The sequence below is a fragment of the Bartonella sp. AP40SXNS genome, assembly GCF_042195825.1.
Lineage (GTDB): Bacteria > Pseudomonadota > Alphaproteobacteria > Rhizobiales > Rhizobiaceae > Bartonella.
Map to the genome: position 1 here is coordinate 1 of NZ_JBHIPB010000009.1, position 57671 is coordinate 57671.

At 37.6% G+C, this 57671-nt stretch carries 45 protein-coding genes, 1 tRNA gene and 1 pseudogene (1 of these 47 running past the window's edge); 35 read left to right on the top strand and 12 right to left on the bottom strand.

Annotated elements, in window-relative coordinates:
- From ACFILZ_RS06795 to ACFILZ_RS06855, 13 genes and pseudogenes are all read left to right on the top strand, one after another.
- Window positions 1-65, top strand: a pseudogene (locus ACFILZ_RS06795) (elongation factor Tu); the annotation flags it as partial.
- A gap of 47 nt (window positions 66-112) precedes the next feature.
- Window positions 113-188: transfer RNA gene (locus ACFILZ_RS06800), tRNA-Trp, on the top strand.
- Window positions 189-387: 199 nt separating this feature from the next.
- A complete protein-coding gene (gene secE, locus ACFILZ_RS06805; RefSeq protein WP_273790652.1) occupies window positions 388-600 on the top strand; it encodes a preprotein translocase subunit SecE in 213 nt (70 codons plus the stop codon).
- Window positions 601-620: 20 nt separating this feature from the next.
- Window positions 621-1151, top strand: coding sequence for a transcription termination/antitermination protein NusG (gene nusG / locus ACFILZ_RS06810; protein WP_273790740.1), 531 nt, complete (start codon window positions 621-623; stop codon window positions 1149-1151).
- 150 nt (window positions 1152-1301) lie between these two features.
- The gene (gene rplK / locus ACFILZ_RS06815; protein WP_273723157.1) at window positions 1302-1730 is read left to right on the top strand and encodes a 50S ribosomal protein L11; all 429 of its coding nucleotides are present in this window, start codon (window positions 1302-1304) and stop codon (window positions 1728-1730) included.
- Window positions 1731-1734: 4 nt separating this feature from the next.
- Window positions 1735-2439 (top strand): 50S ribosomal protein L1, encoded by a 705-nt coding sequence (gene rplA / locus ACFILZ_RS06820; protein ID WP_375610630.1) that lies wholly within the window; start codon window positions 1735-1737, stop codon window positions 2437-2439.
- A gap of 354 nt (window positions 2440-2793) precedes the next feature.
- Window positions 2794-3312 carry a 50S ribosomal protein L10 gene (rplJ, locus tag ACFILZ_RS06825; RefSeq protein ID WP_375610631.1) on the top strand — a complete coding sequence of 173 codons (519 nt, stop codon included), beginning with the start codon at window positions 2794-2796 and terminating at the stop codon, window positions 3310-3312.
- A 101-nt stretch (window positions 3313-3413) separates the two neighbouring features.
- Entirely contained in the window at window positions 3414-3785 is a 372-nt protein-coding gene (gene rplL / locus ACFILZ_RS06830) for a 50S ribosomal protein L7/L12 (RefSeq protein ID WP_012755028.1), read from the top strand.
- Between the two features lie 289 nt (window positions 3786-4074).
- Entirely contained in the window at window positions 4075-8223 is a 4149-nt protein-coding gene (gene rpoB / locus ACFILZ_RS06835; RefSeq protein ID WP_375610632.1) for a DNA-directed RNA polymerase subunit beta, read from the top strand.
- 172 nt (window positions 8224-8395) lie between these two features.
- Window positions 8396-12607 (top strand): DNA-directed RNA polymerase subunit beta', encoded by a 4212-nt coding sequence (gene rpoC / locus ACFILZ_RS06840; protein WP_375610633.1) that lies wholly within the window; start codon window positions 8396-8398, stop codon window positions 12605-12607.
- A gap of 717 nt (window positions 12608-13324) precedes the next feature.
- On the top strand, window positions 13325-13504 hold the full coding sequence (locus ACFILZ_RS06845) for a hypothetical protein (protein WP_375607226.1): 180 nt from the start codon (window positions 13325-13327) through the stop codon (window positions 13502-13504).
- Window positions 13505-13732: 228 nt separating this feature from the next.
- Entirely contained in the window at window positions 13733-14422 is a 690-nt protein-coding gene (locus tag ACFILZ_RS06850) for a nitroreductase (protein ID WP_375607225.1), read from the top strand.
- 342 nt (window positions 14423-14764) lie between these two features.
- Window positions 14765-16156, top strand: a complete 1392-nt coding sequence (locus tag ACFILZ_RS06855) for an L-serine ammonia-lyase (protein ID WP_375610634.1) — start codon at window positions 14765-14767, stop codon at window positions 16154-16156.
- A gap of 1824 nt (window positions 16157-17980) precedes the next feature.
- On the opposite strand, the gene ACFILZ_RS06860 is transcribed toward ACFILZ_RS06855, so the two are convergent.
- Window positions 17981-18259 carry a hypothetical protein gene (locus tag ACFILZ_RS06860; protein ID WP_273790659.1) on the bottom strand — a complete coding sequence of 93 codons (279 nt, stop codon included), beginning with the start codon at window positions 18257-18259 and terminating at the stop codon, window positions 17981-17983.
- 32 nt (window positions 18260-18291) lie between these two features.
- Window positions 18292-19641, bottom strand: coding sequence for a D-alanyl-D-alanine carboxypeptidase (locus ACFILZ_RS06865; protein WP_375607223.1), 1350 nt, complete (start codon window positions 19639-19641; stop codon window positions 18292-18294).
- Between the two features lie 234 nt (window positions 19642-19875).
- On the opposite strand from ACFILZ_RS06865, the gene clpS reads away from it, so the two are divergent.
- On the top strand, window positions 19876-20247 hold the full coding sequence (clpS, locus tag ACFILZ_RS06870) for an ATP-dependent Clp protease adapter ClpS (protein ID WP_375607222.1): 372 nt from the start codon (window positions 19876-19878) through the stop codon (window positions 20245-20247).
- A gap of 6 nt (window positions 20248-20253) precedes the next feature.
- Window positions 20254-22605 carry an ATP-dependent Clp protease ATP-binding subunit ClpA gene (gene clpA, locus ACFILZ_RS06875; RefSeq protein WP_375610635.1) on the top strand — a complete coding sequence of 784 codons (2352 nt, stop codon included), beginning with the start codon at window positions 20254-20256 and terminating at the stop codon, window positions 22603-22605.
- Between the two features lie 7 nt (window positions 22606-22612).
- On the opposite strand, the gene ACFILZ_RS06880 is transcribed toward clpA, so the two are convergent.
- Both ACFILZ_RS06880 and ACFILZ_RS06885 read right to left on the bottom strand, forming a co-directional pair.
- Window positions 22613-23035, bottom strand: a complete 423-nt coding sequence (locus ACFILZ_RS06880) for an HIT family protein (RefSeq protein ID WP_375607220.1) — start codon at window positions 23033-23035, stop codon at window positions 22613-22615.
- 134 nt (window positions 23036-23169) lie between these two features.
- Window positions 23170-23631, bottom strand: a complete 462-nt coding sequence (locus ACFILZ_RS06885) for a RidA family protein (protein ID WP_375607219.1) — start codon at window positions 23629-23631, stop codon at window positions 23170-23172.
- A gap of 145 nt (window positions 23632-23776) precedes the next feature.
- On the opposite strand from ACFILZ_RS06885, the gene ACFILZ_RS06890 reads away from it, so the two are divergent.
- From ACFILZ_RS06890 to lpxB, 13 genes are all read left to right on the top strand, one after another.
- The gene (locus tag ACFILZ_RS06890; protein ID WP_375607218.1) at window positions 23777-24613 is read left to right on the top strand and encodes a cell envelope integrity EipB family protein; all 837 of its coding nucleotides are present in this window, start codon (window positions 23777-23779) and stop codon (window positions 24611-24613) included.
- A 167-nt stretch (window positions 24614-24780) separates the two neighbouring features.
- Entirely contained in the window at window positions 24781-25560 is a 780-nt protein-coding gene (gene rpsB / locus ACFILZ_RS06895; protein ID WP_273788135.1) for a 30S ribosomal protein S2, read from the top strand.
- A gap of 102 nt (window positions 25561-25662) precedes the next feature.
- The gene (tsf, locus tag ACFILZ_RS06900; RefSeq protein ID WP_375607216.1) at window positions 25663-26586 is read left to right on the top strand and encodes a translation elongation factor Ts; all 924 of its coding nucleotides are present in this window, start codon (window positions 25663-25665) and stop codon (window positions 26584-26586) included.
- 157 nt (window positions 26587-26743) lie between these two features.
- Window positions 26744-27463, top strand: coding sequence for a UMP kinase (pyrH, locus tag ACFILZ_RS06905; protein ID WP_375610636.1), 720 nt, complete (start codon window positions 26744-26746; stop codon window positions 27461-27463).
- 37 nt (window positions 27464-27500) lie between these two features.
- On the top strand, window positions 27501-28061 hold the full coding sequence (frr, locus tag ACFILZ_RS06910; protein ID WP_273790667.1) for a ribosome recycling factor: 561 nt from the start codon (window positions 27501-27503) through the stop codon (window positions 28059-28061).
- A gap of 732 nt (window positions 28062-28793) precedes the next feature.
- A complete protein-coding gene (locus ACFILZ_RS06915; protein WP_375607214.1) occupies window positions 28794-29609 on the top strand; it encodes a phosphatidate cytidylyltransferase in 816 nt (271 codons plus the stop codon).
- A gap of 15 nt (window positions 29610-29624) precedes the next feature.
- Complete coding sequence (locus ACFILZ_RS06920) at window positions 29625-30773, top strand: RIP metalloprotease (RefSeq protein ID WP_375610637.1); 1149 nt, start codon at window positions 29625-29627, stop codon at window positions 30771-30773.
- Window positions 30774-30976: 203 nt separating this feature from the next.
- Complete coding sequence (gene bamA / locus ACFILZ_RS06925) at window positions 30977-33373, top strand: outer membrane protein assembly factor BamA (RefSeq protein WP_375607212.1); 2397 nt, start codon at window positions 30977-30979, stop codon at window positions 33371-33373.
- Between the two features lie 65 nt (window positions 33374-33438).
- Entirely contained in the window at window positions 33439-34485 is a 1047-nt protein-coding gene (gene lpxD / locus ACFILZ_RS06930) for a UDP-3-O-(3-hydroxymyristoyl)glucosamine N-acyltransferase (RefSeq protein ID WP_375607211.1), read from the top strand.
- 1 nt (window position 34486) lies between these two features.
- Window positions 34487-34954, top strand: coding sequence for a 3-hydroxyacyl-ACP dehydratase FabZ (gene fabZ / locus ACFILZ_RS06935; protein ID WP_375607210.1), 468 nt, complete (start codon window positions 34487-34489; stop codon window positions 34952-34954).
- 24 nt (window positions 34955-34978) lie between these two features.
- Entirely contained in the window at window positions 34979-35803 is an 825-nt protein-coding gene (gene lpxA / locus ACFILZ_RS06940) for an acyl-ACP--UDP-N-acetylglucosamine O-acyltransferase (RefSeq protein ID WP_375610638.1), read from the top strand.
- Between the two features lie 2 nt (window positions 35804-35805).
- Complete coding sequence (locus ACFILZ_RS06945) at window positions 35806-36678, top strand: LpxI family protein (protein WP_375610639.1); 873 nt, start codon at window positions 35806-35808, stop codon at window positions 36676-36678.
- On the top strand, window positions 36671-37867 hold the full coding sequence (gene lpxB, locus ACFILZ_RS06950; RefSeq protein ID WP_375610640.1) for a lipid-A-disaccharide synthase: 1197 nt from the start codon (window positions 36671-36673) through the stop codon (window positions 37865-37867). Before ACFILZ_RS06945 ends, lpxB begins: the two co-directional genes overlap by 8 nt.
- 20 nt (window positions 37868-37887) lie before the next feature.
- Here lpxB and ACFILZ_RS06955 read toward each other — a convergent pair whose 3' ends face one another.
- The 7 genes from ACFILZ_RS06955 to gltX (ACFILZ_RS06985) form a co-directional block, all read right to left on the bottom strand.
- Window positions 37888-38661, bottom strand: a complete 774-nt coding sequence (locus ACFILZ_RS06955; RefSeq protein WP_375610641.1) for an amino acid ABC transporter ATP-binding protein — start codon at window positions 38659-38661, stop codon at window positions 37888-37890.
- A 79-nt stretch (window positions 38662-38740) separates the two neighbouring features.
- Complete coding sequence (locus tag ACFILZ_RS06960; protein WP_375607205.1) at window positions 38741-39448, bottom strand: ABC transporter permease; 708 nt, start codon at window positions 39446-39448, stop codon at window positions 38741-38743.
- Entirely contained in the window at window positions 39448-40167 is a 720-nt protein-coding gene (locus ACFILZ_RS06965) for an ABC transporter permease (protein WP_375607204.1), read from the bottom strand. Before ACFILZ_RS06965 ends, ACFILZ_RS06960 begins: the two co-directional genes overlap by 1 nt.
- A 79-nt stretch (window positions 40168-40246) precedes the next feature.
- A complete protein-coding gene (locus ACFILZ_RS06970; RefSeq protein ID WP_375608543.1) occupies window positions 40247-40999 on the bottom strand; it encodes a transporter substrate-binding domain-containing protein in 753 nt (250 codons plus the stop codon).
- A 493-nt stretch (window positions 41000-41492) separates the two neighbouring features.
- Window positions 41493-42245: a transporter substrate-binding domain-containing protein gene (locus ACFILZ_RS06975; protein WP_375608544.1), complete on the bottom strand. Its 753-nt coding sequence runs from the start codon at window positions 42243-42245 to the stop codon at window positions 41493-41495.
- Window positions 42246-43121: 876 nt separating this feature from the next.
- On the bottom strand, window positions 43122-44417 hold the full coding sequence (gltA, locus tag ACFILZ_RS06980) for a citrate synthase (protein ID WP_375609502.1): 1296 nt from the start codon (window positions 44415-44417) through the stop codon (window positions 43122-43124).
- 264 nt (window positions 44418-44681) lie between these two features.
- Window positions 44682-46112 carry a glutamate--tRNA ligase gene (gltX, locus tag ACFILZ_RS06985; protein WP_375608546.1) on the bottom strand — a complete coding sequence of 477 codons (1431 nt, stop codon included), beginning with the start codon at window positions 46110-46112 and terminating at the stop codon, window positions 44682-44684.
- Between the two features lie 111 nt (window positions 46113-46223).
- Between gltX (ACFILZ_RS06985) and ACFILZ_RS06990 the strand changes: the two genes are divergently transcribed.
- The 7 genes from ACFILZ_RS06990 to gltX (ACFILZ_RS07020) all read left to right on the top strand — a co-directional run bounded on the left by ACFILZ_RS06990 (window position 46224) and on the right by gltX (ACFILZ_RS07020) (window position 56538).
- Entirely contained in the window at window positions 46224-48500 is a 2277-nt protein-coding gene (locus ACFILZ_RS06990) for a ComEC/Rec2 family competence protein (RefSeq protein WP_375610642.1), read from the top strand.
- Between the two features lie 458 nt (window positions 48501-48958).
- The gene (rpiA, locus tag ACFILZ_RS06995) at window positions 48959-49663 is read left to right on the top strand and encodes a ribose-5-phosphate isomerase RpiA (RefSeq protein WP_375610643.1); all 705 of its coding nucleotides are present in this window, start codon (window positions 48959-48961) and stop codon (window positions 49661-49663) included.
- Window positions 49664-49769: 106 nt separating this feature from the next.
- Window positions 49770-50327, top strand: coding sequence for a DUF2059 domain-containing protein (locus ACFILZ_RS07000; RefSeq protein WP_375610644.1), 558 nt, complete (start codon window positions 49770-49772; stop codon window positions 50325-50327).
- A gap of 198 nt (window positions 50328-50525) precedes the next feature.
- Window positions 50526-51917: a glutathione-disulfide reductase gene (gene gor / locus ACFILZ_RS07005; RefSeq protein WP_375610645.1), complete on the top strand. Its 1392-nt coding sequence runs from the start codon at window positions 50526-50528 to the stop codon at window positions 51915-51917.
- Between the two features lie 77 nt (window positions 51918-51994).
- Window positions 51995-53374, top strand: a complete 1380-nt coding sequence (locus ACFILZ_RS07010) for a class II 3-deoxy-7-phosphoheptulonate synthase (RefSeq protein ID WP_375610646.1) — start codon at window positions 51995-51997, stop codon at window positions 53372-53374.
- A gap of 118 nt (window positions 53375-53492) precedes the next feature.
- On the top strand, window positions 53493-55154 hold the full coding sequence (locus tag ACFILZ_RS07015) for an NAD+ synthase (protein ID WP_375610647.1): 1662 nt from the start codon (window positions 53493-53495) through the stop codon (window positions 55152-55154).
- A gap of 10 nt (window positions 55155-55164) precedes the next feature.
- Entirely contained in the window at window positions 55165-56538 is a 1374-nt protein-coding gene (gene gltX, locus ACFILZ_RS07020; protein ID WP_375609495.1) for a glutamate--tRNA ligase, read from the top strand.
- Window positions 56539-56598: 60 nt separating this feature from the next.
- On the opposite strand, the gene ACFILZ_RS07025 is transcribed toward gltX (ACFILZ_RS07020), so the two are convergent.
- Window positions 56599-57671, bottom strand: partial view of a DEAD/DEAH box helicase gene (locus ACFILZ_RS07025; RefSeq protein ID WP_375609494.1) — the 3' portion only. Its footprint extends 331 nt past the window's final position; only the last 1073 of its 1404 coding nucleotides appear in the window; its start codon lies off the right edge, out of view; the stop codon is at window positions 56599-56601.

Here is a 57671-nt window from a genome sequence, read left to right on the forward strand (position 1 = left end):
GTTTTGCTATTCGTGAAGGTGGTCGTACTGTTGGTGCCGGTATCGTCTCTAAGATCATTGAATAAATAATGCTTGTTAAAGGGGTGTTAAAAGTATTTTAATTTTGAGAGTTAGGGGTATAGCTCAGTTGGTAGAGCGGCGGTCTCCAAAACCGCAGGTCGCGGGTTCAAGTCCTGCTGCCCCTGCCAAAGGGGGATTTTACATATAAGGGAGTGGATTTTGCTGCCTTTTTCGCTTTTTTTGATATGGGGCTTGTTTTTTTGTGTGTGAAACGGTATTGAATAGAAAGTAAGGAAATTGCATAAGTCTGAAAGTTGGCTTTTGCATTTTTTTCTGTTTATTTTGTTCTATAAAACACAATAGGACTAGAGAGAGTATAGTGTGACGATGGCATCTAAAACCAATCCGATTACCTTTTTGAAGCAGGTTTATGCAGAAACAATTAAAGTGAAATGGCCTACACGTCGTGAGACGGTTATTTCTACTATTATGGTTTTGTTGGTAACTGCATTGGCTTCAGCTTTCTTTTTTATTGTGGATCAGGTTATGCATTTTGGTGTTTGGCGGGTTATTGATCTTCTGAAATATCTTTTTAGTTGAGAATGTAAGGAAGTGTGACTGTGGCAGCTCGTTGGTATATTGTTCAGGCATATTCAAATTTTGAAAAGAAAGTAGCGGAAGCTATTGATAAGGAGGCAAAGCAGAAGGGACTTGATCATCTTTTTGAAAAGATTTTTGTTCCAACAGAGCGTGTTGTAGAGGTTCGTCGTGGACGCAAAGTTGATACTGAGCGAAAATTTTTTCCTGGTTATGTTCTTGTTCGTGCTGAGTTAACAGATGAAGTTTATCATCTTATTAAGAATACGCCTAAAGTGACAGGTTTTTTAGGATCGGATGCGCGTCCTGTTCCCATTTCTGATCGAGAGGTTGAGCAAATTCTCAAACAAGTTCAGGAAAGGGTTGAGTCTCCAAAGTCCTCTGTGTTGTTTGAGGTTGGAGAGCAAGTTCGCGTTGCTGATGGTCCTTTTGTTTCGTTTAATGGAATTGTTCAAGAGGTTGAAGAAGAGCGCTCTCGTCTTAAGGTTGAAGTGCTTATTTTTGGGCGTCCTACGCCTGTTGATTTGGAATTTGGTCAGGTTGAAAAACTCTGATTAAACTTAGAGTAGTTTTTATTACTTTAAGGAAGGAGTGGGAGGTGATTTATAGCTTTTGTCGGCTTAATGATCCGAACCACGTGACTGCAAGCGGGTGACGGGCAAGATGAATTGTCAGTATACCAGTGAAATTAAAGGCAGATTGTTATGGCAAAAAAAAGTATAGGTCAGCTTAAGTTGCAGGTCCCTGCAGGAGCTGCTACTCCATCTCCACCGATTGGTCCAGCTCTTGGGCAGCGTGGTATTAATATCATGGAATTTTGTAAGGCGTTTAATGCAGCGACACAAGAAATGGAAAAGGGGGCACCGATTCCAGTTGTTATTACGTATTACCAAGATAAATCTTTCACATTTTCTCTCAAGACGCCTCCTGTATCATTCTTTTTAAAGAAGGAAGCAAACCTGAAATCTGGCTCAAAAGAGCCTGGTAAAGTGTCTGTAGGAAGCATTTCTCGCGATAAAATTCGTTCGATTGCGGAATCAAAGATGAAAGATCTTAATGCAAATGACATTGAGGCAGCGATGCGTATGGTTGAAGGTTCTGCTCGCTCGATGGGTTTGGAAGTGGTGGGCTAGTATTATGGCAAAAGTAGCAAAGAGAATAAAAAATATCCGAAAAGATATCGATTTTAGTGAACTTTACGCTTTAAAAGATGCTGTTTTAATGGTTAAGGAGCGTGCCGTTGCTAAATTTGATGAAACAATCGAAATTTCAATGAATTTGGGTGTTGATCCTCGTCATGCTGATCAAATGGTTCGAGGTGTTGCTCATTTGCCTAATGGAACAGGAAGAAATATTCGTGTTGCCGTTTTTGCTCGTGGGGATAAGGCTGAGGAAGCTAAGGCGGCAGGAGCTGATATTGTGGGTGCCGAAGATTTATTTGAAAGCGTTAATAGGGGGGTGATTGACTTTGATCGTTGTATTGCAACACCAGACATGATGCCTCTTGTTGGTCGTCTTGGTAAGATTCTTGGTCCACGGAGTTTGATGCCCAATCCCAAAGTTGGTACTGTAACACTTGATGTTGCTGGTGCTGTCAAAGCGTCTAAGGGTGGTGCTGTTGAGTTTCGTGTTGAAAAAGCCGGTATTGTGCATGCTGGTATTGGTAAGGCTTCTTTTGGTGTTGAAAAAATCGTAGAAAATATAAAAGCCTTTGCAAGTGCAGTTATTAAAGCTAAGCCGCAAGGTGCAAAAGGTGAGTATATTAAGCGCGTTGCTGTTTCTTCGACTATGGGGATTGGTGTTAAAGTTGATCCAGCAACAGTTCGTTCAGAGACAGTATAAGCTGATTTATAATTTTGTTTTGGGGTATGTGAACATCAAAATTGTATTTTAAATGCTGGTTTTGATCAGCTAGCTATCTAAGCTTTATAGAGCTTAGGTTGTACCGGAAGAAATTCCGGAATATCCTGTCCGAGATTGTAGGTGATACTTTTAAGTATCTTAATCAAAAAAGCCTGCATGAGACTGGGGTAAAAACTGAGAGTTAAAAGACTTAAAGGGTTTGAGCCAAGGTTGCCTTTGAACGCTGTGCGTGAAAAAGGGGACAGGATCCTCATCGGTGACATGAAGTATTTTATGTTATCAAAGGTAACCAACAGGTTTGTTCTAAGCAAATCTGTTAAATGGAGAGAGACAGTGAATAGAGCGGAAAAACGCGAATTTGTTACATGGCTTAACGAGGCTTTTCGGAAGTCTGGTTCTGTTGTTGTTGCACATTATTCCGGTCTGACAGTTTCACAGATGAATGATCTGCGTTCGAAAATGGGTGAAGCTGGCGGTGCCGTTAAGGTCGCCAAAAACCGTCTTGCTAAAATCGCTCTTCAGGGCACGGAATCTGAATCGATAGTGGGTTTGTTTAGCGGACAAACACTTATTGCTTATTCAGAAGATCCAATCACAGCACCAAAAGTTGCTGTTGATTTTGCGAAAAGCAATGACAAATTTGTCATCCTTGGTGGTTCAATGGGTGCAACAAGTTTAAGTGTAGATGCTGTGAAGTCATTGGCTTCATTGCCTTCATTAAACGAGTTGCGTGCAAAACTTGTGGGTATGATTTCTACCCCTGCGACCCGTATTGCACAGGTTGTTAATGCCCCTGCTGGTCAGGTTGCGCGTGTCATTGGAGCATATGCTCAGGAGGATAAGGCGGCTTAAGGCTGTTTATATTCATGTTTATGGAAAAGCTTTAATGCTTTTCTGTTTTTTTGGATAAGTTTTAATAATGGTTCAAATCTTTTAATTGAAGGAATTTAAAAATGGCTGATCTAGAGAAGATCGTAGAAGACCTTTCTAATCTAACCCTTTTGGAAGCTGCTGAGCTTTCTAAGTTACTTGAAGAAAAGTGGGGGGTTTCGGCTGCTGCTCCTGTAGCTGTCGCTGCTGTTGCTGGTGCTGCTGCTCCAGCTGCTGAAGAAAAAACAGAATTTGATGTTATTCTTGTTGAAGGTGGCGCACAAAAAATTAATGTTATTAAAGAAGTTCGTGCCCTTACTGGACTTGGTCTTAAAGAAGCTAAAGATCTGGTTGAAGGAGCACCCAAGCCTATTAAAGAAGGTGCTTCTAAAGAAGAGGCAGAGAAAATTAAATCTCAACTTGAAGCTGCTGGTGCTAAAGTTGAACTTAAGTAAATTTAATTTTATCGGCGAACATTTATGTTCGCCGATTTTCTTTCTCTTAATACAAAGAGGGAAAATAATGAGTAAAAAACCTTTTCCCAATGGTTTCGTAACAGGAATGGGATAGGTTTGGATTACTTCCCCCTTCATCATAGAGTCAAAGAGATAAATGACTTATGTTGGTGGGGAAAGTTAATGATGCTCATTATGAGTGTCAAGTGAACTGGTCTGCATATGCAGGTTAATGGTATAAGGCTTTCAAGGTTGGTCTACCTTGAACAGTAAAGATCAAGGAGCGACGATGGCTCAGACTCACGCAATGATGTCTCAATTCAATGGTCGTAAGCGCGTACGGAAATTTTTTGGTAAGATTCCTGAAGTAGCAGAAATGCCGAATCTTATTGAGGTTCAAAAAGCCTCATACGATCAATTTCTCATGGTTGAGGAACCGAAAGGTGGGCGACCAGATGAAGGTTTGCAAGCTGTTTTTAAATCGGTTTTTCCTATTTCAGATTTTTCCGGGACAGCTATGCTTGAGTTTGTAGGTTATGAATTTGATTTACCAAAATTTGATGTTGAAGAGTGCCGTCAACGTGATTTAACTTATGCTGCCCCATTAAAGGTCATATTGCGTTTGATTGTTTTTGATGTTGATGAGGATACTGGCTCCAAAGATATCAAAGATATTAAAGAGCAAGGCGTTTATATGGGCGATATGCCTTTAATGACGACGAATGGTACCTTTATTGTTAATGGTACGGAGCGTGTTATTGTTTCTCAGATGCATCGTTCTCCTGGTGTCTTTTTTGACCATGATAAAGGAAAGTCCCATTCATCAGGAAAGCTTCTTTTTGCTGCTCGTGTTATTCCATATCGTGGTTCTTGGCTTGACATTGAGTTTGATGCTAAAGATATCATTTATGCGCGTATTGATCGACGGCGCAAGATTCCTGTTACTAGTCTTTTGATGGCATTAGGTATGGATGCGTCGGATATTTTATCGACGTTTTATGATAAAGTGACTTATGAGCGTGATGGAGAAGGATGGCGTGTTCCTTATTCTGTGGATCGCTTTAAAGGAATGAAGCTCATTTCTGATCTTATAGATGCAGATAGTGGTGAAGTCGTTGCGGAGGCTGGTAAAAAATTAACAGTTCGTACTGCAAAGTCTTTGGTAGAAAAAGGACTTAAAGCGGTTAAAGTTAGTGAAGATGATTTATTAGGTTGTTATCTAGCCGAAGATATCGTCAATTACGAAACAGGTGAAATCTACCTTGAAGCTGGTGATGAAATTGACGAAAAAGTATTAAAAATTCTGCTCGATGTTAGTGCTGATCAAGTCAATATTCTTGATATTGATCACATGAATATTGGCGCTTACATCCGCAATACTTTGAAGGTAGATAAAAATGAAAGTCGGCAGGATGCGTTATTTGATATTTACCGGGTGATGCGTCCAGGTGAACCACCAACAATCGATACAGCAGAAGCAATGTTCCATTCATTGTTTTTTGATCCAGAGCGTTATGATCTTTCCGCTGTCGGGCGTGTTAAGATGAATTTACGTATGGATCTTGATTGTCCAGACACAGTTCGCATTTTACGCCAAGAGGATATTATTGCTGTTGTTAAGATGTTGGTTGAATTGCGTGATGGACGTGGTGAAATTGATGATATTGATAATCTTGGCAACCGTCGTGTTCGTTCCGTCGGGGAGTTGATGGAAAATCAATATCGCATTGGTCTTCTTCGTATGGAGCGTGCGATAAAAGAGCGTATGTCATCGGTTGAAATTGATACAGTTATGCCACAGGATTTGATTAATGCAAAGCCTGCGGCAGCAGCGGTCCGTGAATTTTTTGGGTCTTCACAATTGTCTCAGTTTATGGATCAAACCAATCCATTGTCAGAAATTACCCATAAACGCCGTCTTTCTGCTCTTGGTCCAGGTGGTTTGACTCGTGAACGTGCGGGTTTTGAAGTTCGTGACGTCCATCCTACGCATTATGGTCGTATTTGTCCGATTGAAACACCAGAAGGCCCCAATATTGGTCTGATTAACTCCTTAGCAACATTTGCGCGAGTTAACAAATATGGCTTTATTGAAAGCCCATATCGAAAAATTATTGATGGTAAAGTCACAAAAGAAGTTATTTATCTTTCAGCGATGGAAGAAGCAAAGCATTATGTAGCTCAAGCTAATTCTTCATTAGATAGTGAAGGCCGCTTTATAGAAGAGTTTGTTGTTTGCCGTCATGCAGGTGAAGTTTTAATGGCGCCACGCGATCATGTTGATTTGATGGATGTTTCACCAAAACAGTTGGTTTCAGTTGCAGCAGCGCTTATTCCATTTTTGGAAAATGATGATGCGAATCGTGCGTTGATGGGATCGAACATGCAGCGTCAGGCAGTTCCTCTTGTACGCGCTGAGGCACCCTTTGTTGGTACGGGAATGGAATCCGTTGTTGCACGCGATTCAGGAGCTGCTGTGAGTGCAAAACGTAGTGGTGTTGTTGATCAAGTCGATGCTACCCGTATTGTTATTCGTGCAACAGAAGATTTAGATCCTTCAAAATCAGGCGTTGATATTTACCGTTTACAGAAATTTCAGCGTTCTAATCAGTCCACTTGTATTAATCAGCGTCCTCTTGTACATGTCGGTGATAGGGTAGAGAAAGGTGATATCATTGCAGATGGTCCATCCACGGATCTTGGTGATTTAGCTCTTGGGCGGAATGTTCTCGTAGCATTTATGCCTTGGAATGGATACAATTATGAAGATTCTATTTTGTTATCCGAGCGCATTGTTGCTGATGATGTGTTTACTTCAATTCATATTGAGGAATTTGAAGTTGCGGCACGCGATACAAAACTTGGACCTGAGGAAATTACGCGCGACATTCCTAATGTTGCGGAAGAAGCGTTAAGAAACCTTGATGAAGCTGGCATTATTTATATTGGTGCTGAAGTTCAACCAGGTGATATTTTAGTTGGAAAGATTACCCCAAAAGGTGAAAGTCCCATGACGCCGGAAGAAAAGCTTCTGCGTGCAATCTTTGGAGAAAAGGCATCTGATGTTCGTGATACTTCTATGCGTATGCCTCCTGGGACTTTTGGTACTGTTGTTGAAGTTCGCGTTTTTAATCGCCATGGCGTGGAAAAAGATGAACGTGCGATGGCAATTGAGCGTGAAGAAATTGAGCGTTTAGCAAAAGACCGAGATGATGAACAGTCGATTCTTGATCGCAATGTTTATGCGCGTCTTACCGATATGTTGACAGGTAAAGTTGCTGTAGAAGGTCCGAAAGGCTTTTCGGGTAGTAAAAAGCTTGATAGTACAGTAATGGGGCATTATCCACGATCACAGTGGTGGCAATTTGCTGTTGAGGATGAAAAGCTTCAAAATGAAATTGAAGCTTTGCGTAAGCAATATGATGAATCAAAAGAAGCATTACAACGTCGCTTTATGGATAAAGTTGAAAAAGTCCAAAGAGGTGATGAAATGCCTCCTGGTGTCATGAAAATGGTGAAGGTTTTTGTGGCTGTGAAACGCAAAATCCAACCAGGTGATAAGATGGCGGGGCGTCACGGGAATAAGGGTGTTGTTTCACGTATTCTTCCCGTAGAAGATATGCCATTTCTTGAAGATGGGACCCATGCTGATATCGTCTTGAATCCGCTTGGTGTGCCTAGTCGTATGAATGTTGGACAAATTCTTGAAACGCATCTTGGTTGGGCATGTGCGGGGATGGGCAAGAAGATTGGTGCTTTGTTAGAGTTATATCAAGAGACTGGGGATATATTGCCGTTGCGTCAGCGTATTGAAAATCTTATGCCTGATGATAATCATAATGAACCAGTTCGTCAGTATGATAATGAAAGCCTTTACAAATTGGCATTGCAGATGAAGAAAGGGGTTTCAATTGCAACGCCTGTTTTTGATGGAGCACATGAGTCTGATATTAACATGATGCTGGAAGACGCAGGATTAGATAGTTCAGGGCAGGTTACGCTTTATGATGGTCGTACTGGGGAGCCTTTTGATCGTCCAGTAACGGTGGGATATATTTACATGTTGAAATTGCATCACCTTGTTGATGATAAGATTCATGCACGTTCTATTGGTCCCTATTCACTTGTTACGCAGCAGCCATTAGGAGGTAAGGCACAATTTGGTGGTCAGCGTTTTGGTGAAATGGAGGTTTGGGCACTTGAAGCTTATGGTGCTGCATACACTTTGCAGGAGATGCTAACAGTAAAATCAGATGATGTGGCTGGTCGAACAAAAGTCTATGAGGCAATTGTGCGTGGTGATGATACATTTGAGGCAGGTATACCCGAAAGCTTTAATGTGTTGGTAAAAGAAATGCGCTCACTTGCTCTTAATGTGGAGCTTGATGATGCGCGTGAACTTATTGCACAGCGGGCATTGTCTGATACGACAGAATAATAATTCAAGGAGCGCACTAGAAAAAGGCTGCGCTCTTATTACTTTAAGAGGCTCAATAACCTTATTAAGGCTATACAGGTTGTTTTTAAAAGTAGATGTATTTTAAAGAAGATCTGTTATAAAATAAATGAGATATTACAACAGGTTCTAAGAATCTTTGAAGGAGAACAGCATGAACCACGAGGTCATGAATCTTTTCAATCCTCAAGCGCCAGCGCAGACATTTGACTCTATTCGTATTTCTATTGCGAGTCCTGAGAAAATTTTGTCCTGGTCGTATGGTGAGATTAAGAAGCCTGAGACGATTAATTATCGGACGTTTAAACCAGAGCGTGATGGTCTTTTTTGTGCACGTATATTTGGCCCTATTAAGGACTATGAATGTCTATGTGGCAAATATAAACGCATGAAGTATAAGGGCATTATTTGTGAAAAGTGTGGTGTAGAGGTTACTCTTTCCCGCGTACGTCGTGAGCGTATGGGGCATATTGAACTTGCGGCACCCGTTGCGCATATATGGTTTCTTAAATCATTACCAGGTCGTATTTCTACACTTTTAGATTTAACTTTAAAAGATATTGAACGGGTTCTTTATTTTGAGAATTATATTGTAACCGAACCAGGATTGACGTCTCTTAAGCTCCATCAGCTTCTTTCTGAAGAAGAATATATGCTTGCTATTGATGAATTTGGAGAAGATCAGTTTACAGCTATGATTGGCGCTGAAGCTATTTACGAGCTTTTAGCTAGTATGGAGTTAGATAAAATCGCTAATGATTTGCGTCTTGAATTAGCTGAAACAACTTCAGAGTTAAAGCAGAAAAAATTGATTAAACGACTTAAAATCGTTGAAAATTTTCTTGAATCTGGAAATAAGCCAGAGTGGATGATTATGAAAACAATTCCGGTTATTCCACCGGATTTGCGTCCATTGGTTCCGCTTGATGGTGGGCGTTTTGCGACATCAGATCTGAATGATCTTTATCGGCGTGTTATTAATCGTAATAACCGCTTGAAACGGCTGATTGAATTGCGTGCTCCTGGAATTATCGTGCGCAATGAAAAGCGTATGGTACAAGAAGCTGTTGATGCATTGTTTGATAATGGACGGCGTGGGCGTGTGATTACTGGAGCCAATAAACGTCCTCTTAAGTCTTTATCAGATATGTTGAAGGGCAAGCAAGGACGTTTTCGTCAGAACTTACTTGGGAAGCGTGTTGATTACTCGGGGCGTTCTGTTATCGTGACGGGTCCTGAATTAAAATTGCATCAATGTGGTCTTCCCAAAAAAATGGCTCTTGAATTATTTAAGCCTTTTATTTATGCGCGGCTTGATGCAAAAGGCTATTCATCAACGGTAAAGCAGGCAAAGAAGCTTGTTGAAAAAGAACATCCAGAAGTTTGGGATATCTTGGATGAGGTTATTCGTGAACACCCTGTTTTGCTCAATCGTGCACCAACATTGCACCGCTTGGGGATTCAGGCTTTTGAACCTATCTTGATTGAAGGGAAAGCTATCCAGCTTCATCCGCTGGTGTGCACTGCTTTTAATGCAGATTTTGATGGAGATCAGATGGCGGTTCATGTTCCGCTTTCTCTTGAAGCACAGCTTGAAGCCCGTGTTTTAATGATGTCAACCAATAATATTCTTCATCCAGCTAATGGAGCTCCCATTATTGTTCCATCACAGGATATGGTTCTTGGTCTTTATTATCTTTCGATTGTTTCTGAAAAAGAACCAGGTGAGGGAATGGCTTTTTCTGATATAGGTGAGCTTCATTATGCTTTAGAAAATAAGGTTGTAACGCTTCATACGAAGATTAAAGGCCGTGTTAAGAATATGGAGAAGGATGGAAAAGAAGTTTCTAAACTTTATGATACGACACCTGGTCGTTTGATTATCGGTGAGCTTTTGCCAAGAAATGCGGATATCTCATTTGATATTGTCAATCAAGAGATGACGAAAAAGAACATTTCTAAAATGATTGATCATGTTTATCGGCACTGTGGACAAAAAGAGACGGTTATTTTTTGTGACCGTATTATGCAGCTTGGCTTTTCTTATGCTTGTCGTGCAGGAATTTCATTCGGTAAGGACGATATGGTTATTCCTGATAGTAAGTCGCGTTTAGTTGCAGAAACAGAAGCTTTGGCTAAGGAGTACGAACAGCAATATAATGATGGTTTGATTACACAAGGTGAAAAATACAATAAGGTTGTAGATGCTTGGGGTAAATGTACAGATCGCGTCGCAGATGAAATGATGAAACGTATTCAAGCCGTCGATTTTGATCCTAAAACAGGTCGTCAACGACCGATGAATTCGATCTATATGATGTCGCACTCTGGTGCTCGTGGTTCTGCTAACCAGATGAGACAATTGGCCGGTATGCGTGGATTAATGGCAAAACCATCGGGTGAAATTATTGAAACACCCATTATTTCAAATTTTAAAGAAGGTCTAACTGTTAATGAATACTTCAATTCCACGCATGGTGCACGTAAAGGACTTGCTGATACTGCGTTAAAGACGGCGAACTCTGGTTATTTAACGCGGCGTCTTGTTGATGTTGCACAGGATGCTATTATTTCAGCAGTTGATTGTGGTACCGCAAAAGGGCTTACCATGCAGCCGATTGTTGATGCAGGACAAATTGTTGCCTCCCTTGGGCAAAGAATTCTTGGTCGTACAGCGCTTGTTGATATTCTACATCCTGTCTCTGGAAAGGTTATCCTTGAAGGTGGAGCAATGATTGAGGAAGCTGATGTTGCGAAGATTGAAGCAGCTGGGATTCAATCTGTTCAAATTCGTTCTGCATTAACATGTGAAACACGTCTTGGTGTTTGTGCAAAATGCTATGGTCGTGATTTGGCGCGTGGAACACCTGTTAATCAGGGAGAAGCCGTTGGTGTTATTGCTGCTCAATCCATTGGTGAGCCGGGAACACAGCTTACTATGCGTACTTTCCACTTAGGAGGAACTGCGCAGGTTGTGGATTCATCGTATTTAGAGGCATCTTATGAAGGTAAGGTGGAAATTCGTAATCGTAATGTGGTTCGTAACTCTGAAGGCCATTTGGTTGTTATGGGGCGTAATATGGCTATCCTTATCAAGGATGAGTTAGGAAAAGAGCGCGTTGTACATCGTGTTAGCTATGGTGCTCATATTTTTGTTGATGATGGTGATGTGGTTAAACGTGGCCAACGTATAGCAGAATGGGATCCTTATACACGTCCAATTTTAACGGAAGTTGAAGGCTATGTGGGTTTTGAAGATATGATTGATGGTTTATCTGTCACTGAAACAGCTGATGAATCTACGGGTATTACGAAGCGTTTGGTGATTGATTGGCGCGCTAATCCACGTGGTGCGGATCTTAAACCAGCCATTATTATTCACACGGATAAAGAAGGTGAATCTATTGCTAAATTGTATAAGGGAGGTGAAGCCCGTTATATGATGTCAGTGGAAACTATTCTTTCTGTTGAACTTGGTGCTCATGTTAAGGCTGGTGATGTTATTGCTCGTTTGCCAATGGAAAGTGCCAAAACGAAAGATATTACGGGTGGTCTTCCTCGTGTGGCTGAGCTTTTTGAAGCGCGTCGTCCAAAGGATCATGCGATTATTGCTGAAGTTAGTGGTACAATTCGGTTTGGCCGTGGTTATAAGAATAAACGTCGTATCATTATTGAACCAAATGATGAAACTCTTGAGGCAGTAGAATACTTGATTCCAAAAGGTAAGTTGTTCCACTTCCAAGAAGGCGATCAAATTGAAAAGGGGGATTATATCCTTGATGGGAATCCAGCACCTCATGACATCTTGGCGATTAAGGGAGTTGAGGCTTTGGCATCTTATCTTGTTAATGAGATTCAGGAGGTTTATCGTTTGCAGGGAGTTCTTATTAATGATAAGCACATTGAAGTGATTGTTCGTCAAATGTTGCAAAAAGTTGAAATTACTGAATCTGGAGATTCTGGTTATATTCCAGGTGATAATGTTGATCGTATTGAACTTGATGAAATCAATGATAATTTGATTGCAGAAGGGAAGAAACCTGCATCTGGTAATCCCATTCTTCTTGGAATTACAAAAGCTTCTCTTCAAACGCCTTCTTTCATTTCGGCGGCATCGTTTCAGGAAACAACACGTGTTCTTACTGAAGCAGCAGTTTCTGGTAAAATTGATACTTTGCAAGGACTTAAAGAGAACGTTATTGTCGGTCGTCTTATTCCAGCAGGTACGGGTGGTACAATTTCTCAAATCCGTCGTATTGCTGCAGTTCGTGATGATTTGATTGTAGATGAGCAGCGTAAGTCTAGTAATAACGAAGTGGCTAAGGCTATGTTGACAAATATGACAACCGGGGCTGTTGCTGAATAATTTAAATACAACATCACATAATAAAAAAACGTCTGAATAGAAAGTTCAGACGTTTTCTTATTTCGAAATGCAGAAGTTGTATATTCTCTTGAAAAATATCAAAAATTATAAGGCGATAGTTATTTTAAACATCTTTAGTAGCTTATTGTTTTGTAATGATGCTTATCTTTCTTGTTGCTTCATTTTAAAGTTTTCTTATTTCTGAAGGCAGTATAGAAAGTTTTTTCCCAAGTATGTGAAACTCAAAAAACATATTCAAGGAAAAGAGTTGATTATCTACAAATCAAATAATGATTGATTTTGAATTTTAGGAAAATTTCTGATTGATATCTTCTATAAAGATTTAAAAGGACTTATAATGAAAGATCAATAGTCTTTCTGTAATATAAAAATAATTGATTCTCTACTATACAATGTTTGTGAATGTATTTTCTTCTAAAGTAGAATGCAGAAAATTAGAGATTAAGGTGCTCACTAAGTTTTATAAAAAATAGACATATTTCTTATAACAATGTGATCTATGCAGACAGAATAATAAAATGTACGAATATTATTCAATTGGAAAATTAACACGTGAGTTTTCAATAATAGCTCGAACTTTGCTATGAAGAAGAGGGACTTCTTATCCCTTTTCGGTTTGCAAATACACGGCTTTATACATAAACGGGTCGTCATAAGTTAAAACAAATCCTGTGTACTAAAAGAGTTAAATTTTCGTTGTCTGAAATATCTGATATTTTGACAATGGTTGGAAAACCACCTGATAATGAGAAAAAGCTTAAGAAATTAATTGCAGGAATTCATAAAAAACGAACTGATTTAAAGCAGATGCAGCATGATGTTGATGATCTTCTACAGGATTTAGAACGAATTGAGGAGAGTTTTTTGAGAGCTTAGCGGAGTTGGTGGTTAGACATTGATTATAAATTTATTTTGTCTTCTTTTAGACAAATTTCTTTCTCTTAAAAGAGATAGATTATACTATCTCTAAGGGGAATATTTACCACTGCGTGAAATGTGTAAGTCATTTAAAGAAATAGAGTGTTTGAAAAAGCTGCAAAGGTATTTTCGCAGTATATTATCCTTGATAAGAAAAAACTATTTTTCATAAAGAAAGTAAAAACAATGACAGTTTCTCCTATGAGTGTTTTTCAATCTATATTGTCACGAAAGTCAATTCGCGCTTTTACTGATCAGCCAGTTAGTTTGGAAACAATCAAAGAAATCTTAAAACTTGCAGCACGTGCACCATCTGGAACAAATATTCAGCCATGGCAAGTGATTGTGCTTACAGGAAGTGTATTACAGAAAGTAGGGCAAGAGCTTTCACAACTTGTGCTTTCAGGTGTAAAAGGAGAGCGTGAATATAGTTATTATCCACGTCAGTGGCGTGAGCCTTATATTTCAAGGCGTCGAAAAGTTGGTTTGGATCTTTATCAGAGTCTTGGAATTCAAAAAGGAGATGAAGAAAAAATGCTTCATCAAAAAGCACGAAATTTTTTATTTTTTGATGCACCTGTAGGACTCTTATTTACAATGGATCACGACATGGAAATAGGGAGTTGGCTTGATTTGGGTATGTTTATGCAGACCATTATGTTAGCAGCACGTGGATTTGGATTGGATACCTGTCCCCAAGCAGCTTTTGCTGATTATCATAAACAAATTCGTACGCTTTTATCTGTACCTTCTGATCGGAATATTATCTGTGGTATGGCACTTGGTTATCGCGATATGAGTGCTCCAGAAAACAATTTTGAGACAGAACGAGAACCGTTAGAAAACTTTGTACGTTTCATCGAAGCATGTCCATAAAATATTTTATATCATTAAGCATATACTTTGAAGAACTTGGTGCATTATGAAAAATATGCTTGGTAGAATTTTTTCATTCTTATTAAATTATGATGTTGCATATTAACACTTATTTTACTACGTTCGAAACATTAAGAGAGTGATGACTCTAAGGGCATTGTTCGTTTTGAAGGTTGGCTAATGGAAAGCACTATAGAAAGAGGGTGTTGGGTGGTAGCAAGACGAGCAACATTCGTGTTTATTGCTATCATTTTTTTACTCTATCTCGCAATTTGATTTTAAACAGGACAAACGTTATAGAAAAGCGTATACTCAGACCATATTGGAGTTTTGAGGTGGTTCGTGTTTTTATCTGTTTTTGAACTTTTTAAAATTGGTATTGGTCCTTCTAGCTCACATACGATGGGGCCGATGACAGCGGCTAATATGTTTTTGCAAAGGATACGAGATTTTTCTCAGTTATCTGATAACCAAGTTTCTCGTATACGTGTTTATCTTTATGGTTCTTTAGCTTTCACAGGTATTGGTCATGCGACAGATAGAGCTATCATATTAGGACTTTTAGGAGAAAAAGCTTCTACTGTTGATCCTGATAGCATGGGGTTTTTGTTAGAAAAAGTTATACGTGAAAAAAAAGTGCAACCAGAAGGCCATCCCGTTTATCAGTTTGATTTGCAACGTGATCTTATTTTTGAACGAAAGGAAATTCTCCCTGGTCATACGAATGGACTAGCATTTGAAGGGCTTGATACTGATGGGAATGTTCTTTTGCGGCAGATTTATTATTCTATTGGTGGTGGCTTTGTTGTAACTGAGGATGAATTAAGACACATGAATGGTAATATAGAATCAGAAGTGTCTGAGGTGCCATATCCATTTGATTCTGCTCGTACAATGTTATCAATGGCAGAAAAATCAGGATTTTCAATTGCTGAAATGAAACGCTTAAATGAAGAAATAAAAATAGAGCGTTCTTCTCTTGATGCTGGGCTTGATGAAATTTTTTCAGCGATGACAAATTGCATTAATAGAGGTCTTTCACAAGAAGGTGAGTTGCCTGGTGGATTACGTATTCCAAGGCGTGCTAAAAAACTGCATGATACACTTTTGGAAAATCAAAAGAAAAATTGCAATTATCCACTTTTTGCAAATGATTGGCTTTCGGTATATGCTATAGCAGTCAATGAAGAAAATGCAGCAGGTGGTCGTATTGTTACAGCACCAACAAATGGAGCAGCCGGTATCGTCCCAGCCGTTTTGCGTTATTATCTTCAGTTTAATGATGATTCAGATCGAGAGGGAATACATAATTTTCTATTAACGGCAGCAGCTATAGGCGGTGTTATCAAACATAATGCCTCTATTTCTGGTGCAGAAGTTGGGTGTCAAGGTGAAGTTGGAACGGCATCTTCAATGGCCGCAGCAGGGTTGACCGCAGCGTTAGGTGGAACACCAGCTCAAATTGAAAATGCGGCAGAAATTGCGCTTGAACATCACTTGGGAATGACATGTGATCCTGTTGCAGGTCTTGTACAAGTGCCTTGTATTGAGCGTAATGCAATGGGAGCTGTTAAGGCGGTAACGGCTTCTTCTCTTGCATTATATGGTAATGGAGATCATTTTGTTTCTCTTGATGCTTGTATAGAAACAATGCGCCAGACTGGTTATGATATGAGTGAACGCTATAAAGAGACAAGTAAAGGTGGTCTTGCAGTCAATGCGATATCTTGTTAAGAGCTGGAACATTTTTCAATCCATAACTGGACTTTTTGGAGAGAGATCGTATTTCCTAATAAAGCTTATGTTTTTTGTTCCTTTAAATTAAAATTCCACTTTAATGCAGCAGTAGTTTGAAATAAATCTGAGATCATTCAGTGTTTTCTTAACGAATAATAGGTGTTGCATGCAAGCTTGGAGGGGAGAGTGTTGTGCATCTGTTTGATTTGTCTCTAAAGTGGGGAAAAAGTGTAATTTGGAAAAAATAAGAAAGCGTAAAGTAAAGTTAGTGATCAATCTGCCATTATTTTTAGCTGGGTTTTATGGCTTTAAAAAGTTTCCATAGCCATATATCTTTTAAGTAATGGAAGATTATGCCTGAGTATCCAAGGAAAATTTGTTTTAAATCTGAATAATTATGATGAAGAGAGTAGAGTTTTAAAGACTTTAATTTTTTAAAAGTGAAGTTTTTTCTACCTAGTATGGTAAAAAATGCCTTGAAAAAAAACACTAATTTACAATAATTAAGAGATATATTGGAAATATCTTTTTATTTATAAATTTTTTACCGACAAAAAAATTAAAATAAATAATAACGTATACATTAAGAAATATTTATAAAAATTCTCATGAGAATAGAATGCACACAATAGAACATTATCGTGTTACGCGTTCGTGAGTTCGTTTTAAAAAAATATCTCTCAACGCTCCCAAGCTCATTTCACGATGGCACCTGTGAATGATATAACGGTAAATCCATTGAGCTGTCCCCATCTTTATGCTTAATAAAAAGAGTACGCTGGCATGGTTGCACACTTTGCCAGAGCCGCCCCTCTGTACAGGGACAAAGCTCTTGGCATTTGAAACGGTTCATTATAGGCATTTTTAGTCTTTTTGGTACAGTTTCACGCTACACACTAATCTCGCTCATAACATGCAAGAGACGGTTTTGATTGATTCAACATAAACAGATTTTTAATGAGATAATCTTACGATATTCGAGATTCTCATCTAACATGCAAAATAATTAATTATCTTTATAAATCAGTATCTTGCATATGAATAATATAATGTAAGTTTTCCATGGATGGTATAAAATCTATAGAGTATTAGCATTTTTATTTATAAAGAGAGAAAACCAGCACTATCATCCTTTTTTTCAACTTTCAATGTTACAAAAGATCCTAGTACTTGAAATGATTCATAAGAGATATTTTGATTCCCTTTTTAAATAGTTTATATGCCAATTTTTCTCGTGATGAGCAAGCGAGCGATTTTGACTGATTCAATATAAGAAGTAAAATAAGAGCATTTTACGAAAATCTCTTATTCAATATGCAAAAAATAAATTATAATTATAAATTAAAATCTTATGGAAATCGTTATTATAATATTTAATCTGATAATTTGTTTACGTTTTTTCATCGATAGTATTTGTATTTTCCAATTTTCTGTGCCTTTTGACATAAATACAAGTAAGAGGAGTGAGATTGTTTTTTTACAGCGTTTATGTTGTATGGGGAGTGTTATTAAGAGAGATTTTCTTTATTGAACTTTTACAATAATCCCATCAAATGATAAGCTTTCATCTAATGAAGCTATTCATTTTTTCCAGAAAGATATCAAGGACAATTTTTTATATTAAATCCAAAAAGTGGAAAAATATTGGGTATTTTTATGTCCTTAACAATGTTTTTATTAAAAGCTTGGAGATATTGGATAGTTGGAAAAGCTGTCAGAAAAATTCAACAATTTAAGAAAAAAGTATGTTTATCAAAAGGTTTTCTAAGGCTGTAGATAATGGTTAATAATAAAATAATTTTTTAGAGAGGGTCTGTAGAATTAAATATTTGTTGCTCCTAAACGGATTTTAATAGGCACATTACCAGTTTGGCTCGCAACGCGTAAATGAATGCGTACAGGAGGCATTATGAGACGACGGTTACGCATTGTTTGGCAAATGAGAAGGTTAACAAGAGACTGTGTATCTAATGCTGTCGAATTATATTTTAAACCAGTAAGTTTTGCGGCAGCATCGTGAAGAGAACGCAATGAAAGGAGGGATGATTGCTTCAATAAAATTTCTTTTTTATGGAATGAAGCAAAAGCATTATCTGTCATAATACTATCCTTAACGCAGAATTCAAAAATTTTTAGTAGGCTACAGTATAGCAGTTAAAATTTGCTTTCTTTAATGTAGAGCAAGCATCAAATGCAGCTTTTTTTGATTGAAACCCTGTAAAGCGCGCTCGGTAATAACGCCGCCCACTTTTTTCAAACAGTTGCATGTGTGAAGATGCATGCTTTAAAGTAGAAAAAGCTATATTTTTTGCTTTTAAAAGTAGAGTTTTTGCTTGTTCTTCACTAGGAAGAGAACCAATTTGGATAGCCCATCCGGCATTTTCGGACAAAGAGACTGTTACAATTTTATGAGTCTCAGCTGGTATAGTTTTTTGAGGATTCGGTATTGGTATAATTACCTTATTTACAGCCGTTATTGCGATATTGGAGTTTTTAGGTTGTTCTGCAAATGCTGTCAACATAGTCGAAATTTCATCGTCAAAATTACTTGAATCTGCTTTAATGGTCGGTATAGGAGTATTGGCCCCAGTAGGTAAGTGATAGCGTACAGAAGCTATTAAACGTTCACCACTTTTCATTTGGCTTGCTTTGGGCAAATATTGATTCAATAAGCTAGCCATATGCTCGTCACGTGCAGTAGATGATTTACCTCCCATAACAACAGCGACAATAGAGCGCCCCTCAAGACGCATCGAAGTTGCTAAATTAGAACCTGACATTTGTGTGTAGCCTGTTTTAATTCCATCGACACCTTTCATTATTTTAACAAGTTTATTGTGGCTGTTAATTTTATGTCCACGGAAATTAAAACTTTTTGTTTTGAACAATTTATATTGTTTGGGAAAATGTTTACGTAAAGCTAATGATAAAGTCGCTATATCTCGTGCTGTAGAATAATTGTGCACATCCGGAAGACCTGAAGCATTTGCAAAATGTGTATGTTTCATGCCAAGTTTACGGGCTTTTACTGTCATCATTTGAGCGAATTTTTTTTCACTACCTCCAAGATATTCTGCAATGGCAGCAGCAACATCATTTGCGGATCTTGTAATGAGTGCTTTAGCTGCTGATTCTGCAGAAATTGTTTGGCCTGCTTTAAATCCAATTTTTGTCGGTGGACGCATTGCTGCATAATGTGAAACAGGAATTGGTGTATTTGGTGTCACACGACGCATCTGCATAGCTTCAAAGAGGAGGTACAATGTCATCATTTTTGTTAAAGAAGCAGGATAACGTTTCAGTGTTGCATTGGCTTGAAATAGAGTTTTTCCCGTAGTAGCATCTATAACAATAGCCGCATACTTATCAGGATAGGCCCCTTGAGGTGTGGCGGATGCCCAACAGTAAGAAAAAGCTAACATAACAAAAGAAATTGCTATTGTTTTACAGTAGCGCATAATTTTTTGATAATTAATATACACTTGCAGTATCCTATTTCTCCATTTATCCTAAAAAACTTCTATAAAGCTTCCTTTTCTGTAATTTATTGATGCAGCTTAGACGAATGGTATTACTAATTTGTTTACAGAAGTTATTTTATGAGTGAGCGATTGAAGTCTAACCATAGAGGAAATTTTTTTTCTAATACAAACAGGTATTGCAATAGTTATGAAAGAATTTAAAATTAATAAAAATGTGCTGCATGGAAAACGATAATGGGACAGATGCTCATAATAAACTCTATAGCTCGTATTATGCATAATGAAAAGGGCAAGAATTGGGATGAAGGTAGGCATGGTGCGGTTATAATGCCTAAGGCTAGAGAAAAACTTGAAAAACCTAAATTATGTCGCGTTTTTTTGCTTAATGATGATTACACACCTATGGATTTTGTTGTTTTCGTTTTGAAGAACTTTTTTAAAAAAAGTTTCGAAGAGGCAACGCGGATAATGTTAAATGTTCATCACAATGGGATAGGAGAATGTGGGACTTATACTTATGAAGTCGCTGAAATGAAAATATTACAAGTGAGGGAATGTGCGCGTCAAAATGAACATCCGTTACAATGTGTAATGGAATGGAAGTGAGGAGCTATGCCATCTTTTACACCTAGTCTTGAAGAGGTTTTGCATCGTGCATTAACAATTGCTACTCAAGCACGCCATGAATATGCAACACTAGAGCATCTTCTACTTGCGCTGTTAGATGATGCCGATGCAAATTCCGTTATTCAGGCTTGCCAAGTAGATGTGGAGGAATTGCGAGAGCGCTTAACCAATTATCTTCGCTCAGAGTTAGATGAACAGATTAGAGCTGATGAGGATACAAAGCCTACAGCTTTTTTCCAGCGTGTTATCCAACGTGCGGTGATTCATGCACAATCGGCTGGAAAAGATGAAGTATCGGGGGCAAATGTTCTTGTTGCAATTTTTTCTGAACGTGAAAGCCATGCAGCATATTTTCTTCAAGAGATGGGAATGACACGCTATGATGCTGTACGTTTTATTTCACAGGGTGTCACGCGTGATGATGGGTTATCCATGTTACTTGAAGGACTTGAAGAGCAATTAGATCAGCAGATTTCGGATAATGGTGAAAGAGGAACAAGTGCTTTAACGAATTATTGTGTTGATCTCAATTGTAAAGCACGTAATGGAAAAATTGATTTATTAATTGGCCGTGAAATAGAAATTTCACGCATGATTCAGGTTTTATGTCGAAGGTCAAAAAATAATCCGCTTTTGGTTGGTGATCCTGGAGTGGGGAAAACCGCTATAATTGAGGGATTGGCAAAGCGCATTGTTGATGGGCAAGTGCCTGAAGTTTTATCAAATGCAACAATATTTTCTCTTGATATGGGGGGACTTGTTGCAGGTACACGTTATCGCGGTGATTTTGAAGAACGCTTAAAGCAAGTTATTAAAGAGTTTGAGCTATATCCAGATGCTATTTTATTTATTGATGAAATTCATACCTTAATTGGAGCAGGAGCGACATTAGGGGGAAATATGGATGCAGCAAATCTTTTGAAACCTGTATTATCTTCTGGAACTATGCGATGTATTGGTTCGACGACTTACAGAGAATATCGCAAATTCTTTGAACAAGATCGTGCTTTAGAGCGTCGTTTTCAGAAGATTGATATTAATGAACCTTCTGTTACAGATGCGATTAAGATTTTGCAGGGGATGAAGCCTTATTTTGAAGATTTTCATCAGATTAAATATACAGATCAGGCGATGAAGGCATCTGTAGAATTATCTTCACGTTATATAATTGACCGTAGGTTACCTGACAAAGCAATTGATATTATTGATGAAAGTGGAGCAGCGCAAAAGCTTTTGCCACAAAAACAACGCAAGAAGAGTATAGGTGTTAAAGAAATTGAAGCGACTGTTGCTACAATTGCAAGAATTCCACCAAAAACAGTTTCCCGGAATGATCAGAAGATACTGAGTAAGCTTGAAAGAGAACTCAAACATGTCGTTTATGGTCAAGATCAGGCAATTTCCGTCTTAGTTTCATCCATAAAATTGGCGCGAGCAGGTTTACGCGAACCGGATAAACCAATAGGAAGTTATTTATTTTCAGGACCAACAGGTGTAGGAAAAACTGAAGTTGCAAAACAGCTTGCATCATCTTTAGGTATTGAATTATTGCGTTTTGATATGTCAGAATATATGGAACGGCATACGATAGCACGTTTAATCGGAGCACCTCCAGGTTATATAGGGTTTGATCAAGGAGGTCTCCTTACAGATGCCGTTGATCAGAAACCTCACGCAGTTCTATTGCTAGATGAGATTGAGAAAGCGCATCCAGAGTTATTTAATATTTTATTGCAGGTAATGGATTATGGTAGATTAACAGACCATAATGGTAAGAAAATTGATTTCCGCAATGTTATTTTGATTATGACAACCAATGCTGGTGCTTCAGATATGGCAAAATCAGCTATTGGATTTGGGAAAGTACATCGTGATGGTGAGGATATAGAAGCAATCAATCGACTCTTTACACCAGAATTTCGTAATCGGTTAGATGCAATTATTCCGTTTGCATCTTTATCTCATTTAATCATCAATCAGATAGTGCAAAAATTTATTTTTCAGCTTGAAGCACAATTAGCTGATCGGGGAATTTGTTTTGAATTAAGCCCTTCTGCAACTTTATGGCTTTCTAATAAAGGATATGATTCTCAGATGGGAGCACGCCCATTAGGGCGTGTTATACAAGAATATATTAAAAAGCCATTAGCTGATGAAATTTTATTTGGAAAGTTACGCAATGGTGGTACCGTTCGCGTATTGACACAAAAATCAAATGGTAAAAAAGAAAGCTTACAGTTAGAAATTTCATCTTCCGATATATCTGTAAGTTCAAAGAAAAGTAAAATGGAAAACTTTACAAAAAAACGTGTAGGAAAAAAAAGCACAACAACTTAAAAGTGTGTTATAAAGCTGCACGGATTTTTTTTGCATTCTCTTCAAGTATTTCTGGAGGCGTTACCATATCATTATGAGGGGTAAGCTCTATTCCCTCCATACGTGGTATAATATGAAAATGAAGGTGATAGACGGTTTGTTGACTAGCTGCTTCATTAAATTGCATGACAGTTATGCCATCTGCTTGAAAGGCTTTTTTGACAGCATTTGCAATTTTTTGAACAGCTTTAATAACAGGAAATAATGTTTCAGGATCTGCATCAAGTAAGTTTCTAGAGCCTTTTTTAGGAATGACCAGCGTATGACCTGGTGCCTGTGGCATGATATCCATAAATCCAATAACATCATCATCTTCGTAGACACGAACAGAAGGGATTTCATTGCGAATCAATTTAGCAAAAATATTATTATTGTCATAAGCTTGTTTCATACAAATATTTCCTTTTATCGTAAGTTTAAGATTCTAATTTAAAAACGAAAAAATGCAAGGTTTATCAGAGTGTAAGACAAAGAAGTACTTTGATTTCAGTTATATTTAGGATAATGCACTGTCTTAATGAAGGTTTAGATTTCTATGATGGCTTCAACTTCTACAGGAACATCCATAGGAAGAGAGGCAACACCAATAGCAGAACGGGCGTGTTTTCCAATTTCACCAAGGATATTGACGAATAAATTAGAAGCTCCATTGGCAACAAAAGGAATATCGGTAAAATGAGAATCTACAGCCACAAAAACAGTAATTTTGACTACACGTTTTATTTTATTTAAGTCACCCAGAGTTGCCTTGAGTTGCGCGAGAATATTGAGAGCGCAAGCTTCAGATGCTTTTTGGGCTTGTTCGGTATTCACAGTTGCACCAACTTTACCGATGGCTATAGGTTTTCCATTAATAAGAGGGAGTTGTCCAGAAATAAAGAGTTGATTGCCACTTTGTGAAGTGGTGATGTAATTGGCAAGGGGGGAGATTACTTCAGGAAGAGTGATTCCGAATTTTTCTAAGTTTTTTTCAATCATATTGGTCATAATTTTAACTCCATAGCTGCTTTATAATATATTCATTGCATAATCTATTTTTTGATTTAAGAAAATGTGTGGTTAATTGAGAAATTAGCCTTTTTTGCCTTATTGTATGATGTTATGCAACGGGGATAAAGTTCGGAAGTTGGGAATGATTAGATCATTATTTATAATAATTTTATATATTGTTTTTTTATGTACTGCGAGAGCTGAAGAGCCCATTTTTATTGTGCCTCATCGAGCAATTTATGATTTTCATCTCGATAGTGTTTCTCATGAAATGACAATTTCTGCGATGTCAGGACGAATGGTTTACGAGCTCACTGGTTCGGCATGCCAGGGCTATAGCACACGTTTTCGTTTCATTAGCCGTGTTCACATTGAAGATATGCCAGTACGTTTGACGGATCAACAGACGACGAGTTATGAAACAGGAGACAGCCGTACATTTCGTTTTAATATTACAGATCAAGAGGGAGAAGAGGTTGTGCATCGTGCCGAGGGGGTTGCGGAGCGTACGCAAGATGGTATTACAGTTACCTTAAAAAAGCCAAAGGGAAAAGAGTATAAGCTTGCAATGGCTGAATTTCCAATGATGCAACTAAAAAATATTATCCGCCATGCAAAAGCAGGAGATCATTTTTACAATGTTACTGTATTTGATGGGACAAATAAAGCAGATAAAGTTATAAAAGAAAGTATCGTCATAGGGGAAAAGAAAACGCTTTTATCTGATAGCGAAACGGAAAAAGTAAGAAAATTGGATGAAGAAGAATATTGGCCTGTTACAATTTCTTATTTTGATGATGGAGAAAATAAAGATGGCTTGCCGGTTTATCGTAGCAGTTTTCTCTTACATGAGAATGGTGTCATGCGAGATCTTCATATAGATTATGGAACTTTTTCAGTGCGTGCAAAATTGAACAGTCTCGAATTCTTGGAACTTGGAAAAGATCTTAATCAATGTGAAAATGCAAATATTAAATGATTAAAGAAAATAACTTGAAAAAGAATCAAATATTAGTATGTTTGCGCTATTCCACACGCGGAGTCTGGGTGTTTGCAAATGATCTGTGAGAAACTTCTAGCAAGCATCCGCCGGTAGCAGGTCTTCCTGCTTTTTCCGCGGAGGTTGAACCGGAAAGGATAAGATTTATGGCACTACCCGATTTTACTATGCACCAGCTTTTAGAAGCCGGTGTGCATTTTGGTCACCAGACTCATCGCTGGAATCCCAAAATGACTCCCTATATTTATGGTCAGCGTAATAATATCCATATTATTGACCTTGCTCAGACCGTTCCACTTTTACATCAAGCACTTAAACTTGTTTCAGATACTGTAGCGCGTGGTGGTCGTATTCTCTTTGTTGGTACGAAACGACAAGCATCTGACATTATCGCTGATGCGGCCAATCGTTCTGCCCAATATTACGTTAATGCGCGTTGGCTTGGTGGCATGCTCACGAATTGGAAAACGATTTCCAATTCAATACATCGTTTGCGTAAGCTTGACAAAATTCTTGCCGCTGAAGCACAAGGCTTTACCAAAAAAGAACGTTTAAATCTCGAACGTGATCGTGAAAAGCTTAATCGTGCGCTTGGTGGTATTAAAGATATGGGTTCTGTTCCAGATCTTATATTTGTTATCGATACAAATAAAGAAAATATTGCACTCCAAGAAGCAAAGCGTTTGGGTATTCCTGTAATTGCTATTATTGATACCAATTGTGATCCCGATGACGTGACACATCCAATACCAGGTAATGACGATGCTTCACGTGCAATTTCTCTTTATTGCGATCTTTTTGCCCGTGCTGCTCTTGATGGTATTGCACGCCAGCAAGGAGCAATGGGTATCGATTTAGGAGCTCAAGTTGATGCACCTGTGGAGCCTATTTTGGAAGAAAATGCAGTTTCAGAGGTTTCTGAATAATATAAAATGCCTAATTAAGGTACTTTTATTGTCTAAAGAAGAAGTTATAGGCGTGCAGAGGGATTTTGCACGCTTTCACTGTTACAAAATAAAGAGGCAAATATGAGCATTACTGCTGCACAAGTAAAAGAACTTCGAGAACTATCTGGCGCTGGTATGATGGACTGTAAAGCCGCCCTAGCAGAGACCAATGGTGATATGGAAGCTGCTGTTGATTGGCTTCGTAAAAAAGGAATAGCTAAAGCAGATAAAAAGGCTGGTCGTACAGCAGCTGAGGGATTAATCGGAGTCGTATCAAAAGATTCACATGCAGTTTTGGTTGAGATTAATTCTGAAACAGATTTTGTTGCACGCAATGATGGATTCCAAGACATCGTGCGTAAAGTAGCAACTGCTGCCTTAGATACGTCAGGGGATGTTGAATCTGTTTCTGTTTCTCTTTATCCAGGTTCTGAGAAGACTGTAGAGCTTACAATTAAAGATGCAATTGGCACAATTGGCGAAAATATGACATTTCGTCGTTCCGCTAAATTGTCTGTTGAGAATGGTGTTGTTGCGACTTATATACACAATAGTGTGGCTGATGGGCTTGGAAAACTTGGTGTTTTGGTTGCGATTGAAACAACAGGAAATAAAGAGGCTGCTCTTGCTTTTGGTCGGCAGGTCGCGATGCATATTGCGGCAACCAATCCATTAGCACTTACAGCACAAGGTGTTGATGCTTCTGCTGTTGAACGTGAAAAAGCAATTTTTTCAGATCAAGCACGTCAGTCTGGAAAGCCTGAAAATATCATTGAAAAAATGGTAGAAGGGCGTATGCGTAAATTTTTTGAAGAGGTTGTTTTGCTTTCACAGGCTTTTGTTATGAATCCTGATATGACTGTTGAGGCAGCTTTAAAGGACGCTGAGAAATCAATTGGTGCACCAGCAAAAATCACAGGCTTTATTCGTTTTGCACTAGGTGAAGGTGTAGAAAAAGAGGAGTCTGATTTTGCTGCAGAGGTTGCTGCTGCTGTAAAAGGCTAGTTATTGCAAACTCTTGATCAGAGATTTAAAGTCATATCATTGGTTGTAGAATCTCTGAGGGGAACAGTGTAATTGTTGAGAGGGCGTCACGTGAAAAAAGTGGTGCCCTTCGTGATGTCAAAAGCAAAAAGTAAATGGGCTTTTGGGGAGATTATTAATGGCATTAGCACTTCCGTATAAACGTATTCTTTTAAAGGCTTCTGGTGAAGCTCTTATGGGAGGGCAGAATTTTGGCATTGATGTTTCTGTTGTAGACCGTATTGCCGCTGATATTGCAGAAGTGCGCGCAATGGGGATAGAGGTTGCGGTTGTGATAGGTGGGGGAAATATTTTTCGTGGCGTTGCTGTTGCTTCGCATGGTGGAGAGCGAGTGACAGGTGATCATATGGGAATGCTTGCAACGGCTATTAACTCTTTAGCATTGCGAACATCATTGACAAAATTAGGCGTTGAAACGGTTGTGCTCTCTGCGATTGCTATGCCACAAATTTGTGAAAGTTTCTCGCAACGTAAAGCAATAGCTTATATGAATCAGGGAAAAGTTGTTATTTTTGCAGGGGGTACAGGAAATCCATTTTTTACCACTGATTCTGCTGCCACTTTACGTGCAGCAGAAATTGGTGCGGATGTCCTTCTTAAAGGAACACAAGTTGATGGTATTTATTCAGCAGATCCAAAAATAGACCCTACGGCTAAGCGTTTTGACCAATTAACACATGTTGAAGTTTTGCAATGGGGATTATCTGTTATGGATTCAACGGCGGTCACTTTAGCACGTGAGAACAATGTACCGATTATTGTGTACTCCATTCATGAAAAAGGCGGTTTGGCTAAGGTTTTGAATGGAACAGGACGCTTTACAATAGTATCGGAATAAGGGTAAGCTTCAAAGAACAATTGAAGGAGACAGAAATATGAATGTTACATCAATTATGGATGATCTGAAACGTCGCATGGATGGTGCTATTACGGCTTTTAAACATGAATTAGGTGGTTTGCGGACTGGACGTGCATCGGCCAGTTTATTAGAACCGTTGACCGTTGAATCTTATGGTTCTGTTGTGCATATAAATCAAGTTGCTAATATTTCTGTTCCTGAACCTCGGATGCTTTCTGTTTCTGTATGGGATAAAACGATGGTCGGAGCTGTAGAGCGCGCTATTCGCGATTCTGGTCTTGGTTTAAATCCCATAACTGATGGTACGAATTTACGTATTCCTTTGCCTGAGTTGAATGAAGAGCGCCGTAAAGAACTTGTAAAAATTGCGCATCACTATGCAGAGCAAGCGCGTGTTGCTACACGTCATGTTCGTCGGGATGGTCTGGACAATTTGAAAAAGTTAGAAAAAGATGGTGAAATTGGACAAGATGAAGCCCATAGTTTGTCTGAGAAAGTTCAAAAACTCACAGATGAAACTATTGCTGATATTGATAAAATTTTAGCCGTAAAAGAATCTGAAATTATGCACGTTTAAGACGATTTTGTCGCTAGAAAAAGGATGTTATATTCCCAGCCTGTAAATTGTTTCTAGGGATAATTGTAGGGCGTGGTGTGCTCTGTGGTAGCAAGGTGTTATGCAGGAAGGTATTCTATCATTTTGATATGGGAGAGACTGATTTGAAAGGGCAGATGTTTTTATTTTTTAGTCTGCGTGGTAAATCATGCCCTTTGGTGGGAGACACTATTTAACAGCATGGTGCGGTTTTTTAGTTGAACACGTCTTTGTTAAAATGCATAATGAAAGCATTATTAGAAATTATTCAAATATTCTAAGATGAAGGTTGGGGAAAGAATATAATGAAAAAAACAAGCCCAACCTTTCTCTTATTTCTCATTATAAAACATGTGAGTATAATTGATCAAGCAGATGTTATGTGGCGTAATTCGTTTTTTAATGACGAATAGTTGATAGAAAAGTATTTTTATACGAAACCTATATTAGTTAATTTGTATGGGGCAGAGGTAACTGCTTTTTTATTTTATATTTGAGAAAATATTAAAAAAATATTTTATAATTTTGACGGAGATTTTTGAAGCTGTTTTCATTGATTATTAGTTTCATAAGCGCTATCTTAGTAGACTGAATTATTTATGATAAATTATAAGAGAAATTATACAAGTATGAGATAAAAATACTGCGTAGGGGAGTTTTTCTTGCGTTAATTTTAGAGCTTGTATTTTCTATTTTTATTGTTTGGATGTTGTTTTGTCTAATTTGGTTTATCGTATTCTGACAGCTTTTGTTTTTGGCATTATTGCGTTGTATCTAACATGGTTGGGAGGAAACTTCTTTTTTTTATTTGTATGGTGTATTGGCGGTTTTGTTCTTTATGAGTGGATGAGTATTACTAAAGAGAAATGGTGTATTTTACAAAAAATATTAGCAAGTATCTTTTATTTAATCTTTGGCTTTTTTTTAGTGTTGAGTGTATCTGCTTCATTGATTTTTTGTGTTTTAATCGTTTTAGCTACAGTGTTAGCTATTATATCTATAAAAAAGAGTGGTTGGGTTTTTTGTGGTTTTTTATATGCCTCTTTTCCTGTTGTTGCTTTATGCTTTCTACGGGATCATGAACTGTTGGGGTTCCAAGTTGTTATTTTCTTATTTACGATAGTGTGGGGAACAGATATTGGTGGTTATTTTATCGGACGTGCATTAGGGGGCCCTAAATTAGCACCACAATTTTCTCCTAATAAAACATGGTCAGGAGCACTTGGTGGTACATTTGTCGGAGTTTTCGGTGGTATATGGGTTGCTTTTGGATTTTTTGATATAAATTTAGCCAGTTTTTTTGTGCCACTCCTTACACTTGTTTTGTCAATTGTTTCACAATTGAGTGATTTAGGGCAATCATGGCTCAAAAGACGGTTTTCTGTTAAAGATTCTAGTTCTTTATTGCCTGGACATGGTGGTTTTATGGATCGTATAGATGGATTGGTAGGGGCAGCTTTTCTTCTTTATTTAATTGGTTCATTTATGTCTGATATGGATGCGCCTTTTAATCTTTTTAGTATGATCTAATTGGGAGAAGATAGTTTGGAGTTTTTAAATCATATCGTCACTATGGGTGATTTTCTTTTAAGAAGTTTGAGTATTCTTTTCATCATTATGATTATCATTTTTGTGCACGAATTTGGGCACTATCTCATTGGTCGGTTGTGTGGTATTAAGGCGTTAATTTTTTCGCTTGGATTTGGACCAGAAATAGCGAGTTATACAGATAAGCATGGCACGAAGTGGCGTTTAGCACTTATCCCCTTAGGAGGTTATGTAAAATTTGTTGGGGATGAGGAAAAAATCGATACGGAATCATCCCAATCATCTCTGATTGTTGATGGTTCATTTGCTAGTGCGCATGCTTGGAAAAAAGCAGCAACTGTTTTTGCCGGTCCTTTCTTCAATGCTCTTTTTACTGTTGTTATTCTAACATTTTTTTTCTTTATCTATGGTCGTGTAGCCATTGAGCCCGTTGTTGGTTCTTTGGTAAAAGATAGCCCTGCTCTTCAATCCGGTTTGGAATTAGGTGATCGTTTTGTTGAAATGGATGGACGACGGGTTGAAAGCTTTGAAGATTTGATGAATTATGTAGCTTTTCACGGAAGAGAACCCATAGAGTTTAAAATAGAACGCATGGGGCGAGTCTTTACAACGATGATTACCCCAAAAGTCGTTGAGCGAGATGATGGATTTGGTAATCGAACACGAAGTGCTATGATAGGTGTAGGTGTTCCTGTTGATTTAAATAATCCTGCACATTTAGATCCAACTTATATAAAACATATTCGCTATGGTTTTGTAACAGCTGTAAGAAAAGCGTCAGATCGTACTGTGTTTATCGCCACTCAAACTGTTCTTTTTATGAGTCGTTTAATAGGAGGCAAAGAGGATCATTGTCGGCTAAGTGGACCTTCTAAAACCGTTAAAATTGCTTGGAAAGTGAGCGAGACAGGTTTTATCTCTTTGTTGAATTTGGCAGCTTTTCTTTCAATAAGTGTTGGGCTTATTAACCTTTTTCCGATTCTACCGCTTGACGGTGGGCATCTTTTATTGCATGTCATTGAGGTCATTACTGGGAGGAAAATATCTGCTAAAATTCAGGGAATCTTTTTTCGTTTAGGTTTTTCCATTCTTCTCCTTTTTATGATCTTTGTCTTTTTTAATGATTATTTTTGTTGGTTTAGCTAATTAAATTATGGAAAATGCTTTATAAATTAAGTAATAATAGCAAAAACAAATTGAAGGTTGTTTACCATGTCTACAAAATGTTGTGGCGTTGTACATTATAATGAGTAATTAAGGAATGAAAAGTCTCGCTGTAAAAAGGTTGTTATGGCAGTTAGCTTTTTAAGGCATCATGTCCAAGGAACGAGAGTAAGGTAAAAAAGCCAATGACTACGAATTCAAAGTTTTTAAATGCAGCATCTGTATTGGTGTTAAAGATGGGGATGATTGCCCCTGCAACGGTTTTTATGTCAATTGCTGCGGTCGGAGAAATACAAGCGTCTGTAGTCCGCTCTATTGAGGTTCGTGGGAATAAGTTTGTAAGTTCTCAGGCGATTCGAGACAATATGGGGATTAAGGTTGGGCAAGGTGTTTCCAGTGGTGATGTTGATAGTGCTGTGAAGAACCTTTTCGAATTGGGTTTATTTTATGATGTTAAAATAAATCCGGTGGGTGATAAATTGGTTGTATTCGTAAAAGAATATGAGGTTGTCAATCAAATATTGTTTCAAGGAAATAAATCTTTTAAAGACCCAGATCTTAAGCGGTTTATTTCTTTAAAACCAAATGAGCCTTTTAATTCTGCTAAGCTTTCTGCTGATATAAATACAATTCGTGAGGCTTATAAAACTCTTGGTCGTAATAATATCACTGTTAACGTTCAAACGATTAACCTTGGAAAAGGGCGGGTTAATGTGGTATTTAATGTCGTTGAAGGGAAAAAAACAAAGATTGGTGATATCACTTTTAAGGGCAATAATGTCTTTGGAAGTCGCCGTTTGCGTGATGTGATTTCAACAAAAACTTCAGGAATTTTTTCGAAGTTGTTGGGAGGTGATGTTTATAGTGAAGAGCGCCTCGCTGTTGATGAAGAAGCTTTACGTCGCTTTTATTATAACCGTGGTTATGCAGATTTTCGTGTAGTCTCTTCTAAAGCAACTTTTGATGCAGCAAGCAATACGTATAAAATTTCTTTTGTTCTTGATGAAGGGGCGCGTTATAAAATTAGTGATATTCAAGTTGAAAGTGATGTTGATGGAATTGACGTTCAATCTGTAAAAAGGATGCTTAAAACCCAGCCAGGTAATGTTTATAGTGCAGAAGATATTGAACAGTCTGTTGCAACTATTAATAACAAAGTTGCTGATTCGGGGTATGCTTTTGCTAAAGTTGAACCGCGGGGAAATCGTAATTTAGCAAATCATACAATTTCAATTTTATATAATATTGAACAGGGTACACGTGCTTATATTCAGCGTATTGATATACGTGGTAATGAGAAAACGCGTGATTATGTCATTCGTCGTGAGATTGATTTGAATGAAGGAGATGCCTACAATCAAACTTTATTACAGCGGGCAAAACGCCGTTTAGAAAGTTTAGGTTTTTTCAAAGCCGTTAATATTTCAATGGTTCCTACCGAGCAATCTGACCAAGTTGTTTTGGTGATAGATGTCGTTGAAGCTTCAACAGGAGATCTCTCTCTTTCAGGGGGGTATACAACGGGGGGAACAAGTCCTGGTATGTCACTTGAAGTTTCTGTTACTGAACGTAATCTTGGGGGACGTGGTCAATATGTTCGTTTAGGATTAGGTGCGGGGCAAGAAAAATCTCGTAATTATAATTTATCATTTGTTGATCCTTATTTCTTAGGGTATCGTTTATCTGCTGGCGTTGATGTTTTTCGTAGTACTTATCGTGCTGATAAAGCCTATGATGTACGGCAGACAGGTGGATCACTGCGGTTTTCGTTACCTATTAATAATCAATTATCTGCTAATGTAGCTTATTCTTATGTGCAGGAAGAATATGATTTTGGCGGAGAGTATGATTTTGACAAAGAGAGTGACATAATAGAATTATATGGGAAATATTCTGGTGCGATTGTTCAAGCTGCAAAACACAGCCCTTGGAAACGTTCATCAATTAGTTATGGTTTCACCTATAATACGATTGATGATATGAGATCCCCCCATGATGGGTGGTATGTGCATCTGCTTCAGGAATATGCAGGGCTTGGTGGGAGTGCAAAGTTCTTGAAGACCACGGGTAAGGCGATGATGTACAAGACTCTTTCTGACCAGAAGGATATCGTTGGTTTGCTTTCCTTTGGGGGTGGTTATATCCACGGAATGGGCCGAGATGGTGTTCGTATTTTCGATATGTTTAAGGCGAATACTGATATAATCAGAGGGTTCAAATATAATGGGATAGGCCCACGTCAGGTTTCCAATAAGGGTGAAGTTTATTTCTTAGGGGGAACAACATATATGAATGCGACTGCTGAAGTACAGTTTCCTATTCCTGTTGTGCCTGAAGGATTTGGGTTGCGCGGTGCTTTATTTGCGGATATTGCCACGCTTTATGGTAATAATTATAAGGCAGTTTTTAAAGGTGAGCCGCCTGTTACCAATACCAAAAGTGCTTGGCGCTCATCTGCAGGTGTGAGTTTGATGTGGGATTCTCCGTTTGGTCCTTTGCGTTTTGATTATGCTTGGCCAATAATGAAGCAGGAGGGGGATCGTGTGCAGCAATTAAACTTTGGTATTTCTACAAAGTTCTGATTTGAGCGATTTTAAGAAGGAAAAACTTGAAGAGAATAGCTTAAGCTGGGAGAGAAAGTGTTTTGATGGCGGATACATTTTTTTTTACGCCGTCCCGACGATTGACAGTTGCAAATGCTGCTGAGTTGACGGGTGCAAAGCTTCTTAATCCAGAGTTTTCTCATAAAGTTATCAATACTCTTTCTTCACTTGAGAGTGCTGTGGAGGGTTCGCTTGTTTTTGTAGAGCATCGGAAGTTTTCTGATGCTTTGCTGGATAGTTCTGCTGTTGCTGTTTTGTGTACGAATGAGATTGTTTTTAAAGTTCCCGAAACTATGGCAATTTTGGTGACATCCACACCACAGCGTGACTTTGCTCAGATTGGTCGTATTTTGTTTCCAGATTCTGTTAAGCCAATACCTTGGTTGGGGCAGAAGGGGATTTCATCGCATGCGCATATTCATCCAACGGCTAAGTTGGCGCATGATGTGTGTATTGAAGCGGGAGCTGTTATTGGTAAAAATGTTGAGATTGGTGCAGGAACTCTTATCTCATCCACAGCTGTTATCGGTGAAAATTGCCGTATTGGATGTGACTGCTATATTGCTCCTAAGGTAACAGTTCAGTGTTCTATAATAGGTGATAAAGTTCAGCTTTATCCTGGTGTTTGCATTGGACAAGATGGTTTTGGTTATGTTGGGGGCGTTTCTGGAATCGAGAAAATTCCACAGCTTGGTCGCGTTATTATTGAGGATGGTGTAGAAGTTGGTGCGAACACGACAATTGATCGTGGAACATTTCAAGATACTGTTATTGGTGAAGGAAGCAAGATTGATAATCTTGTACAAATTGCCCACAATGTAAAAATTGGTCGCTATTGTCTTATTGCCGCTCAATGTGGCATTGCGGGAAGTACATCTATAGGGGATATGTCTCAGCTTGGTGGAAGTGTGGGAGTAGCTGATCACATCATAATAGGTAAATCTGTTCAGATTGCTGCTCGTAGTGGTGTTATGAATGACATTCCGGATGGCGAAAAATGGGGAGGTAGTCCAGCGCGACCATTTAAACAATGGTTTCGTGAAGTAGCGGCGTTGCGCAGTATGGGAAAAGTTAAAAAGGAGAAACGCTGATATGATCAGCAGTGAAAAAACTAAAAACTTAGAGGCTGTCGATATTGAAAAACTATTATCAATATTACCGCACCGTTATCCATTTTTATTAATTGATCGTATCGTTGATATTGATGGTGAACAAGAAGCGATTGGTATTAAAAATATAACGATTAACGAGCCACATTTTACAGGACATTTTCCCTCAAAGCCTGTTATGCCTGGAGTTTTGATTTTAGAAGCTATGGCACAAACGGCAGGAGCAATAGCACTTTTAAATTTAGGCAATAAGCAAACAAATTTAGTTTACCTTATGACGGTTGATAATGCGAAATTTCGTAAGCCGGTTATGCCTGGTGATCAGCTCAAGATTCATGTTCAGCTTTTGAAAAAAAGATCTGGTATGAGACGTTTTTCATGTGTTGCAAAAGTAGAAGATGTCCGCGTCGCTGAAGCAGAAATTGCTGCGATGATTGTTGAAAAAGAATAAACGATATTTGATAGGAATTTAAAAATGTCCGGTACGAAAATCCATCCAACTGCTCTTGTGGAGAAGGGAGCGCAGCTTGGTGAGAATGTATGCGTTGGGCCGTTTTGCCATATTAGTTCAGAGGCTGTTATTGGTGATGAATGTAGTTTGACAAGTCATGTTGTAATAATGGGAAAGACGACTTTAGGAGCTAAGAGTAAAGTATTTTCTCATGCAGTTTTGGGCGCTGAACCGCAAAATAATAAACATAAAGGAGGGGCTACGACTCTTTTTATTGGTAAGAATTGTACGATTCGTGAAGGTGTAACAATGCATAGGGGTTCCGATTCGAGTGTAGGAATGACAGTTGTTGGTGATAATTGCCAATTTTTTTGTTATGCGCATATCGCTCACGATTGTCATGTAGGCAATCATGTAACATTTGCCAATAACGTAATGATTGCTGGTCATGTTACTGTTGGTGATTATGTGATTATCGGGGGTGGAGCTGCTGTTCATCAATTTGTTCGTGTTGGACATCATGCATTTATTGGCGGTGTATCTGCACTAGTTGGTGATCTGATTCCTTATGGAACAGCTGTTGGTGTGCAGGCAAAACTTGCCGGACTTAATATTATTGGCATGAAGCGTGCAGGCCTTGGGCGTCAGGATATTCACGCACTACGTCATGCGGTTGCGATGCTTTTTGATCATAGCAAACCATTTAAAGAGCGTGTTAGTGATGTTGCTTCTTTTTATTCTTCTTCTCAGTCTGTTTCTGAAGTTGTTAATTTTATTAAAGAAGAAGGAAAGCGTTTTTATTGTACACCAAAATTTGAAGATAATAGAATAAAAGAACATAAGGATTAAAAATGCCTATTTACGGTGCCAGAAATTTTCTTTCCGGCCGTACTGCCGTTATAGCAGGAAATGGTGTTCTACCGATTACTGTTGCGCAGGTTCTTGAGAAGAATGGGCAAAATCCTTTTCTTGTACTTTTGCGTGGTGAAGCAGATTCTATTCTTTATCGTTATGAGCATTGCGAGCTATCAATTGTAGAGTTAGCACAACTCGTTAAAATCTTAAAAGAGGTTGGAGTTTATAATGTTGTTTTGGCAGGTGGTGTGAAAAAGCGACCACTTCTTAAACAATTGCGACTGGACTGGACAACATTTTTAGCTCTGCCTAAGTTAATCGGAGCTTTGAGGAAGGGAGATGATGCGTTATTAAAAGCTTTTATACGGATTATTGAAGCGCATGGTTTTTGTGTTATCGGTGCCCATGAAATAGTACCAGATCTTTTAGCTCCCATAGCATTTAATTTAACAATACGGCGTGCTACGCCAAAAGAGAAAAAAGATATTTTTTTAGCAGCAGAAGCAGCAAAACTTTTAGGTCAATTGGATATTGGACAAGCCGTTGTTGTTGTTCAGGGAAGGGTGGTTGCTTTGGAGGGCGCTGAGGGAACTGATAATATGTTGTGGCGTGTTTGTGAAATGCGAGAAAGAGGGCAAATTCCCTCTAAGGGTGGTGTTCTTGTAAAATGTGCAAAACCACAACAGGATAATCGCGTTGATTTGCCATCAATTGGTCCCGCGACAATAATGAATATTGCAAAGAGTGGTTTATCTGGTGTTGCGGTGGAGGCAAATAGAAGTCTAATATTATCAGTGAAAACAACAATAGAAAAAGCCAACAAATATTCTCTATTTATAGAGACATTTGAGAAGTTTGGTCATGAATAATTGTTTCTTAAAGATTGCAGTGGTTTCAGGTGAGGAATCTGGTGATTTACTTGGGGCCGATCTAATTTCTTGTTTATCACAACAGATAGGATGCAATATTCATTTGATTGGTGTTGGAGGGAGTCATTTAAAGGCATTAGGCTTAAAAAGCTTTTTTGATTCCCATGATATTGCTTTAATAGGTTTAAAGGAGGTGTTGAAAAAACTACCGTTGTTGTTGCTACACATTCGCAATTTATCCAAATTTATTGCACAAGAACAACCTGATTGTTTAATTATTATTGATAGTCCTGATTTCACGCATCGTATTGCAAAAAAGGTACGTGCTTTAGCGCCTTCTATTCCTATCATTAAATATATTGCACCAACCGTTTGGGCATGGAGGCCAGAGCGTGCAAAAGCTATGTGTGGATTTGTTGATCATGTTTTAGCGGTTTTTCCTTTTGAAGAAAAGATTATGCAAGATTTGGGAGGCCCTGCTACGACCTATGTTGGACATCGTCTTTTGACATATCCTCCCCTTTTGAGAGTTCAGTCAGAAAAAAAAAGCCAATTAGAACAAAGAAATTTGATCGATACACAAGTATTATCGCCTACATTAGTTATTTTGCCAGGATCGCGCAATTTAGAGATTCGTTCTTTAATGCCTATTTTTCGAGAAACAGTAGAGATTCTTGTACAACGTATTCCTCATTTACGTATTATTTTACCAACCTTACCTCATTTGGTAGATAGAATCCGGGACTTTGTGCAGGGCTGGAAAAGCAAGATAGAAATTGTAGTTGGTGAAGATGAAAAATGGCGTGCTTTTGCACAAGCAGATGTTGCTCTTGCTGCACATGGAACTGTTTCACTTGAATTAGCCTTAGCAAAAGTTCCTATGGTTCTTTGCTATAAACTTGATTATTTTTCTAAATTATTCATTTTTCCTAAAATGATGTTATGGAGCGCTGCTCTTCCGAATATTATTGCTGATAAGCCTATTGTTTCGGAATATTTGAATGAATTAATCCGTCCTGGCATGTTAGCAAGACAGGTAGAACAACTTTTGGCTAATCCTTTATTGCGACAGGCACAACTTGATTCCTTTGAGATGGTAGAACAGAAAATGAAAACTGAAGTACCATCGGGGGTTGTTGGCGCACAAACAATTATCACTCTTTTAAAAAGTAGGAATAAAATTGTATAAATAAAGCAATATTTTAATGATTAATATTTAATTTTAGCAAGAAATTCACAAGCACGTTGGCTTTTAGGATTGGTAAAAAATTTTTCAGATGCTGTATCTTCAACAATTTTTCCGTTTTCTAGAAAGAGTATTCTTTCTGAGACTTTCCGTGCGAAGTCCATTTCATGAGTAACACAAAGCATTGTGATTCCTGTATCTGCTAATTGAGCCATTACTTGCAAAACTTCTCCTACACTTTCTGGATCAAGAGCAGAGGTTGGTTCGTCAAAAAGCATTACTTCAGGTTCCATACAAAGTGCACGGGCAATCGCAACACGCTGTTGTTGCCCACCAGAGAGTTGTAAAGGATATTTTTCACAGTGTTTTTCAATACCGACATGCGTTAAGTAATGAATTGCTCGTTCTTTTGCTTGTTGTTTGGAAAGACCTTGAACTGTCATAGGGGCTAAAATACAATTTTGTATAACGCTCATGTGGGGGAATAAATTAAAGTTCTGAAAGACCATTCCTATCTTACGGAGAACATTTTTTTGCTGTTGTATAGGGGCGGTATGGATATCAACGTTATGGATACGGATCGAACCTTTTTGTGCTTGTTCTAATTGATTAATACAACGAATTAACGTTGATTTTCCAGATCCGGATGGGCCACAAATAACGATATGTTCACCAGTTTGAACATCAAAGTTGATATCATGTAGAACCTGAAAGTTTCCGTACCATTTATTGAGGTTTCGAATGGAGATCACAGGGTTTTTATTGGGAGAGATCGATTGATTATTTTTCAAATTCATCTTGTTTTATTCTTTCATTGATGAATGAATTTATTAATTCAACATTTTGATTTGGTAAAGTTCTTTTATGATCATTTATTTATCGTAAATATCGAGTGAGGCGATGTTCGATAAAAACAATAAAACGATGAATGAGTTCAACAATAAAAAGATAGATAAGGGCTGCCCAAACGTAAACTTGAAAATCGAATGTACGTGAATAAGTGAGTTTAGCAATCCCCATTAAATCATAAACAGTAATAAGTGAGGCAATGGCACTGGATTTAATCATTAAAATCAACTCATTGCCTAGAGGGCGTAATGCTATAATCATTGCTTGTGGAAGAATAACTTTAAAAAATGTGACAGAGTTGCTTAAACCTAAAGCTTTTGATGCTTCACGTTGCCCAGTTGTTACGGATAAAAAACTTCCTTTAAAGATCTCAGATTGATAGGCAGCAGAATTGAGTGTAAAAATAAAAAGACAACAATACCACGCGTTTTGAAAAAACCACCATAGACCAACCTGTTGCCAAAAATTGTTCATTGAACCAAGCCCATAATAAAAAAGGAAGAGTTGGGCTAACAAAGGAGAGCCGCGAAAAAAATAGACATAAGCATTTGCGAAATATTGTAAAAACGTATTCTTTGATAAACGCGCAAAAGCGATAAGCATACCAAGGAAAAAACCAAGAGAACAAGAAATAGAAACAAGCTCAACAGTAACAATAAAGCCATCAACAAATTTGGGGCCATAACGGCTTAAAAGATCAGGATTAAAAAGGAAATAAAGCCACTCCGGAATCATTAACCTAGCACCTTTTTATAGCCTATTTGAGTGTATGTTTCCACATAGCGTAATATTGTAGAAAAAAACGCTGAAAATAATAAATAGAGTAAGCATGCTACAAGATAAAATAGCATGGGTTTATTGGTTGCCGCGACAGCTAAATTCGTTTGTCGCATGAGGTCAACAAGCGCGATAGTTGAAACGAGGGATGTATCTTTCAGTAAAGTAAGCCAATTATTAGAAAGTCCTGGTAAGGCATTTCGGATGAGCTGAGGGAAGACAATACGAAAAAATGTGGTTGATCGTGAAAGGCCTAAAGCTTTGGCAGCTTCATATTGACCTTTATCAAAAATATTAAATGCTCCAAGCCAAACTTCACAAGAGAAAGCTGCAAAAACCAGACTGAGTGCAAGGACACCAGCAACAAAAGCATTGATGCTGAACATGATTTCAAGATTAAAATAGTCAAAGGCATTTTGAATAAGGTTTTGTAATCCATAGTAAACTAAAAACAGAGTTAAAAGCTCTGGTAATCCACGAAATACCGTTGAAAAGAGACGTGCTAGAGCTTTAGCTATCTTAATATTGGATCGAATCATTACTGCATTGAGAAGACCTAAGGGAAGCCCTAGAAGGCCACAGCACAACGCCAATGACAATGTCATTCCTGCACTGGAAAGTATAACCGCTCCCCATCCACCATTGCTAAATGATAGCAATGCTAAATTTTCAATCATTCTTGTGTTCCTCATGAAAGAGTTAGATAATGTTTTTTAGAAATAGACAGTAGGTTGCATTTAAATATCACATTGATATTTAATAAACATCATTTGTAAAATATTTTCTCATAATTTTCTCATAAGTTCCATCCAAACGGATTTCTTTTATTGCTTCATTGAACTTATTTTTAAGATCATTATTATTTTGACGGATTGCAATTGCAACAGGAAACTTTGTTTCTTCCAGAGTTCCTAGGAGGAAACAGCAATCTTTTCCTTCATTTTTAAGCCAATTTAACGCTTCTAATTTATCAACAATAATCATATCAAGTCGATGATTTAAGAGGTCACGATTCATTTCTATTGTGGAAGGATAGAGTTTGATTTTTACCTCTTTAGAGGCATAATGATCTTCCGCATACAAAGCTTGTGTTGTATTGGATTGCACACCAAGATTTTTACCTCTAAAGCTTTGTGTTGAGAGTTCCTTAATTCCTGAATCTTTAGTAACAATGACAGCCAGTGCTGTGTCATAGTAAGGATCTGTAAAGTCAATTTTTTGTAAACGCTCTTGTGTATGAGAGAGAGAAGCAACAATAGCGTCATATTTTTTTGCAATAAGTCCGGGGATCATTCCCTCGAAATCTTGCGTGACAATAGTACACTCAACATTCATTTTTTTACAAAGTGCATAAGATATATCAATATCAAATCCCTGCAGTTTGTTATTTGAGTCAATATAACTAAAAGGAGGATAGGTGCCTTCACTCGCAATTTTTAATGTTTTCGCATCAGCCAATTGGGCGAATAGCGCGGCGCTTATTATAAGAGCTCCAGCTAATAGTTTCATGATATTCTCCTATTGGATAAGCGGGCAAATATGAAATCGTCACGTTTTATAATCTGTAAGCTTTTTGGGAGCAATGCAAAAATTTATCGGCGTTTATTTTAGATCATTATGTTGCAGATTATTATCAAAAAATTATCTTTTTTATTGATTTAAAGAAAATGAATATCTTATTGCTTTTATGATGGCTTAATTTTCATAAAATGAGTGCTTTGCATTATCTCATAAATAAAAATCGAGAAATTTTCTTGCAAAATAAGGCTATTCAATTTGAACATGAAGAAAAAATTAGATTTTTATAAAATAAAAATACAATCTCAATTATTATTAGATTCCATGAAAGGTTTAAATATCGAGAAACAATTAAAAATTAACTTTTTATAAATATAAATTTTTCTTATAAAAATACTGGGTTTTCAATCATACTTGCATATTCAACAAAGAGTTTGAAAATATTCCTTAAATATAAAGCTTCAAGTTTAATTCATAGTGATATTTAATCGATATCGAATGCAAAATACTTTCTCATAATTTCATCATAGGTTCCATCGGCGCGGATTTCTTCTATTGCTTTATTGAACTTATTTTTAAGATCAGTATTATTTTGACGGAGTGCAATTGCAATAGGAAATTTTGTTTCTTCTAAAGTTCCTAGAAGCTCGCAGCAATCCTTTCCTTCATTTTCAAGCCAATTTAATGCTTTTAATTTATCAAAGATGATTATATCAAGCCGATGGCTTAAAAGGTCACGAGTAACTTCTATTGCTGTAGGATAAAGTTTGATATTCACTTCTCCAGAGGCATAATGGTCTTCTGAATATGAAGCCTGTGTTGTATTTGATTGTACACCAAGATTTTTACCTTTAAAGCTTTGTGTTGAGATCTCTTTAATTCCCGAATTTTTGCTAACAATAACAGCGAGTACTGTATTGTAGTAAGGATCTGTAAAATCAATTTTTTGTAAGCGCTCTTTTGTAGGAGAAAGGGAAGAAATGATAGCATCGTATTTTTTGGCAATAAGTCCGGGAATCATTCCCTCGAAGTCTTGTACGACGATAGTGCATTCAATATTCATTTTTTTACAAAGTGCATAAGCTATATCAATATCAAATCCTTGCAGTTTATTATTTGAGTCAATATAACTAAATGGCGGATAAGAAGCATCGCTTGCAATTTTCAGCGTTTGAGAATTGGCCGATAGGGTAAACAGTGTCGCGCTTATTATAAGAGCTCCTGCTAATAATTTCATTATGTTCTCCTATTAGATAAGCTGGCAAATATGAAACCATCATGAATTTTTATAATCTTTAAGCTCTTTGGGAGCAATGTAAAAAATTGAGTTGTTTTCATTATGCTGGATATTATTATCAAAAAAATAATTTATTTTTATCAAGCATGGGAATAGAAAATACAGGAAAGAAGTAAACCTCTTATCGCTTATATAATGAATTTTAATAATTTTATTTAAAAATCAGTAAATTATCTTTAAAAGAAAAACTATTAATTTAAATACAAAGAAAATTTTAGTCCTTAACAGGATAAAATATTATTATTTCCACTTTTTATATGAAATGCAGAATGTCAAAATAAATTTATTTTCTAACAATTGTGAAGATTTTCTTCTAAGAAGTTTGATTTTAGCCGATGATGTTTAAGATGAATGCCTGTATAGGATATAATCATTATAACAAGTTGATCTTTATAGCTATTCTTATAGAAAGAGTCATTTTGCATAGCAAATTTTAAGAGTGCATTTCATTTTCATTCTAATCTACTGTATTTGAAGAAGATAGAAAGAAAAATTCTGACATTGCTAAGTTTTAATATGTAATAAGGGTTTTAAATATGAGGGAATCATAGAAAATACGTTTCATTGAAAATAATGAGAATTATAGGGTAAAATTTTCAATTTCTTTTTACTAAATGTGTAGCTAATTTTCAAAAGAGTATTATCAATTTATTGACAGAGCCAAAATTTAGAATTTTTTCGTAAATTTTTTATGATGATGTTCTTTGGCGAGAAAGAGCTTTAAAATGAGGTTTTATAAAAATCCTTAAAGGATGCTTTTTGATCACTTTCAATAAAGCCTCAGTAAACTGAAGCTTTATTGATTGATTTATCTCTTTAATTTACACGTTCATCTATAGGAACATAGTCACGCATAGCATAACCTGTGTAAAGTTGTCGAGGACGACCAATTTTTTGGGCAGGGTCTTCAATCATTTCTTTCCATTGTGCCACCCACCCAACACTGCGTGCTAATGCAAAAAGAACAGTAAACATTTCGGTTGGAAAACCTAAAGCTTTTAATGTAATGCCGGAATAAAAATCAACATTGGGATAAAGCTTTTTCTCAATAAAATATTCATCACTTAAAGCAATTTTTTCAAGCTCTATTGCAATATCAAGAAGCGGGTCATCTTGAATGTTGAGTTCTTTTAAAACTTCATGACAAGTTTTTTGCATGATTTTTGCACGTGGATCATAATTTTTATAGACACGATGCCCAAAGCCCATAAGGCGGAAAGGATCATTTTTATCTTTTGCACGTGCAATAAATTCAGGAATTCTTTTAATAGAACCTATTTCTTGTAGCATTTTTAGACATGCTTCATTGGCACCACCATGTGCTGGTCCCCAAAGGCATGCAACACCTGCTGCAATACAGGCAAACGGATTAGCACCTGAGGATCCAGCAAGACGCACTGTAGATGTAGAAGCATTTTGTTCATGATCTGCATGAAGGATAAAGATTTGATCCATCGCTCGGGCAAGCACTGGATTTATTTTATATTCTTCACAAGGAACAGCAAAACACATATGGAGGAAATTTGCAGCATAACTAAGATCATTGCGTGGATAAACAAAGGCTTGTCCGATACTGTATTTATAGGCCATAGCAGCAAGCGTTGGAACTTTTGAGATAAGACGTACAGAAGCAATCATTCTCTGGTGAGGATCTGTAATATCAATAGAGTCGTGATAGAACGCAGACATAGCGCCAAGGCAGGCAACCATGACGGCCATGGGATGAGAGTCACGACGGAAGCCGTGGAAGAAACGTGAAAACTGCTCGTGGACCATGGTATGCTGCATAATACATCGATCAAAGTCGTTTTTTTCTTTCTGTGTTGGGAGTTCACCATAAAGGAGAAGATAACAACTTTCGAGAAAGTCTCCTTTTTCAGCCAATTGGTCGATAGGATAACCACGATAAAGCAATATGCCTTTATCACCATCAATATAAGTAATTTTTGATTCACAAGAAGCTGTTGAAGTAAAACCAGGATCATAAGTAAAAATATCGGTTTTTTTGTAGAGAGAAGCAATTTCGATGACTTCAGGTCCACTTGTGCCTTTACGCAGGGGAAGTTCTACTTTTTTATCATTCACAATAAGATGTGCGTTATTCTCAGACATTCGGTATTCCTTTCAGATCCTTCGCTTCTAAAAATTAAGACTCTGCTTCATCAGAGTAGGAGATATACAATAACTGAAGCTTTTCTTACTTATACTAAGGGCAGATTGCCTCTAAAAGTGAGTACATGCAATCTAAAATATTTCCTTAGCGATCATTATTACTCAATACAAATTGTATTTCAATGATATAACATAAAAAACTCTTTTAGATTGCGTTGAAATATTTGTATAGAGATCTATTTGAGGAGATATATTCAGTACATATCATGAGTATATTTTTTTGATAAGTTGGTCTTTGATACGATGAAGGCATTCATCGCGTCCTAATAAAATAAGAATATCTAAAACTCCTGGCGATGTTGCGCGTCCTGTAAGAGCTGCGCGAAGTGGTTGGGCGATAGATCCAAATTTAAGATTTTCTGTTTGGGCATAAGAGCGAAGAGTTTCATCTAAAGCTTTTGTATCCCAAGAGGGGCAAGCTTTCAGGGCAAGATAAAGAGCATTTAAAATGGTTCGTCCATTTTTATCTAAGAGCATTTGTGCTTTTTCATCAAGCTGTAATGGTCGTTGCGTAAAAATGAAGGCGGCATTATCAATCAGCTCGCACAGTGTTTTTGAACGTTCTTTCAAATGTGGGATTGCTTTTAAAAATTGAACACGGCGTTTTTCATCAAGTCTTTCAATGGTTTGTGCTCCCTTATCGGTTTCTGGTAGAATATCAAGAGCGGCATCAAAAAGTTCTTGATCATTGCTCATGCGCATATAGTGTCCGTTAATGGAATCGAGCTTTTTGAGATCAAAACGAGCAGCACCTTTGTTAATATCCTCAATATCAAACCAAGAAATCATATCTTCAAGTGATATAAGTTCGTCATCCCCGTGACTCCACCCTAAACGGACAAGGTAATTGCGCAAAGCAGCAGGAAGATATCCCATGGTTCGGTAAGCATCAACACCGAGCGCCCCATGCCGCTTTGATAATTTTGCGCCGTTTTCACCGTGGATAAGAGGAATATGTGCCATAACAGGAATATCCCATCCCATTGCTTTAAAGATGATTATTTGTCGGGCTGCATTGGTAAGATGATCGTCTCCACGTATGATATGTGTGATGCCCATATCATGATCATCAACGACAACAGCATGCATATAGGTAGGCGAACCATCAGAACGCAAAATAATAAAGTCATCAAGATCTTTATTAGGAAAACGAACATCACCTTGAACAAGATCATGTACTATGGTTTCTCCCTCTTGAGGGGCTTTGATACGAATAACAGGTTTAACACCTTTAGGAGCTTCAGAACGATCACGGTCCCGCCAACGTCCATCATAACGGGGCGGGCGCCTTTCTGTACGGGCTTTTTCACGCATTTCAGCTAATTCTTCAGGTGAAGCATAACAATAATATGCTTTGCCATTCTTGACCAACTGCTCGGCGATTTGGCGGTGACGTTCTGCACGTTCAAATTGCGAAATAGGGGCGCCATCATAGTTAAGACCCATCCAGTGCAAGCCATCTATTATGGCTTTTACAGCTGCTTCTGTTGAACGTTCCCGGTCTGTATCTTCAATTCGTAGAAGCATTTTTCCACCGGTATGTTTTGCATAAAGCCAATTAAAAAGAGCAGTACGAGCGCCACCAATATGAAGGAAACCTGTGGGTGAAGGGGCAAAACGGGTAATAACAGACACGAATATTTTCCTTTAAATTGAGATATTACTTATGGAACTTTATAGAAAGGTTATGTTAGCATAAGTGATGGGGCGTGCAATAGCCGTATTGCGAGTTAAAGTGGGGGACTGATGTTTTATAAAAGTAAAGAGGGTTTATCCGAAAAATCTGTTACAGAAAGAAAAAAGCCATGTCAGATAGGGCAGAGTGTTTTTTCTAGATATGATGATGCAAAGAACGGTAGCTATAACCAACAAAAACTTTTTTTATTGACACTCTTAAAAGAAGTAATCATTTTTTTTCGCAAATGGTTAGAAGATTGTATTAATAAAGAGGTTGCTTTTGGTATCCTTTTTTCGCTGATTTTAGTCTTTTTTGCCCTAGGAATCATTTTCTATTTTCATTTAGAGTGGGAACCAAGTTGGGGACAATTGGGGGCATTGGTCAGTATTTTTCTGGGAATATTCTATGGTGCACGTTTTTATCCAAAAATATGGATTCCCGTGGGATTTCTGTTTTGTATTATATTGGGTACTTTAGCGGCAAAAATAGAAACGTGGCGTATTGCAACACCCATGTTAGGCAGTGACATTGTCACTACATTGACGGGAAGAATTGTTTCTATTGAGTCAGGTGCCAAAGGAGGATTTCGTTTAGTTTTGGATATTTTGAGTACAGAAAAGCCCATATTACGCCATAGTCTTCATCGTGTTCGTTTATCGGCAAAATATTTGCCATCTGGCTTAGCGATTGGTGATGGACTGCATGGAAAAGTGAAGATGCGTGCATTCTCTGGGCCGGTGCGTCCAGGAGGCTACGATTTTAGTTTTCATAATTACTTTAAAAGAATTGGGGCACAAGGCGTTTATTTAGGAAAACCAAGAAAAATATCCGTTTCTCAGCCTGATGGGATATTCGCTATCATTCTACAGAAAATTGAAAATTTACGCACGAAGATGACACAAAGAATCCGTATAGCCCTTGAAGGAGAAAAGGGGAGTGTTGCAGCTGCCCTCATAACAGGGCAGCGTGCTGGTATTTCAAATGAGACAAATGAAGCATTACGTACAGCTGGATTAGCCCATATTTTATCAATATCAGGTTTACATATGGCGTTGTTAAGCGGCATAGTTCTTTTGAGTATCCGTAGTTTTTTAGCATTTTTTCCAGTTTTTTCTTCCTATTATTCCAGTAAAAAGTTTGCTGCTATCGTTGCGTTTATGATAACAGCTTTTTATTTGTTATTGTCGGGCTTAGCAATATCAGCGCAAAGAAGTTTTGTGATGATTGCTGTTATGTTGGTTGCTATATTGTGTAATCGCTCTGCTATAACAATGCGTAATTTTTCCATTGCAGGGTTGATAACTCTGGCGATGACACCCCATGAAATATTAGGTCCTAGCTTTCAAATGTCCTTTTCTGCGACTGCTGCTTTGATTGCTTTTTTTGATTGGTGGAGTGGAAGATCATTTTTTCGTAAAGGAAAAACAACTTCCTCTTATGTTGGAGGAGGAGTGATAAATTTTGTTTTCTTATCGATTCTTTCAACGTGTGCTTCTTCCTTTGTTGCAGGGAGTGCAAGTGGAATTTATGCTGCTTATCATTTTTCTAATATGGCATCTTTGAGCATTATCAGTAATGCTTTTGCTTTGCCTGTCATCTCAATTTTTGTTATTCCATTTGGATTAATCGCAGTTCTTGCAATGTTAGGAGGATTTGAATGGCTTCCCCTTCAAATTATGGGGTTTGGAGTTGATCTTGTGATAAAGATTGCACATGCTATCAAGGCTATTTCTCCTGATTTGAATCCTGGTTTTATGCCGTTATCTGCGTTGATCTTACTGAGTATAGGCTTGGTTGGATTGACTTTTTGCAAAACACCTATCCGACTCTTTTTTAGTTTTTTTATTTTGGTTGGTATTTGTATTTGTGTGATGCATTCACCTGTACAACTGATGATCGCAGATAATATGCGTCTGGTGGGTGTTATCCATGATAAAAAGTTATATATTGATCGTTACCATATTTCTAAATTAACGTCATCCGTATGGAAAAAGTCATTCCGTGTGAATGAAATGATTAAACCAACAAAGTATGGGCCTTCATTGCACGGACAATTTATTTGTGATCGTCATGTTTGTGCATCCTTATTGGATAATGGATTAAAAGTTATCGTTTTACAGAGAGAAACAGATCAATGCGTAGAGGCAGATATTCTTATTCAAACATTTACAATTGCGATGCATAATCCAGTATGTCACAAGAAGGCAAAAATAATATTTACCCCTCAACAATTGTTATCACGAGGAAGCGTGATGATGACCAAAAGTGGGGATATTATTTGGTCTTCTCTAGGGTTTCATAGACCATGGAATATGCATAGACGGTATGCACAAAAAAATATATAATTTAATCGCATTTTTCTTCATATCTGGACGATGACAAAACGGAAAAGAATAGAAGACTTTTTTGATAATATTTTACGGTATTTAGATTGGTAAATTTATCAATGTCATTGAAACGAAATAATAATCTACAGTTTCTAGAAATAGATGATTTTTATATCTGATCATTTTAAATTTTTCAAAAAAATTGCTATGTACATCTTTGTACATCCTATTGATAGCACAAGATAAATCAAAAATTCTTATTGAATGAGAAAAATGCTAACAAATTTTCTCAGAGAAATAAAAAAGATAATTGTTGATTATTCTATTTTATTCTTATCATATATTTCTATAATGAGTAACATCTGTTCAAGCAAAAATAACGGTAAGTTTAGAAGATTGAGTCAGGTAGTTACCTTTTATTATCGGCGGTAATAGGGGGAGTGAGTACTGCTTGCGGATAAAAGGTGAAGTCATTCATGAATGTTCAGCAGTTAAAAAAAATGGCAGCTGTTAGAGCGCTTGAATTTATTGAGGATGGTATGCGGCTTGGTATCGGATCTGGTTCGACAGTCAATGAATTTATTCGTCTTCTTGGTGAGCGTGTTGCGGATGGTCTGCGTGTGACTGGTGTTGCTACCTCACGATATTCTGAACAGCTCTGTCGTAAGTTTGGAGTTCCTGTTAGCACTTTAGAAGAAATACCTGAATTGGATCTTGATATTGATGGAGCAGATGAAATTGGTCCTCAGATGATGCTCATTAAAGGAGGAGGTGGAGCATTGTTGTATGAAAAAATTGTGGCATCGGCATCCCGTGAAATGCTTGTCATTGCTGATGAAACCAAGATAGTAAAAAGACTTGGTGCTTTTGCACTACCGATTGAAGTTAATTCATTTGGTATCCATACAACACGCAAAGCCATCGAAAAAGTTGCTGATGATTTCGGACTTTCTGGAGACATTATATTGCGAATGAATGGAAAAAATCCTTTTGAAACAGATGGTGGTCATTTTATTCTTGATGCATTTTGGGGATGCATTCTGCAACCCCAATTATTATCAGAGGCGCTTCTTGCCATTCCTGGCGTTGTTGAGCATGGTCTTTTTTTGGGGTTGGCTTCACGTGCAATTGTTGCTATGGCTGATGGACAAACAAAAGTTTTAGAACCATTTGATTTTTAGAAAAGATATTTACATGATGATATACTAGCACAATAAAAAAGGGTCTTAAAGACTTTAGGTAGAATAACAAATTTAAATTATAATTAACTATCAGGGTAATCATTAAATGAGAATAATATTTTCTTTTCCGCGTTTTGTCGCATATTGGGGTGCAATTACCATTTTTGTTGTGAATATTGGAATGGTTCATGCACAAGGTGTGAGTGATCAACATTTGGATTCAGCGCGAAAGGCGATCAGATCCATTCATGCAACGGATCAATTTGATAATTTTTTACCAAATGCGGTTCATGATTTCAAAAATGAACTAATCAGTGATGATCCGAATTTGGCAACAGCTATTTCTGATATTGTTGATAAGCAAGCGCTTGCTTTAGTTAAAAGGCGCTCTGATCTAGAAAAAGAGATTGCTCATGTGTATGCAAAATATTTTACTCAAAAAGAGCTTGATGCCATTACAGCATTTTATAATTCTGATACCGGTAAAAAGTTTTTGACAGAAGTCCCCAATATTGCACGTGATTCCTATTCTGCATTTGATGTATGGCGTTCTGCTCTTATGCAAGATCTTGTAGAAAATGTGAAAAAAGAGATGTCTGAAACACTTAATTTGAATAATTCTACTATACCTACAAAATCAGGATCTCCAGAAAACAAAAAATAGTTTGATTGATATCATGACTGCAATAGGCGATTTCTGATTTTTGTAATAGCGGCGGTTTTTCCGCCGTTTTTAATCTTTTAATAAGAATAAATCCTTTAAGAATATTGCTTAAAATGCTTCTTCAAAAGAAAAAAGACTTTTATTTGATAATAAATGATCTTAGCCTATTGTTTGTAGATATGTGAGAAGGATTAGTTCGTGGGTTCTTTTGATTTTGATTTATTTGTTATTGGAAGTGGTTCTGGTGGGGTGCGTGCAGCACGGCTTGTGGGAGCTCTTGGTAAGCGTGTCGCTATAGCTGAGGAGTATCGTATAGGGGGCACTTGTGTTATTCGTGGTTGTGTTCCCAAAAAACTTTATGTTTATGCGTCACAATATGCCAAAGAATTTAAGAAAAGTGTTGGTTTTGGGTGGGAATATGCGGATCCAATTTTTAGTTGGGAAAAGTTGGTTGCAGCTAAAAATAAAGAAATATCAAGGTTAGAAGGGCTGTATCGTAAGGGATTAGAAAATAACAATGTGCATATTTATGAAAGTCGTGCTACTTTTATAGATGATCACACATTAGAGCTTTCTGCCACGGGTGAGCGGGTAAGTGCAGAAAAAATTTTGATTGCAACAGGGGCAAAACTTGCACCAAATACGTCCATAGAAGGCGGTGAATTTTGCCTTACTTCTAATGAGATTTTTGATCTTAATCAACTCCCAAAATCAATAGTGATTGTTGGTGGAGGGTATATTGGTGTTGAATTTGCTAATATTTTTCATGAATTAGGTGTAAAAACAACACTCCTTCATCGTGGTGATTTAATTCTTCGTAATTTTGATCATGATTTGCGGCAATTGCTCAGCGATGCAATGATTGAAAAAGGGATTTCTATTCTCTATGGTATAACAATTTCTAAAGTACAGGCTGCAGAAAATTGTTATGAAGTTGTTTTATCAAATGGGAAAATGATCAGCGCCGATCAAATTATGTTGGCTACGGGACGGATGCCCAATACTGCTGGTTTAGGACTTGAGAGAGTAGGTATAGAAGTTAATGAATTTGGTGCAGTTGTTGTTGATGAGAAAATGACAACAAATATCCCCCATATTTGGGCTGTTGGTGATGTAACAGGTCATATTCAATTAACACCCGTTGCGATTCATGATGCAATGTGTTTTGTTAAGACAGCATTTGAGAATATTCCCACAACACCTGATTATGATTTAATTACAACGGCAGTTTTTTCTCAACCAGAGATTGGAACGGTTGGTCTTTCAGAAGAGGAGGCGGTAAAGCGTTATAAGCGTCTTGAAATTTATCGTACAGTTTTTCGTCCTATGCGTAATGTTTTTTCTGGTAGTTCAGAGAAAATGCTTATGAAACTCATTGTTGATGGTGAAAGTCGTATTGTTGTGGGCGCTCATATTTTAGGGGAAAATGCTGGTGAGATGGCTCAGCTTATAGGGATATCTCTCAAGGGTAAGCTAACGAAGGATATCTTTGATGAAACGATGGCAGTGCATCCAACGATGGCAGAAGAATTGGTAACGATGTATAAACCAAGTTATATATATGAAAATGGGAAGAAAATAGAAAGTTAAACAGCATATATTTTGGTGAAAAGTTTTTGATATGCCAAGCTGTAAGTTTTGTAAGTTTAGTCTTTAGAGAGAGTGTAATGATACAAGAATGGGTGCCTGACTCTTGGAGAGAAAGGCCAATTAAACAAGTTCCGACTTATCCGGATAAGTCTATGTTAGAAAATGTTGAACGAAAACTGAGAAGCTATCCTCCTTTAGTTTTTGCCGGTGAAGCACGTGATTTAAAAAATGAATTAGCAGCTGTTGCAAAAGGACAAGCTTTTTTATTGCAAGGTGGTGATTGTGCCGAAAGCTTTGCAGAACATGAAGCTGATAATATCCGAGATTTTTTTCGTGTATTTTTGCAAATGGCGATTGTTTTAACCTTTGGTAGTTTTAAGCCTGTTGTTAAAATTGGTCGTATTGCTGGTCAATTTGCAAAGCCACGCTCTTCTGATATCGAAAGTAAAGAAGGGATTGATCTTCCTGCTTATCGGGGGGATATTATTAATGGCATTGAATTTAGAGCCGATTCTCGTATTCCGGATCCGCAACGGATGTCCATGGCTTATCGCCAATCTGCGGCAACACTTAATCTCTTGCGTGCTTTTTCACAAGGTGGCTATGCTGATTTAGAAAATGTTCACACATGGATGTTGAGTTTTGTTTCTAACAGTCCGCAGGGGGAACGTTATGAATTATTGGCAGAGCGTATTTCTGAAGCAATTGATTTTATGCGTTCTATAGGGATTACATCCAAAACGCATTCTTCATTGCGTGAAACATCTTTTTATACCAGTCATGAAGCACTTTTACTTGGTTATGAAGAGGCTTTGACGCGAATTGATTCAACTTCAGGAAATTGGTATGCAACATCTGGCCATATGTTATGGATTGGAGACCGTACACGTCAGATTGACCATGCTCACGTTGAATATTGTCGTGGTATCAAAAATCCTATAGGATTAAAGTGTGGCCCTTCCATTGAGCCTGATGAGCTTTTAAGATTAATTGATATTCTAAATCCTGAAAACGAGCCAGGTCGGCTTACCCTTATTACGCGCTTTGGTTATGATAAGGTTGAAAGTTATCTACCTAAACTCATCCGCGCCGTTGAACGCGAGAAGCGTGCGGTTATATGGTCATGTGATCCAATGCATGGCAATACAATTACTGTTAGTGGTTATAAAACGCGTCCCTTTGATTATGTTTTAAAAGAAGTAGAGAATTTTTTTGCTGTGCATCATGGAGAGGGAACTTATCCAGGAGGCATTCATATTGAGATGACAGGTCGTGATGTCACTGAATGCACCGGTGGGGCACATGCTATTTCTGTGGACGACTTGTCTGATCGTTATCATACGCAATGTGATCCACGATTAAATGCAGATCAATCGTTAGAATTGGCGTTTCTTGTTGCGGAACTCCTTAAAAAAAATCGTGCCACTGACCCGTTAGCAATTGCCACTGGTGGATAGCAAAAATTTACCTAATATTTTAGGTCATATGACAGAAGAGAATTTTAAAAAAAGCGATGTTTCTGATGATTAAAAATAAAGTTGTGGTTGCCAAACTGATGAAGTGATAAAAAGACTTATGAAAAATGATTTTCGGGTAGCAATTGCCCAATTAAATCCTATTGTCGGTGATATTGAGGGGAATTTTTCTCTAGCTGTTATGGCACATCAAAAGGCTAAAGAAGAGGGAGCTGCCCTTGTTTTATTATCGGAGCTTTTTATAAGCGCTTATTCACCAGAAGATCTTGTTCTAAAATCTGCTTTTACAAAAACATGTGAAGAGGCTGTTAAAAATTTAGCAAAAATAACCGTAGGCGGACCAGGAATTGTCATTGGTCTTCCATTAAGGCGTAATGGCAATGTTTATAACGGTCTCATGCTTCTTGATGAAGGGCGAGTTATTGCTGAAAGCTTAAAGTTTGATTTACCTAATTATGCCGAATTTGATGAAAAGCGTTTGTTTTCTTCAGGTCCACGTCCTGAGCCTATTGTTTATCATGGAATCAAATTAGGAATAGTCATTTGTGAGGATCTATGGAATGATTTCTCTCTGAGTACAGAGCTTAAAGATAAAGGAGCGGAAATTATTCTCGTCCTTAACGGATCTCCCTACTATCGTAATAAAACTTTAAAACGTATAGATGTTGTTCATACGCAAGCTCTACGATCTGGGGTACCAATTATTTATGCTAATCAAGTTGGTGGTCAAGATGAGCTCGTTTTTGATGGCGGGTCTTTTGCCTTGAATGGGCAAGGCAAAAAAGTGTTTCAAATGAAACACTTTGAAAGGCAGATTGCTTTGAGCCATTGGCAACGAACAACGACGGGATGGAACTGTGTTTCAGGTCCTAATGAAAATCTTCTCAATGGATTAGCAGCCGATTATCAAGCTTGTGTTTTAGGCTTGAAAGATTACGTTAATAAAAACGGCTTTAAGGATGTTATTCTTGGTCTTTCAGGAGGAATTGATTCAGCCCTGTGCGCGGCAATGGCGGTGGATGCTCTTGGTGCTGAGAGGGTTCGCACCATTATGATGCCTTATCATTTCACTTCGCAAGAATCATTAAAAGATGCCAAAGAATGTGCTGATCTTTTAGGATGTCATTATGAAATCATACCGATTGCACAACCTGTTGAGGCTTTTTTAAAGACAATGGCACCTGTTTTTTTTGGCTTACCCTCTGATGTAACAGAAGAAAATCTTCAAAGTCGCATACGCGGTACACTTTTGATGGCTCTTTCGAATAAATTCGGATCAATGGTGGTAACGACAGGCAATAAGTCAGAAATGGCTGTAGGATATGCAACACTATATGGGGATATGAATGGCGGATTTAATCCTCTTAAAGATATTTATAAAATGCAGGTTTACGCATTAGCTGAATGGCGCAATAAAAATCACTTTCACAATTTGAGAGGACCAGAAGGAATTGTCATTCCATCCAATATTATAGAAAAAGCGCCTTCTGCAGAGCTGCGAGAAAATCAAAAAGATGAAGATTCTCTTCCCCCTTATCCTATTTTAGATGATATATTGCAATCTCTTGTAGAAAATGACATGAGTATTTGTGATATTGTTAAACGTGGGCATTCACGAGAAACTGTTGAGAAAGTTGAACAGCTTCTTTATGGTGCCGAATATAAAAGACGACAATCTGCACCCGGTGTAAAAATCAGTTACAAGAGTTTTGGACGCGATCGTCGCTATCCCATAGTCAATCATTTTCGCGATAAAAATTGAGTATTATTTTATGGTTAAAGTTCGTTTTGCTCCCTCTCCAACAGGTTATATTCATATTGGCAATATCCGTATTGCACTTTTCAATTGGCTTTATGCGCAAGCGCATAAAGGAGAATTTATTTTGCGCTATGATGATACAGATGTTGAACGTTCTAAACAAGAATATATTGATGCTATTGCTGTTGACCTTGAATGGCTTGGTATTCAACCAGATTCAATTTATTACCAATCTAAGCGATTTAATCGATATGATGAAGTTGCGGAAATTCTCAAACAACGCGGGCTTCTTTATCCCTGTTATGAGACTGCAGAAGAATTAGAGCGGCGTCGTAAAATTCAGCTTTCACGCAAATTGCCTCCTATTTATAACCGTGCAGCATTAAAATTGACGGCAGAAGAGAAAAAAAGCTTTGAATCTCAAGGTCGTAAACCCCATTGGCGTTTTCTTCTTCCTAATTTTGAAAGTGATCCTTTGCAAACAAAGCGAACAGAAGTTTGCTGGAATGATGCGATAAAGGGGAAGCAGACGATTGATTTGGCTTCTCTTTCAGATCCTGTTCTTATTCGTGAAGATGGAAGCTATCTTTATACATTGCCGTCTATTGTTGATGATGTAGATATGGCTATTACGCATATTATTCGCGGGGATGATCATATTACAAATACAGGCGCTCAAATTGCTCTTTTTAAAGCTCTTAATGCAGAATTACCGGTTTTTGCTCATACCAATTTATTGGCGACAGTTTTAGGAAAAGGATTTTCAAAACGTAATAATGATCTTTCTATTCGTTCTCTACGGGAAGAAGGATTTGAATCTATAGCTGTTCAATGCCTTGCCGTTTTGATTGGGACATCGCAAAATGTGCATCCCTATCCCAATCAAGCTACGCTTTTAGAACATTTTAATTTACAAGATACGTCAAGATCCGTTGCAAAATTTGATATTGCTGATCTTCTTTCTTTGAATAGTCATCTTGTCCATGAACTAACCTATGAAGAAGTTCAAATACGACTTAAAAAACTTTCTATTGAGGGAGATAAGGCGGAATATTTCTGGAACGCGATAAGACGCAATATTGATAAAGTCAAAGATGCTGTTTTGTGGTGGAAAATCATTCATGATGAACAAAATTTTGATACAGTAGCACTAGAGGATCGTGCATTTGTGCGTCAATCACTCGATTTCTTACCTGAAGGTGCTTTGAATGAGGAAAGTTGGAAAATTTGGACAACAGCATTAAAAGAAAAAACAGGTCGGAAAGGAAAGTCTTTATTTATGCCATTACGTCAAGCACTTACGGGCATGGATCATGGACCTGAAATGGGAAAGCTTTTGCAGCTTTTAGGGCGTGAAAAGGTAATAGAAAGGCTCTCTAAGAAATAAGAAAAACTTTTAAAAGGCATCTTTTATTTACTTTATGCTTACAGAGAGTAAAGGGCGAGTCTATCTACGCGTTTTTATGAGCATGAATGCAGGAATATCATCACCAAATCCAAGGGGCGTGTAATTCTTATTTTTTCGTGAGCGTTGTTGCTCAGATGGCTTCTCCTTATTATTTGCATTTTTGATATATTCTGTTTTATTCTCTTCTACAGATTTTTTAGTGTGAGCAACAGGCTCTTTTGGAGCAGTTTTCTTTGATGATTTTGATGATTTTTTCTTTACAACAATATCTTCTGTTTGATCATCGGCTATTAAAGTTGAGAGATCTCCATTGAGCCATTCAATTTTTTCATTACTCATTTCCTCAATGGCATTGATATATTTTTGATCAGCTTTTGTGACAATTGTAAAAGCTTTTCCGCTACGATTTGCACGCCCTGTACGACCAATTCGATGGATATAGTCTTCAGCATGTGTAGGAACATCATAGTTAAATACGTGGCTTACGGCTGGAATATCGAGACCACGGGCAGCAACATCAGAAGCAACCAGAAGTGTAAGTTTATTATTTTTAAAATCGGCTAGGGTGTTCATACGTGAATATTGGTCCATATCCCCATGCAATGCACCTACACTAAAGTTATGTTTAATGAGTGATCTAAGAAGTTCAGAGATATCCCTCTTGCGATTACAGAAAATAATAGCATTTTGAAGTTCGGCACCTTCATTTTGGATAAGTTCTCGTAAAACTGCTCTTTTGTCCCATGATTTATTTCCAGATTTAACAAGCCGTTGTGTAATTGTGGTCGCTGTTGAGGAAGCTTTTGTAACTTCAACAGATACCGGAGAATGTAAAAATTGTTTCGTTAGTTTTGTAATTTCTGGTGCCATTGTTGCAGAAAAGAACAAAGTTTGACGCGTAAAAGGTGTTAGTTTACAGATGCGTTCGATATCAGGAATAAAGCCCATGTCCAACATGCGATCAGCTTCATCAATAACAAGGATTTCAACGCCCATCAGGAGCAATTTACCGCGCTCGAAATGATCAAGAAGGCGCCCTGGTGTTGCTATAAGAACATCAGCTCCTCGTTCAAGTTTGCGATCTTGGAGTTCAAAAGATACCCCACCAATCA

Excerpts from the sequence above, each read along its gene's own strand:
- secE (WP_273790652.1), top strand. The coding sequence starts at position 388 with ATGGCATCTAAAACCAATCCGATTACCTTTTTGAAGCAGGTTTATGCA.
- rplK (WP_273723157.1), top strand. The coding sequence starts at position 1,302 with ATGGCAAAAAAAAGTATAGGTCAGCTTAAGTTGCAGGTCCCTGCAGGA.
- rplA (WP_375610630.1), top strand. The coding sequence starts at position 1,735 with ATGGCAAAAGTAGCAAAGAGAATAAAAAATATCCGAAAAGATATCGAT.
- rplL (WP_012755028.1), top strand. The coding sequence starts at position 3,414 with ATGGCTGATCTAGAGAAGATCGTAGAAGACCTTTCTAATCTAACCCTT.
- rpoB (WP_375610632.1), top strand. The coding sequence starts at position 4,075 with ATGGCTCAGACTCACGCAATGATGTCTCAATTCAATGGTCGTAAGCGC.
- rpoC (WP_375610633.1), top strand. The coding sequence starts at position 8,396 with ATGAACCACGAGGTCATGAATCTTTTCAATCCTCAAGCGCCAGCGCAG.
- ACFILZ_RS06850 (WP_375607225.1), top strand. The coding sequence starts at position 13,733 with ATGACAGTTTCTCCTATGAGTGTTTTTCAATCTATATTGTCACGAAAG.
- ACFILZ_RS06860 (WP_273790659.1), bottom strand. The coding sequence starts at position 18,259 with ATGACAGATAATGCTTTTGCTTCATTCCATAAAAAAGAAATTTTATTG.
- clpS (WP_375607222.1), top strand. The coding sequence starts at position 19,876 with ATGGGACAGATGCTCATAATAAACTCTATAGCTCGTATTATGCATAAT.
- clpA (WP_375610635.1), top strand. The coding sequence starts at position 20,254 with ATGCCATCTTTTACACCTAGTCTTGAAGAGGTTTTGCATCGTGCATTA.
- ACFILZ_RS06880 (WP_375607220.1), bottom strand. The coding sequence starts at position 23,035 with ATGAAACAAGCTTATGACAATAATAATATTTTTGCTAAATTGATTCGC.
- ACFILZ_RS06885 (WP_375607219.1), bottom strand. The coding sequence starts at position 23,631 with ATGACCAATATGATTGAAAAAAACTTAGAAAAATTCGGAATCACTCTT.
- ACFILZ_RS06890 (WP_375607218.1), top strand. The coding sequence starts at position 23,777 with ATGATTAGATCATTATTTATAATAATTTTATATATTGTTTTTTTATGT.
- rpsB (WP_273788135.1), top strand. The coding sequence starts at position 24,781 with ATGGCACTACCCGATTTTACTATGCACCAGCTTTTAGAAGCCGGTGTG.
- tsf (WP_375607216.1), top strand. The coding sequence starts at position 25,663 with ATGAGCATTACTGCTGCACAAGTAAAAGAACTTCGAGAACTATCTGGC.
- pyrH (WP_375610636.1), top strand. The coding sequence starts at position 26,744 with ATGGCATTAGCACTTCCGTATAAACGTATTCTTTTAAAGGCTTCTGGT.
- frr (WP_273790667.1), top strand. The coding sequence starts at position 27,501 with ATGAATGTTACATCAATTATGGATGATCTGAAACGTCGCATGGATGGT.
- bamA (WP_375607212.1), top strand. The coding sequence starts at position 30,977 with ATGACTACGAATTCAAAGTTTTTAAATGCAGCATCTGTATTGGTGTTA.
- lpxD (WP_375607211.1), top strand. The coding sequence starts at position 33,439 with ATGGCGGATACATTTTTTTTTACGCCGTCCCGACGATTGACAGTTGCA.
- fabZ (WP_375607210.1), top strand. The coding sequence starts at position 34,487 with ATGATCAGCAGTGAAAAAACTAAAAACTTAGAGGCTGTCGATATTGAA.
- lpxA (WP_375610638.1), top strand. The coding sequence starts at position 34,979 with ATGTCCGGTACGAAAATCCATCCAACTGCTCTTGTGGAGAAGGGAGCG.
- ACFILZ_RS06945 (WP_375610639.1), top strand. The coding sequence starts at position 35,806 with ATGCCTATTTACGGTGCCAGAAATTTTCTTTCCGGCCGTACTGCCGTT.
- lpxB (WP_375610640.1), top strand. The coding sequence starts at position 36,671 with ATGAATAATTGTTTCTTAAAGATTGCAGTGGTTTCAGGTGAGGAATCT.
- ACFILZ_RS06955 (WP_375610641.1), bottom strand. The coding sequence starts at position 38,661 with ATGAATTTGAAAAATAATCAATCGATCTCTCCCAATAAAAACCCTGTG.
- ACFILZ_RS06960 (WP_375607205.1), bottom strand. The coding sequence starts at position 39,448 with ATGATTCCGGAGTGGCTTTATTTCCTTTTTAATCCTGATCTTTTAAGC.
- ACFILZ_RS06965 (WP_375607204.1), bottom strand. The coding sequence starts at position 40,167 with ATGATTGAAAATTTAGCATTGCTATCATTTAGCAATGGTGGATGGGGA.
- ACFILZ_RS06970 (WP_375608543.1), bottom strand. The coding sequence starts at position 40,999 with ATGAAACTATTAGCTGGAGCTCTTATAATAAGCGCCGCGCTATTCGCC.
- ACFILZ_RS06975 (WP_375608544.1), bottom strand. The coding sequence starts at position 42,245 with ATGAAATTATTAGCAGGAGCTCTTATAATAAGCGCGACACTGTTTACC.
- gltA (WP_375609502.1), bottom strand. The coding sequence starts at position 44,417 with ATGTCTGAGAATAACGCACATCTTATTGTGAATGATAAAAAAGTAGAA.
- ACFILZ_RS06990 (WP_375610642.1), top strand. The coding sequence starts at position 46,224 with ATGTTTTATAAAAGTAAAGAGGGTTTATCCGAAAAATCTGTTACAGAA.
- rpiA (WP_375610643.1), top strand. The coding sequence starts at position 48,959 with ATGAATGTTCAGCAGTTAAAAAAAATGGCAGCTGTTAGAGCGCTTGAA.
- ACFILZ_RS07000 (WP_375610644.1), top strand. The coding sequence starts at position 49,770 with ATGAGAATAATATTTTCTTTTCCGCGTTTTGTCGCATATTGGGGTGCA.
- ACFILZ_RS07010 (WP_375610646.1), top strand. The coding sequence starts at position 51,995 with ATGATACAAGAATGGGTGCCTGACTCTTGGAGAGAAAGGCCAATTAAA.
- ACFILZ_RS07015 (WP_375610647.1), top strand. The coding sequence starts at position 53,493 with ATGAAAAATGATTTTCGGGTAGCAATTGCCCAATTAAATCCTATTGTC.
- gltX (WP_375609495.1), top strand. The coding sequence starts at position 55,165 with ATGGTTAAAGTTCGTTTTGCTCCCTCTCCAACAGGTTATATTCATATT.